This is a genomic window from Legionella stuttgartensis, from assembly GCF_977063405.2.
This window is the reverse complement of record NZ_CDRUHA020000060.1, coordinates 230,686-288,356: the sequence shown is the minus strand read 5'-3', so window position 1 is coordinate 288,356 and position 57,671 is coordinate 230,686. Positions and strand designations below refer to the sequence as shown.

Genomic DNA, 57,671 nt, shown 5'->3' with positions numbered 1-57,671 from the left:
AAGGTTGTTGTGACACTCGTAATGCTAAATCCAATGAGTCCAAAGAACAGCAACATGATTGAAGGATATTGAAAAGCAATCATGGCAGCAAAAATCAAAGAAGTCGCCAACATAGCCAAGATAATAATTTTATGAATCGGCATTCGTTTTGAAAGATGCTGCGGAAGCCATGCGGCCCCTAAAGCAAGTGCGGCTGATAATACAGCATTATAAGCTGCGATCATCCCCGGAGACATATCCCATTTTCCGGCTAGATAAACTGGGCCAAATTCGTAAAAGATATCCACGGCAAAGGTAAACAGTGTGCTGATAATCAGCAAATGAATTAAGTGGGGATGATTTTGAAATAATAATTTGAATTGTCTAATAATGTTGAGTTTGCTCAATATACTTTCTTTTTCCGCTTGGTGCAGAATTTTATGTTCCGGCAATTTCCACCAGGAAAGTCCCAGTGTGGTAATTGATGCGATTGCTGCAAAAGTAAAAGGGAATGACCATGAAAACCAAGGGACAATGTATGAATTGGATAATAACCCACCGACGATTGGTCCAATGATGTAGCCAATACCCGCCATGCTGTTGATCCTGCCAAAACTCACAAACTTGTTAATAGTGGTTAGTTCTGACGCGAGTGCTCTTGCCACCGCAAAGGTACCCTCCATAAATCCCGTTAAAAAGCGGCTGAATAATAAAAGCCAAAAGCAGTTTGTCCAAAATGATATGACCGTTAAGAGATAACCCAGCGTGCTACCCGCCAAGCTAATTATCAGTATTTTTTTACGCCCGTACAAATCAGAACTTCGCCCCAAAATGGGGGAACCAATGAATTGTCCGAGCGGAAAAATTGCAAGGGTTAGCCCGAGTAAAATACGCCTGCTGTTTTCAGTCCATTCGGGAGAGATAATTAACTGATTAGTAGATTGTAAAAACAGAGGTGGCAGAATTGGATAAGCAATAGATGAACCAATAAAACTGATTAAGACGATCAGTAAAATAATCCAGAGTTGTCTTTTTTCTTGAGTTATTTGTGTGTACATGTTCATTCTTGGCCATTGAACTAACCGGGCAACCGACTTAAAAGATCACTATTATTCTATCTTTTTTTTCTTGATAGGTCGATATTTTTTCATAAAGCACAATTATTGAATCATATCGTGGGAAAAGCTGACTGACCTCATGGTCAGTCTTGGAATTAGCCTACTGCATTACATTCATTTTCAAGCGACGCTTTAAATTGCTCTACCCATGCATTATCGACAAAATCGGGTAGTACTAAATGCTCAGTAGTACGCCCTGTTTCTTCAAAATGCTTATATAAATAGGGGCGATAATAAGTGAGCTCAGGGACCTGAAAATCAAGTTTTTTGGCTTTTTCATCATTAACCCGAACGCGTAATATATCTTTAAAATGCATATTCCTTTCAAAGTTAACCATCTCCTCATCCGACATTACGCCACCTTGAAAGATAAGTGTTTGCCTACTTGCCGTAGATAATCGTGTAAAATAATCTTTTTTCTTGGCTGCCAAATAGCGCTTGGCATTCACATGATGGCCAATGAGCAAAGCAACTTTTGCAGAAAATCCAAGGGCATATGCCAATTGGGCTCCGAGCCATTCATGATGCACCACCCCCAAATCGGCCATCGTATTTTGCTTGGTATCTGGAATAAAATGCCCCACATCATGAAATAAGCATGCCAGAATAACCTCCCGATTATGCCCCGCTTGCTCAGCAAAATAAGCACACTGTAAGGCATGTTCTAATTGCGAAACAGCCTCTCCTATGTAATCCATGTCTTCGGCGAAACACAAATACTGAAATGCCCTATCAATTTTTTGGTTTATTAGATTCATTGTGTTCATTACATGACTTCAGTAGCAGTAATAGGATTAGCCACATTATAAATAGCAGCACCGGCCGAATAATCTTTATTAGGATCACGTTCACAGTCAGGAGGAAATTTGTCTCTTTTATCCTGATAATAAGCTTCTCGTTTAATCCCCCCTTCAGCAAATTTGCTAAAGGTAATAAAAAGAGCCCGCCGAGGTTTATTGCTGCGATTAGCTTCAGAATAATGAGGTAAGTAGGAATCAAATAAAATAACGTCGCCAGTTTTACATTCGATTGGAGACCAGGAAAAAGTCTCGGCCATCTCTTTACTAATTGAACCATCCGCCTCTTGAGGAAGGATTATCGGCTTATTCGCACCGCCCTTAACCACTTGCAAACAACCATTTTCTAAAGTGCAATCATCTATAGCCACCATCATGGTAATGTGATATCGCTGATTAAAACTAATAAAAGCAGGAGCATCTTGGTGCGGTTTAAATCCACCTCCACCGGGGAATTTATAATTAATTTTTTCTTTGAAAATAGCCGCTTTCTCTCCCATTAATGAGGAGACTAAGTTTAAAGTGCGTGTACTATTGGCAACATCATTCATACCTTGATGATAATCAATAAAATTTTCAACGCGACAAAGCTGGCGCTCTCCCTTTGCATTTTGCTCAAAATATTTCATCCATTTTCCTGGTGTTTCAGGCCAGGATGTTAATTCATCACACCAGGTTTTAAGTTGTTGTTTCAACTCAATAAATAAGAAATCACGTACTATTATAAATCCCTGCTCATTCCAAAAACCGTGTTGTTCTTCACTCAGTTGATAATTCATAATTTCCCTTTTAAGACGTTGTTAGCAATGTATGTTCAGAAATTGGCTCGGATAGAGTAGCCATTTTAGCCTCTTCTCCTTCTAACCATTTTGTTAATAACCAACCCAGCAGGAGCGTACTGGCCAGGATAGCTAATGTCAGATAAATACCCAATCGAACTTGAAATACAGGTAAAAATACGGTTCCAATAAAGGCTCCAAACTTACCTGTCCCGGCCGCAAGGCCATGGCCTGTAGCTTTAAATTCAGGATTATAAAGCTTTGCAGGCAGCAGATATGTTGAAATTCCAGGGCCAAAATTTATAAAGAAATTGAAGAGGATGAACCCCGCGAAAATCATAATATTGCTGGGGAATAGATAGCTTATGCTAAGGATTAATAAACCCAAAAACGAAAATAAGAATCCCGTTTTTTGCAATTTAATCAGAGGCACGTGATTTACAAAAAAAATGACTGCAAAAGCCCCTAACGAAACAAAAACATTGACCACTAAAGTGCTTTTCAGTACTTCGGTTTGTGCATTTAAAAAATTAGCTTCGCTCGATAAGTTAAATGCTTGTAAAACATAGGGAGTAAATAACCCTATGCCGTAATAAGAGATATCTAATAAAAACCAGCACAGGCAAAGACAAACGGAAATCCTTATCATTCGTGGAGAAAATATAAATCGGTAATTTGTAAGAATTGTATGTTTGGAACGTGGCTTTAAACGTTGATGAACTTTCCATAAAAAACTTTCAGGTAATTTGGCCCTTAATAACAACCCTACTATGGCAGGAATTGCTCCTGAAGCAAAGATCCAGCGCCACACATCCAGTTGAGGATGAAGCTTAAATAATAACCAGGCAACGATAACACCTACTGGTGAAGCAAGACAATTGATAAACATCGCCGTCGCGATGAATTGGCTATTTTTATGTGGCGGGATCATTTCGGCCAAATAGGCTGCACAGATAGGATAATCCGCACCGACCCCAAAACCAAGTAAGAATCGAAACACACAAAGAGAGGTTATATTCCAAGCAAATGCGGAACAAATCGCAATGACTACAAAAAAGATAAGATTGATAATGAGCATGCTTTTCCTACCGACCATATCTGCCAATCGTCCCACAATGATTGCGCCAAATACCGCACCCAAAGGTGCTGCAGCCTGAGTGAGCCCAATCATGAAGGAGGATGGATGGTATACCGCATTAATAAACGGTTCGGCTACTGAAGCAATATATAAATCATAACCATCAATGAACAAACCCAGGGCGCACACTATCCAAACATGAAAGGCTAGGGATTTATTGTTATTTTCGTCCATGAAAATCTCTTTATTAGATAATAAGATAGTGTAACTTTTATTATGAAAACAAGTAGTTGATTTTTAACACAATCGTTTGTCAAAAACAAATAAGATCATTGACATAAAACCATTCAGCCCAAATTGACAAAGCATCAATTACTTTCTAAATTTTAAGAAAAATACGACAAAATGACATGGACTTAACTCGAATCCCCAAGATACCGACCATAGTATTTATCATGATGCTGTGTATCAGCACGCTTTCATTAAGCAATCCAATAAAAGTGGGCGTAAGCATTGTAGGCCCTCCCCTTGTGGAGAGAGTTGACACCCCTCAAGGGACCTATTTCTTTGGCTTTTTTATCGATCTCATGAATAACATTTGCAAACGCATTGGAACACCATGTATCTATCAAGAGATCACACTTGAAAATGAATTTGAATTCTTGGATAGTAGTAAGATTGATGTACTCATTCCAATTAAACCGTATTCATCTTCCGAGCTAAAACAATATGCCGCCAGCATTCCTTATGCGGTCAGCAAAATACATTTTATTACTACTAAGAATAGTCCTATCAATGATATAGCTGATATAAGAAATAAAAAAATTGGTGTAATTAAAATAACTTTTTATGATCTCTTAGTCCAAACACCTTACCAGAAGGACAATCAGATTGTTGCTTACAATACAGAGTCAGAACTTTTATCTGATTTAGCACAGCATAAAATCGACGTAATTGTCCTTAATAATATCATTGCGTTACGATTGGTAAACAATAATTTGTATGACATTAAGCTCATAGGGCAAGACATGCCCTTAGGAGAAGGCTATGGGATTATCGCTCTTCCCGACAAAACGTCATTAATCGAGGAAATCAATAAAGCGATCATCGGTTTAGAAAAAGATGGGACTTATACCTCACTTTATGACAAGTATTACAATCCTTAATTCATTACAGCGATCTTTTAATCCCACTCTAACTTTTGATTTAGGAGCTCATCCTCATTGAGGGTTCCTCTCTTTCAGGCATTATAAAATCGCGAAGACTTTGATTCGCTGATTGGAATTTTCCACCTTCATACACACTTCCATTTCCATTGTATAAAGTACCATCACCATTGGAATAAGCGATAACTATATTTGTTTTATGATCAACAAGAATAAAAGAGCGATTTGCTTTAGCCTGCTCTCCAAAGAAAATACCTACTTCTTCCTCAGAAGGAAAAGTTAAAGTGGTTTTTCCATCTTTTTCTTCCGGTTCTTTATACCAGCTTTCCTCGCTGTATTTTCTTTTATAGTCTTCAAGAATAAGCTTAGAATCCTCACTCTCAACTCCAACTTTTTTCATCATACCTTTTTTCTTCAATTCTTCTTCCATTTGCTGGCTGCTCATTTGCAAAAACTCTTTATGCCTCGTCTCAAGCCTCATTTTATCTTGCATGTCCTTTTGATTTAAAATACCCAGCTCTTCCTGTTTTTTCTTTAAATCAAGTAATCGTTGAATATCTTTTTTAAGCTCTTCTTGATTTGCACTCATAAATAATACTCCAGCTATTTTTGACTGATTGTAGACTAAAAATTAATCAATACTTATTTGAGGTTCGCTCTTTTACAGATTTATTACAAATGACTTATCCAACGCGTTCACTACAGGCAATCTATTTTTTCTGATGGTTCAGTTAATTAAGTAAGGATAATTTAAAATTAACTATACTTTAGTTACAACGTATATAGTATTGAATGGTTTATTAATTCATGGATTTAAAAAAGGTAAATTTAAATTTACTGGTATATCTTGATACGTTATTAAACGAATGTTCTGTTTCAAAAGCTGCCGAGAAATCTCATCTAAGCCAGGCGGCCATGAGTGGGATTTTGAAGCAATTAAGATATATTTTCGACGATCCTTTATTTGTTCGCGAAGCCCATGGGCTTAAACCTACGCCCAAAGCCTTAGCTTTGAGCCCCAAGATCAAAACTTTTTTAACTAATGCACACGAAATTTTTACAAAAGATGAATTTGACCCTTGCACAGAAGTAGTTACGTTTAATTTAGTACTTGGAAGTCATGGAGAGCTGCTCATTTTATCTAAATTATCTGCCTATCTAGCACAACACGCTCCTAATTTTACTTTAAAAACTATTTGGGTATCGGAGAATTTCAATCTTGATGAATTGTTAGGAACCACAGTGGATCTAGCAATTAGCGCAGATTTTCTACCCTACGGCCCCTCTATAAATAAAGAGTTTTTACTTGAAGAAGAAATGGCTTGTGCAATGCGTAAATCACATCCGCTTGCCAATAAACAGTTGACGCAAAAATTGCTGATGACAGCAGATCATGTGGATATCCAATTTATTAAAAATGCATTATATGAACAATACACTGATCCTGCTCTTAAAAGAAATATTAAAGTAACAGTATCTAATTTAATTAGTGCGCTTGAAGTAATTCGCGGCACGGATTACCTAGCAATCGTACCGCGACATTTAGCGATTTTTCTAAATGAACAGCACGATTTTGAGATTAAACCTCTGCCTTTTGTAAAAAAGAGCTTTACAGTGAACATGTTTTATCACAAACGTTTTAACAATTACAAACCGCTGCAATGGCTTATAAAGATTATTAAAAAGCACTGCCTCTAACAACAAAAACTTCCATCGTAAATTACTAACCATGTAATCCAAAAAATATAACTGCTTGAATCCATATAGATATAAAAATACGCGATATGACATATAAATATATTCAGTTTGAACTTATTTTAATCGATTGGTTAAATATAAGTCCAGAATTAATTTCATCCTGAGCGAAATCGAGACTCATTCAGAAATTGGTGAATTAATTCAACTTACTAAAGAACTGAAGAAAAGTTCAACAGTTTAATCGTTTAAATATTAAGGTTTTAAAATTATGAAAATGAAACATGAGGTAAATTCAGACTTACAATTAGATAAGGTACTAGAAATTAAAAATTTCTTTGAGCGAAGAACAAAAGTTAAAGCCCTTACCCAACAAGAAATAGACTTAACACCAGAGTTATTAGAAAAAGCATTAGCTACTTATGACTGGATGATAATAGAGGATATTTTGGAATATGCGCGGAAAACAAGTTTGAAACCTACGACAAAATGCTTGGATATAATGATCACCAATCGAGCTGCAGTGACCCAAAAAGCAGTTCATGATGCCTGGGCGAGAGGCAGTGCGGTTGATCCCTCTTATAGTATCTATGCTTTACAAGCTAAAACGGTTAAATCTCTTATTGAATTAGGAGCCGATTTAACTGCTGAGATTATAAATAAATCAGTACTAGATGACCAAAAATTTGGGGAATATAAGATAGAAGTTGCATTATCTGAGAAAGATTTAGAACCTACATCCAAAGCGTTACAAACTGAGTTTAATAGAATCTCAGAAATACGAAAAAATTCGCGGACTCTTGCTCAAGCATTTCGTACTAGAACCTCTTTATTCTGTGCTTTACCTGAAGAGCTTCTGCATAAAATAGCCTCTTTAACAGGAAAGAATGAGGATGTTATTGAAGAAAATGAGTCAGATATTAAGACAGCAGCAATAGTTTTTTCAAAACCCAATTAACTCCCTTCATAAAGCGGCATTTATATTTATAATAATCCTAATGCCGCTTAATTTGATAAAGAGTATTTGCACATACAAGCAAATTACGCACTCAAGGAGTTGGGCCTCCTACTATTTCCTCTTCAAAAAACTGAAGAGGAATATTTTTTATTTCCGATGAATTTATGGAACGCTCTAAATGCGTGAAAATAAGATCATTAATAACTAAAGCCAATACGGATGAAGCCAAAATAGTTAATAAAGAAGGTCCATAGTCCATATCAAACTGAAAGGCGAGTATAGCTCCTATAAGTAAACCCAAGCCGGTGGCTACTCTATTTCTAAAAGTTTTATTCCAATAAAACGCTCCGTTATTTTCATGTCGTATTCTTTGAATCTCCCTCAATTGATTAAGACGTCTTTCCTTATATTCGTGATAATCCGAAGCTTTTTGTCGAATAGTCTTATACTTGTAAGGAGAAAAAAAGCAATTGGCGTTTGTGCTTATCCAATTAAAGCGTCGGCAGCTTAATGCAATAGACAAAATATCTTTTGGGTTCAGAATATAATTTTTATCTTTATTTTGAGAGTTAAGAATGGCTAATAACATTTCATTAGCCAGATTATCAAAGAGACTATGATTTTGTTGGCCGGTATTGCGCATTGACTATTCCTTGTTTTGTAGCCCACACCTTTCGATCCTCTGGTCATCTTAGCAATATCAGAAATCATATAAGAAACCAGCAGGATAAGTTAAATATAGTGTCACAAATTTAAAACTGATGGTAGTTAAGATCCTAGGATATAACCCCGATTACCGACAAATTGTTCTATAATTAACCATATCCAATCTTGGGAGTCCCTCATGTTAAGCCAGTCAATTAGAAAATACATGCACAGTCATAATATTCCTTATAAGACCATCAGTCATCCTAGAGCATATACAGCATCGCAATGTGCTCAAGCAGCACATATTAAAGGAAATCATTTTGCTAAATCTGTAGTTGTTAAATTGGATGGTAAATTTGTACTTGTTGCTATCCCAGCTAATACGCGACTCAATTTAGATCAATTTAAAAAAGAGACCCGAGCAAAACGAGCAGAAATTGCTAAAGAGTTCGAGTTTCAAAACAAATTTACAGAATGTGAAGTGGGCGCGATTCCTCTTTTAGGTGAGCTCTATAATATGGAGGTCTATCTGGCAGATAGTCTTGCGCATCAAGAATGGCTCGTCTTTAATGCTGGAAACCATGATCAACTCCTAAAAATCAAAGGGAGCGATTTTTTAAAATTGGTTCATCCAAAAACCTTATTGCAATGCTAATACTGTTTGCTTGGTCTTAAACCTTTACTTGGAATAATAGATCGATGCTTATTTAAACGTATAGATCTTAATAAACACTTAATGTTTGTACTATATGATTATAAATAACCCAGTTATAGGTATTGCAAAATATGTCACAATCGAAGGAAGAGCAACTCGATATAATTGATGAGGTTCGACTTCTCATCAATGAGTTACGTAGCTTAAAAAATACTCAATTTCATAAACTCAAACAACCTAAGTTTGGAGAAATAGTATTTAATGGACTCGTCAAAAAATTTTCTCCCTTTTCATCTGCCAATAATTTTCTCAATTCACTAATACCCACTGAACGGCCAGATCAAAAATCAGATTTAGAGGTGGATGAAGCGAATGGTTTGTGGCAGGAACTTAGAAAAATCTTTTCCCAATTAGAATTAGATATTAATTCCATTGCATCACTTCCAGAAAAAGATCGTCTCCCCAAACAAAAAGCTATTTTTACAGAAGCTTTAAAACAAATAGGTCCTAAGTTCGCAAGAGCAATTGAGATTGATACCGATATAAAATCCTTTGAATACAGCAAGAGCGATTCATATGGTGCGATGCAATCCATTGCACAGAAAAAGATGACTTCAATTAAACAAAAATTAAAAGGCGAATTTCGTACACATTCCTTACACCAAAAATGGCAAGAAGCCGCAGAAATTATCAGCAAAGAATTCCCAAAAGAGCTACCAACGACCCAAGATTATGTGAATCTTTTAAATGCACTTCATCAATTAGAGGAAATGGAAAAAATACCTCTAAACATGACGCCTCAACCCGACAAAGTCGAAAAAGTTATCCCTAGGAAGAAGAAAATTAAAATAGGGAATATCGTAGAGGGTGTTCATGATGAGACAAACTTTCTTTCAGAATTAAACGCCTCACTCATTTCAACAATTCTTAGCCATTTAGAAATTATTCGCCTATTAGAAACAACCAAATGGAAGGAACTTAGTCTTGAATCCTTACCACAAAATAAGGCCATTACAAAACTTGAAAGTTTTTATCGTTCGGCTAAAGGAAGCTCTCGAGTAAATATTCCGGACCATCTTTTTAAAATTACCGAAAAAATTAGTGACACAATAAACGAACTATTAGGTGAGGAAAATCAAGAGGCAAAACAGTTAAAAGCAGAAGTAGATGCTCAATTACTGCAACTTGAAAAAGATATGGATAACTTTTCTCAGGAGGCTGAAAACCTTAAAGCGTTAGGATTAAATCGTGAAAACTATCTCCGAGAAGCCAATAAATTATTAGAAGTACAAAACAAGGTGTTGAAAGAACAACTTGAGAAAGTAAACCCGATAATTAATAAAATAATAGCGATCGATCAGATATTAGTTTCCTTCAACAATTCCGATAAACAGGAAGAATTATTTGCTGAAAAAAAAGCAGAGTTCTATGAGCACTATGAACCATTTTTAAAAGAAGTTGCTGATTTTGAACAAAAGCTGTTTTTACAATTAAAGAGTAGGAATAGCCCTGAGATTGATGCATTGAAAAAAGAGTTGGATCAATTAGTTCAACAGACCCTCACTGCAGATAAAAAAATCCAAGAGAACACCAAAACAAATCTGGGAAATTACAATAATTTATTAAACCATGTTTTTGAATTGAGAACAGCGGAAGAAAGGGCAAAGAGTATTTTCAAAAAGATTGAAGAAAAAATCCCCGAACAACAAAGAGAAAATCAGTTAAGAGATGAGTTTTGGATTAAAAGAGAAACTCTTCTTGAAATTAACCAAACCCTTCGTGTATCTCACATTCAATTCAAAGCTCAAGAAGTACAACTCGATGCAATCAAGTTCCTAGATACGGCAATACCTCGCTTTGAAGAAGACTTAACTCAAGCACCTATCAAACAAATCGAAGAAGAGCTAGAGGCCATTAACTCTACGCTCGAACGCTTAACTGGAATATTACATAGAGCAAAAGTAACACCAAGAGTTGCTCAGCAGCACTTTACATTTTTATGTAACACGTATCGGACCAGATCGGATCCTTTATTAACTCCCATGGAACAGTTGAGAGATGCACCACACCATCGAGATATACGCTTAACAATGGATTTTTCCGAGTACACTCGATTCAGAGAAACACTCAAGGAAGCCGATTTTCTTATTGCCGAAGAAAATTTAGACTTTGAGGCATGGAAAATTAACTATCTCTCCCTTTGGTCACGAGAAGATTTAGTCGCTTACTGCAAACAACTTGCCAAATTTGCTGATATTGCACTCCTAGGAGGTATTGAGGCTTATTCAATACAATACAATGCAGAAATGGTTACAGCATTTGAAGATGCAATGGCATTTACCCCACATTCGCAAGAAAATCCCTTTACCAAATTCCGTCAAATGTCTGCATTCATTTCAGTTGCGTCTGATAATACAGATGAACTGGATAGAGCAATTAAATCAGTCTATTCGAGCCGTTTAGGTTTACAAAGAGACTTTAAAAAGCAATATCCCGATATTAATATAGAAGCAACCCCGACATTTCTTTCAGAACTACAATTTTCAGAAGAGATTTTGAGACAAATTAGCGATGAACGACTTGCGCAGATATTGACGGATGTAAACAATCAGGGCGATCTTGAAGCATTTTTGCGTGAACAATTGGATGTTTATTATTACTCAAATCGGAACGAGAATATTCCAAGCAGTGAGCAGTTCGAGCATTATAATTTCTCGGATTTACCAGCGTTAAGGTCCAGCCGCGATTTCATTGCCACCATCCTCAAAGTACATTGGCTCACTCTAATTCAAAAGCAAATTGAAATAGAACAAGCTGTCGATCCAAAATCTAAAATAATGGACGATTTACTCAACTTAAAACAGTCTGTTTTGTCAAACCCCATATACGCTTTCCTTTCTAATAATTTATCGGGGGAAATAGAGAATAAAAGAAATATTGAGGATAGTGCGTCTATAGACAACCGGTTAAAAGAACTAAAGCAGGAACAAATTTATAATAGTTTTAATCAATTCTATGAAATACAAACAATAGCACTAGGCCATTCACTAGCTAAGGAATTAGGTGATTTAGAGACACCCATAACTGATGCTTCGGAAAAGCTAAGTCGACTTCAGGAAAAAATTAAAGCCAACATCCAGAGTCATTCCTTAGATCCTTCACCAACATCATTAACAAGACTAGGATTTCCACAGGATTTTTATTCTCTAATACAACAAAGTGAGGATTTTTTAAAGTGGTCTGACTTGTTGCAAGGATCCTTAGGAGAATCAGGTGCTCAGCTCATTTCTAAAGAAGATAAACAATTCCTTCAAGCGGTTGCTCACCCTTCTTGGTTGATGAACTTAAACGAAGAAATCAACCGCATTATTTTAACTGAGCCCCAAAACGTAGAAGGATGTTCTAATCTAGTTGGCAGATTAAACCAATGTGCCACACAGGTTGAAAAATTATCTGAAATTCATAAAAAATGGATGATGATGATTGATAACGTATTAAAAGCTTATCCCAGTGAATCAAAAACCTACAATCCCCGTTTTCATCAAACACAAGTTGATGAATGGGATCACATCAACACTGTTATAAATAATCCCCAAGTACAACAAAATTTAAGAGAATATCGAGCGAATCGTGCCCAATTGGAAAAAGTAAAAGAACATGGTTTTGAAGCCAATATTGATTATAAAAATTTATTAATGGCGTTGACGGACAATAAACTTATTTTGGATGCCGGACGCGATTATTATCAACAATTAGAAAACATACGTAAAGAGAAGGTCGGTGAGTCGCCTCAAAAATTGACTGCAGCAATAAAAATACTTAGTCAACTAAATGATGGGATTTATACAACTTTTATACAGAGCGAAGCGATTACTGAAGAGCAAAAAACTTTATTACAAACAGTAAATGGAAAGATAAATAATCTGTCAGGATCTGCGAAAGTAATAATAAGTGATCTTGAGCGCTCTTATCCAGGCTCCCAGGAGTTTGATACAGCAATCGCTGAAGCTTCAAAATTTCTTACGGATTTACCTACTGAAGTTTCTCAATGTTTCAATGAGCAACACTTTAATGAACTTGATGAGGCAGGCGATGATCTTATGATTCAGGCGTATAATAAAGTTATGGATGCAATCTCAGAGCTATGTGAAGCCCTGGATATTGAGTTTAAATACGAACGTGCTGTAGGCAAAGTAACACAAGATTATAAGACACGAGTAAGCGCTATCACCAAAAATATTATAGAGCCTCCCGAGGCCATAACTCACAATTCCTCTAAGAAATGAGCAACTTAGGAACGAATTATAATCAAAATTAAAATATGGCGGGAGGCGTTTTTACCTCTGCAGTATTCCATGCTTGGTAAAATTTTTGTTCCACTTGTTCTGCCTCTTTTGTGCGTCCCATTTTTTTAAAGCTGTTTGATAATCCCCAAAGGGCCCAACCATTATTGGGATAGTCCTTTAAATCAGCTTCATACATCTTGAGTGCTTCTAAGGGATGGTTCCATTTTAAATAAGCATCACCTAACAGTTCTTTAACCGGAACATACCAATCTGGTGGTTCATGATAACCCATATTGTGCTGAATTTTTAATGCGATCTTCAATTGATTGATGGTTTCTTCCTCATTACCCTGCAGATCGGCTAAATGAGCACTTAAAACAGCCTCAGCAATTTTTAAAAGCGACACACCATTCTTTCCTAAATTTTTATTAATAGGACCTTGTTCAATAATGGTTCTTAATTCCGTTAATTCCTTTTGTGCACGTTTTATTTGACGGGTATGGGATAAAGCCATGCCTTGAGCGTAATGCCACATCCCCTCAGCATATTGATACTCTTTAGCCGGTTTAGGCTCTTTAAGCAGGTCATCCCATAAAGCAAAACGCGCCTCAACATAGTAAGGAATGGGAATAAACCACTGCAGAGAAGCTTCATTTTTTAACCAGTCACTAAACGGCGGTGCAAGCATGGTACGTGCTGCCCAGAGTGCTAATTTTTGTCTCCCCTCCATTGTGGCAGTAGTTCTTAAAAAATCATAATTATGCATATAAAGATAATTAATTTCCGGAGTAAATCCTTGTTGTCTACACGTTTTATTATACGTATTGAATGCATCAATTGCCTGTAGATTAGACTCACTTCCTTGATGATATTTTCCAGTAAGGAAGTAGATATGTGTCGGCATATGGACGAGATGTTCTGAACCAGGAACTAACAAGGTTAACCTGTTTGCACTATCCATGGCTTTTTGTGGTTCTTTGGAACTTTCTATCGCGTGGATGAAGTAATGATTCGCACCAATATGCGTAGGCTCATTCGCAAGTATATTTTTTAAGGCATTAACTATGAGTGCTGTTTTGGGATTTTCTTTGCCATCGATTCCCCAAAATTTCCATTCAATCACTTCAAAAAGTGCATAAGCGTATAATGCCTTTGCATTATTATCAGTAGGATAATCAGCAACAATTTTTTCCATTGCCTGAGCATAAGCCGCAATTTCAGTGGAAGATGATTTATCAAAATTAGTGCTTGAACGATGACAACTAAAAGTTCCCGAAGACTCAGTTTGTTGCTGTCGCGGTTGGTGTTTAAACCGTTCTATCAAAGCAAGAATATAAGCGTTTTCACGGGGTGTCATGAATTGTTTGAGCGTAACTGCCTTTTCAATTGCCTTTTTTGCATCCGGATATTCATGACCCGACATAGGTGCATTAATTTTAGAACCAGTTGCCAAAGCAAATCCCCAATAACACATGCCACACTGAGGGTCCAATCGCATAGCTTCTTTAAAAGAACGAGCAGACTCTCCCCATTCAAAACCATAAAAGAGTACAATGCCTTGATTAAAGAATTTTTGCGCTAATTGATTTTTCGTAGAAACAGCAAAATGAAACGAACCCAGATTATCAAAAACAGGAGCCAAAGGTTTTGACAAAGGGGCTTCAGCATACGATAAATTGATATAACTTAGGGAAAGAAAAAGTGCTAACAAAAATTGATACATTAAGATCCCCATTTCATTATTAAATTTTGAAACCCAATATCGGTATCAAGTTAGTTTAGAACTATTTTCACCACAATTAATAGTAGATATTAAACCAATAATAAAAACAAACGCGCTTGTTCCTCAGTATAAATGATGTATAAAAAAAGATTCAAACAGACTACTTTGTTCTAGAGAAAATGAAGTAATAGATACGAGCAATCATGTTGAAGTTTTATCTAATTCCACAACGGGTCGAATTAAATTACCCAGCAATAAAGAAGGATTATTATGAATGATTGGAATTGCCAAATGGTGGGCATTCATAAAGTCTTTAGCTTTGCAATGATCCATAAAATCTAATAACTTGTCGAAATAATTATCGATATTAAGAAACCCTATTTTTTTATCGAACTCGCCTATTTTTATAGCATTCCATGTTTCAATTGCCTCTTCTAGAGTTCCTAATCCTCCTGGCATGACTATAAATACATCGGCCAACGCTTGAAGCATTTTTTTTCGTTGCTGCATTGAATCAACTACATGCAGCTGGTCTAAGATTTCTAATGGTTTTTCTTTATCTAAAAGATGAGTGGTTGTCACTCCTATTGCTTTACCGCCTAATTCTTTTACAGTAGTTGCCAAAAGGCCCATCATTCCTAAACTTGAGCCACCATAGATTAAGGTCAGTCTCATATTAACAAGTTCATGAGCAAGTTTTATCGTGGCATCTTCGAAGGACTTATTATTTCCCAAACTTGCACCAAGATAGACACAAACTGATTCCATAAAAACTCTATTGTTAATTTTTTTGCAATCATACAGGGTTAATAAATCGCAATAAAGAACTACTACGACCAACGAAGTCAGTACCACTTTGGAGCAATCTCAAAAAACAGTCGAGATGAAACAAGAGCTTAAGACAACTAATACTAATAAAGATTCAGGCAGATGCTCTATTATGTGATTATATAAGGTGAATTAATGCGATGTTAATCACTTAAGGGGTTAAATATAGCCTGGTTGCCAGCAACCAGGCTATATGATCTGAGATTTAAATGACTATACTGGTCGCTTTGGAGAGATCTTCATCCTGCATGGTCATTCGTTCCATTATAATGTACATGCACATTCCCAAAATGATGACGCCATCAATAACTAGAACAACAGGACGCATCGAACCATCGAACAAAACGCCTGTTAACGCTACGGCCCCAGAAGAAAATAACAACCGGGTTGACATAATGAACGAAGAACAAACTCCTTTGAGATCTGGTAAAATTTCTAATGATTTTGCAAAGGTCACGCTCATTGGAAAGGCGCAACCAAACGCCATCCAGCACATTGCAAATGTAATCAAACGTGGATAACTTGGATATTTAAACGCAAAATAAGTGAGTAGTACTATTGATATGGTGCAACACACCATCCCTAAGTAGACCGCTTTTCGACTGCCAATTTGATTAATTATTTTATCTGCATAAAAACTGGTGAGCGAAAAAATTAATACGATTAACCCTTGTTGCATCGCAAATTGGAAATAAGACAAGTTACACGTATTAATATAATAAAACGAAGCACTACCCACAAAAGTTAAATAGGCCGTAACTAACATATTTGGCATGCTGGCATATATTAAAAACTTACTATGCGTGCAAACGGTTCGATAGTCATTAAATATGGTCGAAAGCTTTAAGGGCTGCTTTTCTTTTTTAGTTTCCGGTAATTGCCATGCCAAAAAAATCCATGAAATCAATGCAATAATTGCAATAAACGTAAAATTAGCTCGCCAAGTAAAATAGCTGATGAGCGTGCTGCCTACAATCGGAGCTGCTGCCATAAAAATAGTGACATAGGCGTTAATCTTACCAATATAATTTGCAGCCACGGCACCACTATATCGATCAGATATCATGGTAAAGCCGAGCACTACCGTGCTACTAGCACCTAAACCTTGAATAAAACGCCAAAACATTAATTGGTATATGGAAAATGAAAAGACACAACCCACTGCTCCAATTAAGAAACAAGTTGCCCCAAAAATCATTAAACCACGCCGCCCTAAAGATTCAGATAATGGTCCATATAACAACCCAGAAAGACAGAATGCTAAAAAATTAAGACTTAATGTACTTTGTACCTGGGCTTCGGTACTACCGAAGAACTTCATAATGCTAGGAAAGCTGGGTAAGGAAATATCGATTTCCATACAGCAGCCTAATAATGAAATAATAATGAGGGTTACCAGTGATAGCCGAAATGATCTTAATGCCATAATACTTATCTTCTTGATAAATGGACAAATGGGCGATATTTAGAAGGATGCTTCTTAAATCGTCATACAAACTGCAGCAGCACTTAGAATTGTAGCAGTATTTGCACACCTTGAGAAGCAACTGAGATGGGTAAGCCATAGCGAGCGTTGATGCGTTTTAAAGAAAATGAGGGTGTTTAATCTTCACAAAATTATTTCTCTTTTCGACACTCTTTGAGTTAAAAAACCATTCCTTTCCTGTTAAGCTGCGCTAGGATTTTTGAATTTAAACATAGGTGGAAATAATGAAAACTATAAATAAATCAGTATTATTAATACTGGGTTCTTTATCTATGTCAGCCATGGCATCTACAAGCAATTCTAGTTTATATGAAAAAATATACAGGTTAGCAGAACAAATTTATTATACTGAGTATTCATTAAGCCCAGAACAACGCAAAATGACGGAAGAGCTCTCCAATCAAATTGAAGCCGTCATAAGTACACCTAATGATGTCACATGTGGAAATAAGAGCGATGTATTTCAAGAAGCGTACAAATGGTCTTATAGCTCTGATGGTTTGAATGAAACATCGTCTGGAGCAGAAAAATTTGCCACCTTAATAATAAGTAAACCCTGCCCTGCAGCCTACTTAAACGTTTTTAAACCCTCCTACAAATTCGCTTACGCAAGCGATGGCATGAATAAAACCAGATCGGACGCGAAGAACGTTGCCACGAAGATAAGTGATTACGAAGCTTCAAAGTTTTACACTAAAAACTCATTGCAATGTTATATCGATAATTACAAGTTTGCCTATTCAAGTGGGGGTATGAATAAAACTCGCTCTGAAGCAGAGGCTTTTGCAAATCAACAATGCTTGCAATAATAATTCGATAAAGTTTTGGAAGCAAAAGCGGCTATCACCGTCCTGTTTTATAACAAGCAAATTCATCCGGTAGTCGCTTGTTTTGTTTCCAAAGGCTCCTACCATCAATGAACCGAAACCCGGGTTTCACTTCATTACACCCTGGCTACGCTTGCTTTTGCATTATATCTGGAGAGTTTTTTGTTCAGATGCATAATCTTCAAAAACTTTTGTTAATTTTTTATCAAATAAAAATAAGTGATACTTGCCATGTATTCTTCTGTCACTTTCAGTACCCAATAAATTATTTTCATTTATTTTGATAAATTGTTGCACTTCCTCAAAAGCAAGCTTAAAAGGTGTGCAAATATAGAGCGATGGATTCAAATAGTCTCCTTTCATTTTTTCAGAACGCTCAAGAAATTGAAATAATTGCTGAAAACCAGGTACATATTTTTTCTTTTCACATTCATCTAATATGGCATTCAATAAGATAGGCGACGAAAGATGACTACACTCGTACGTCCTCCATGATTTGTAATTACTTTCTCCCCTAACAATCATTGTCGCTTCATAATCCCAATATTGCAGCAAATAACGATTGCGAGGTGAAATAATAAATTGATTTTCATCCATGAAATTTAAAATCACTTGCGCAACACTTTGATCTTGAATGTTCTTATATAAATCTAAAATACTCATATCAAAAGAGGCAAAAACTTGCGGAGCATCTATATCTTCCCAATCGATGGATTTTCCTTCCTCAATAGTACAGTTTGATAAAGTTTTTTTTGCTTTGTTCAAATCATCTATGTCACCTAAAAATTTAATTTTTCAAATGAGTCATATTTTGAATAGTTAATTTTAATGTCATATGCGTAGAACTACTTTCCTTAGAGAAGGATTAATTATATCTAAAAAAAGCTCGAATTTATTCGATTCTAATAAATTAAATAGAGAATCACCTTCAAAAACAAAATTTTTTTTGTATTTTGTGTGGGTAAAATGACCCATCGCACTTGTTTTACGCTTGCTTAGAAGTGATAAAATTCATAATGATCGCTATCGATTCATCGATTAAGTACTTGGACGTATCAATCATAATTTGCTTGCTTTCCCACGGTTCATAATTACGATCCAAAACGGCTTGCCATGTGGGCAGTTCATGGCCATCTATATCTGCAACGCGTCCTTCTACTCGACTTTGATGTATTTGCTCATCGGAACACATTAGTTCAATCTCGATAATATCTGCTTCAGTTTGTTTTGCTACCTGCTGCCATTGTTGGCGTGTTATCGCTATTGGATTAACCGAGTCGGCCACGACGTTTAAACCCAGGTCCAAATTCTCTCGAGCTACTGCATAACTGATTAAATACCCTTCTGAGCCTACTATCAATTCCTCAGGATAACCGTCTATGTTAATTAAGGCCTGCTCAATAGTATCTACTCGTAAGTAAACCGCTTTTAAGCGCTTGGCAATAATTTTAGAAATTGTCGTTTTTCCTGTCCCAGGTAAACCACCAAAAACAATTAACTTCATAAGATTACCTCATAGACTTTTTTCTCATTTTCCTTTTTTCTTAAAAATGTGCAACTTTATCATCACAAATTGAGTCAAAAGGACCAACCTATTTCGACTTAATGATTTCAAATTGGTTAACAACAAAGTATACTTGCCGCTTTTTTATCCATCATGGTGATTGCAATGACAATTCTAGCGGTTTGTGGACCTATAGGTAGTGATTTTAAGGCGTTCAGTGAACAATGTTATTCTCTATTAAATAAAGAGAAGACTCAATTGATTGATAGTTCTGCTTATGAATCGCTCGATTTACTATTATCTGCTATCGACAATGCCCAGGGCGATATCATTATTTTTGGGGCTGATATTTTTTTAAATGAACAATTACGTTCAAAATTGGATATCAAAGTGTTTCTTGAGCTGGATGCAGATCTGTGTCTAAGTAACTATTTGAGATCATTCGATGCAAACGAACTTCTTGAGGAACGATTGGATTACTATCTTACTGAGATTAAGCCCCTAAATGAAAAAGTAAGATTATCTTCAAAATATGCCGCTATGCGCCGCCCGCAAGCGAGTTCCAATGAAAAATTAATTGATTTGCTTATTGATGAAGACAATAAAACCTTAAAGAAACTTCAAGTTGTATCTGTATCCAGAGATATGTTCTGGAAACTTGAAACGCAACAAACAGATAGTCATTTAAGTGCCGCTCCCACTAACATGTCGCAGGTATACATTTAATGCGACCAGGCATACTTTATTTGCTTGGCAGTTGCCTCTTGAGCACCTCTTTAGCTTAAGAGACCGCAGCCAAGTACCATTCAACATTCTTCTCAACCTAAAAGCAGCTTTGAAGTATCAGTAAAGACATTGAATAATACGACAGCAAAATGCACAATAGTGACCCATATTGCTTGGAGAATATTATAAATGACACATTCACTTACACAGCCCCTTCTTGAAGAAATTGTTTCTCAATTTGAATCAATTGAGGAAATTAATAAAATGCTTAATGCTGTTGTAGGCCCTGATGGACCGATTCCTGACGAAATTAAATGCGAGCTAAGAAATAAATTATCCACGATTGAATCACTCATTGAATTTAATTATTGGTGTGGGGAATTCATACGAAGGCAAAAGGGAGTTGACACGTTTATATTAAATATTATTCAAGATCGAATTCAAAATCCCCTACAAAGATTATCCATATTGGACTTATTACTTAATCAATACAACCACACCGCTCCCCAGCGACAGGTTGGGATCAATATAACGCTCAATAAATTGATTGAATTTATAGGGTATAAAATACCTGCCCTTTCGAATGAAAATATTCATGTACCGCTGGATACACTTGCACTCTTTTTAAGAGCATCTAAAAGTTTGGTGCCGATTTCGGCCTTGTTTTATAAACTGGGATTAATTGAGAAACTAACTATAAAAGCACAAGAAACTACGTTGAGTTTGGATGAATTTTTGTTTTATACAGCATTTGCTTCGGCAAAAGATATCATTGCACTCCCAAACAGGACTTTAACCACAATTACCCAAGCCATCACACAGCACCCTGGCCAACGAGAAGGTAGCCAGCCTAAAGATAGATATCAATACTTATTGCTTAAACACTCCATGGCAAAAATTAACTTATTAAAATCAGACGCGGACAATAACCTTTCTGTTGAATTGAGTCGCCTTTTGAATCAAGAGACGTGCAGTCAACTAGCTCGACATAATACTGCACCCTATGCCTTACTTCCGATTGATTATTTGGACGGCCCTCTTCTCGACATTACGAATCTAAATTTAGCAAGAGCACAATGGAATGGGTTGTATTTAGCAAGAGCAAAAATAATAAATGCCAACTTAATTGCATCACAATTATCAAATAGCCAACTACCGCAATCCATGTTAAATAATGTATCTCTATCAGATTCACTTATTAATGAGAGCAATTTATCGAGCTCCCATATAAAGAATGTTGATTTCACTCGTAGTTCGCTAATCAGTACGAGTATGCGAAAAGCCTTTTTCTCTGGTCGCGTACGCTTTAATCACGCGATTTTAGAGGAAACAATTTTTAGTAATGCATATTGTACTCCTAATAGCGAAATTGATTTTGGTGATGCCCGACTTAATCGAGCCAATCTGGATCAGACTTGTTTTTCAAAGGTTAATGAAACCACCCCAGAAGGAAATCAAATTAATTTTTCAAGAGCAAATCTCGAGCAGGCATCACTTACCCATGTTTGGTTAGAAGGTAAGAATGCGAAGATGGAGTACGCGCGATTAATTGGTGTTGATGCAAGTGACGCCCATTTAAAATATGCCAACTTAAAATACGCTGATATGAGGGGAATCAATTTATCTCGAGCTGATTTAAGTGGTACTGATTTAAGTGGAGCCATTCTTATTGGCGCGAATTTAACACATGTTCGTTTGAACAATACCAAATTAACTGGAGCAAAGTTCTTAGATTTATCACCAATAACATTAGTTCAACCCACACCAGCTCATATCGAGTTAGTTAATCATTTAACTAATGAACTTGATCGTTTAATGGATACATATAGTAGAGAACAATTAGAAGTCATAAGCTTAATAGTTGCCCAACAAATCATCGAAACGGTAATGAAGAGAGATGATTGGGATAATGAATCGAAGAGCGATTATTTACAACGAGCTTTATTGCACCCTGTCTTCAAACACCAGAGTATTATGAATTTATTCTATTCGAACGCAGTGAGGATGCTTGGTTTTCTAAGCGACCAAAACGGACTCTCTGCAAGCCAAGAATGTATAAAGAGTGCACTGGATGAATTGAATAGTAATTATCAATTGACCCTAGTGGAACCGGTTTATTAATCGATTCAACTGATCCAAGATATCGTATTTTTTTGAACAATTTTTCGGGTTTTTAATGGACAAATTGTTTATAGTGTCATTCCCGCGCATGGGGAATCTATCATCAAAGTAATTCCTTACTATGTTTGTAAGATGGATTCCCGCCCACGCAGGAATGGCGTGAATTTAGGGAGCAATGTATTATTGCCATCAATATTGAACATTAAAAAATCTTTTGCATAAAAAGATGACGTACCCTAGGTCAAATAGCCTTATCTCGTCACATTGGTTTGCTGGGCTTATCAGCCCAGTCTTACTGTCGCTAACTTGCATCGATTATAGATTTAACGTTACACCTTGCTTAGGTTTAATTAATTCTACGCCAATATCATTTTCCTGGGACAGTTCGTTTATAACCTGTATTCCTACATCGTCCTTAGCATTTGAAAAGTCTGATAATCTGGGTTTGATGTGAGTAACCACAACTGGCAATCCCCGTAGAGAGTTTCTTAAGTCTAATGGATCAACAATCGACGCCAATTGCCGTAACTCAGACATAAATAAGTTTGGTTTTAAATGACCAAATAATTTGTTATCGGGTTGAGAGTTTAAAAATGAGCACTCGAGCATGATAGCGTGCAGTTGCTTATTTCTTATGAGTAGCGCAATCTCGTTCCAAATACTCTCCATGCTTGTCGATTGTTCAATACTATCAGCGCCAGTATCACCAAAATATAAGATGTATTCAGTCTTATAACGAATTAAAAAAGCACTGGATGGCATACCACTATGGCTCAAAGGAAACGCTTTGACATGCAGTTCAGTATTAGGAATAGCAACCCACTGGAGTAATGGCATCGTTTGATAGTGCTGATAATTCAAGTGTGGAATTTCTCCTTTATCGCCAAAATTCCCCCACACGGACCAATTAAAAACATTCTTTTGCAATGCCTGCATAGTTTCTTCGCGTGCCATAATTGTTTGCTGCTCTCGCAGTTCGGGTTGTGCCATCACAAGCCCCATAAGATGATCAAGATGAGCGTGAGAAATGAGGTACGCTGGAATATGGTTTTGCAGCAAATCTTCAACATTTTTATTACGCATCGATTGTTTATCGACTGCAACTGCAAGCCCATGCACCAAAGTCCCCCCATCAAGAGCCACATAATTTTCGCTCTCGATTGTCTTTAACAAATAAGCAGATAAATTTCCATCTTTCATACCACCATAAACTCCAAGAGGAACAACTTCGAAGACGGGTGCACAAGAGGCGGTTTGAGAAAAAGCAAAAATAAACACTGTAATCAATAACTGGCGCATGTGGATTTCCTTAAATGATGCGGTTAAATTCGTAAAAATAATATAAAATTCTGAGCCGCTTCAACTACCGTATTTATACGGTGATCCGTCGCATTAAAGCGACTTTATAATAGCAGCCTGATTTAATCGAGCCGGGATAAGATTGTGATAACCATTTAACACTGCTTTTACCAGTAGTTCCGCTTTATTTTTACAATCCATTTTATTTTTAATATGTTCGATGTAAGACTCTATTGTTCGTGTTGATAGAGAAAGCAAAGCCCCTATTTCTTTGGCGGATTTACCTCTTATTAATAAAAAAACACATTCACACTCACGGTTTGACAATGCATATTTATTTTCGTTGCCCTTCAGCGTGTAATGATGGGTACTTAAATGCAATTGCTCATCGAACTCACTTAACAGCCTAAACAACTCATTCTTAGGACATGGACGACAATGATAAATCAATCCAGTTACGTTATTGTTTTGGTCTGTTAAAGGACTTTTTTCTAAAAGAAACACGTCATTAGTTTTTGAATCTAAATGCACGGTAGATACTTTTTCGCCGTTCAATACGCATAAATCTTGCTGATGGAATATTTGATTCTCTTCAATAGAATAAGGGGACAGTTCTTCATCTGTTTTACCAGCAACTTCTTCGACATCAGTACAACCTTTAAATTCTAGCAAAGCTTTGTTTGCGCCTACATAATGTCGGTTTAAATCCTTCCAACCAATGTAGCCAGGAAGATGATCCAGTAATGATATTTCAGGAATCAACATGAGTCATATCCTCCAATGAATGCTCATTTCTATACGAGTAAATTATAATTTCAGACTCTTAAAAAGATCTATTAAAACCATTTATTAATATCATTTTCTAAAAAATAAATTGATATAAAAATAGATCGATTGTTAGTTAATAACACCGACTGACAGTCAAATGTACTATATTAAACATAGTATCAACGAAGCAGATTGTAGTTTCAAAGTAAAAGGAGTTACTAAAATGGCATACTGGAATCAATTTCAAGCAAATGCAGCCAGCCAGGGGTTTGCCCCGCTTTTTAATATGCCTGTATCCTCTGCAAAATGGCAGGTAGAAGTAGGTCCTGTAGCCTTTGCTTCACCAGTCATTGGCAATGACGGAACCATTTATATTGGCAATTTAATGGGTGAACTCGTGGCTGTTTTGCCGACTGGTTCGATAAGATGGAAAAAAATGCTGGATCAACGGGGTTGTACCATTGCTGGAAGCCCAGCAGTGGATAAGAATGGCAATATTTATGTTATCACTACTCATAGAGCCAAAGTGCGTGATCATCGAGGAGGCAGCACCGTCTATTCTTATGTAGCTCACAGTAAACTACACAGCTTAACTCCCAATGGGCAATTACGATGGATTTTCAATTTTCCAATCAATCCAAATCGAAATATAACAGATGGATATACTTTATCATCACCTAAAATATGGAATACACAAGAGCCACTAATTTTTATTCCTGTGCTGTTCACAAGAATTGTCTCAAGAATGGAATTATTAGCTATCGATCAAACAGGTCAAGTAGTGAGTAATGTTTTCGTTTCAGAATATCCCATCCCACCTGTTGAAACTACTGGAGGCGTAACTCTTGGCGGTATTTTTGGTGGTATTTGGGATTTCCTCAATGGTATGGAATTTGAACCAAGCGGGGGTGGTCCGACTTTACAACAACTATTTGGGTGGGCAGAGCCATCAATTGCTATTGCAGATTTTGGTTCGTTCTCTTCCAGACCTGTGATTGTAGTTGATGATAATTACAAACAACTATCAGCATTTCGTTGGCAAAATCGACAATTCCAACCTTTATGGAGTAAGCGTTCAGCAAAACCACGATTAAGAGCTTCCCCGGCTGTTTTTTTAAGCAGTATGGTCGCAACAGGTCAGCAAGATGGTACTTTAGCTTTTTATGATCTGTTAACAGGTTCTGAATTATTAAAACCATGGTATAAAGCGCGACAAGCCATACAATCACCCCCGGCCTCTTTTCTTAGTCAAATTTATTTTACTGCAGGCACATCGGTAGTAGCTTTAGATGCGGGAGGAAGATTGCTGCGTCAATTTGAAATGAGTGAACATTCACTTGGTGCTGCACTAGGATCCCCTGCCATCTCCGGGAATCGTGTTTATGTAAACGCTCAAGAAGGACTCCATTCATTTTCTTTAAATCTTGATGATGTGGATAAAAACAGCAGTGTACTTGGTGGCGTTTCATCACCTGCTATTGCTGATGATGGTACGGTGTATGTTATTGATCGTAACAAACAATTATGGGCTTTTGGTGAATAAAATAAAGAGGATCATGAGGTTGATAAACGTCGTTTTTGTCAATGTATCAATTTATTGATCATTTAGTTATCATGCGCTCCAGGAACAGTACTAAAAATCGTTTTTATTTACTAAATATGGAGTGATATTCATGGCAAAAGAATTTGTACCCTTTTTGCTTAAAGATCAGATCGATGACGCGTTAAAACAAAATACTCAAGAGCTATTGGAAAAAAAGATACACCAGGCTCTTGATACAAGTTCAAAAAAAATTTATGCAGCGCGATATCTGGATCATCTGCTATTAAAATTCCAAAAGCAGAAAAAAGAATGCGAGATTATTTGGGCCGAAGAGGATAAAGAATATCAAGCGGCACTGAAAAGTGATGATCCTCTAGTAAAATTTCGAGTAGGCATACATAATTCTTATGTGAATGCAGGTAACGACTTAAATCGATTGATGAAACAAATTGATCCTACTGTGGGGAACATCTATACATCCCCTGATGAGCTAAAAAAACAGAGAAGAACCCAAATCGTGAACGTGTTAGAGGATAATCTCCTACGAGTTCGTATAGGTCGAAACGCAATCGAACTCACGCAAAGCGAAGAAGAGCTTATCAAACCTAATATGCAAAGACTCTATCAAGAGCAAGTAAATAACAGGAAGTGGTATCAAAACGGTATATTTGTGGCTGTTGTTTCTGTCGTTTTGCTTCCATTTTCCCCTCTTTTTTATTACTTATGGAAAAAAGATCGCGACCAAGAATTAATTCAACCCAATCCAATAACTCCAGAGGATCGAGTTGTAATCAGAGCGGTTCGTCAACAATTTAAAAAAGCTGTGAACAACGACAACAGTTGGAATGCTAAAAAGGAATTTATTACTGAGAAAGGGCCGAGAACTTTATCTCCAGAGGTACCCGAATTTGTGACTAAATATAGAAAAGACCAAGATGCATTTTTTCTTAAAAACCGTCAACACACTTTTTTCTGGGTCGGTAGAGAAGATAGAGACTTTGTTAAAAACAGTATAGAACAAGATTTGGATGCACGTATGACTCTCGGTCTTTAATCTAATAAAAATTGTCTCTTGCAGAACAACAAATGAGGTTGGGCTTAGGCCCAACTTACTTGTTCTATATTGATGACATTCCCCCGCAGGCGGTAATCCATATCAAATTAATGGTCGTGTTGCAAAAATATAAAGATGACAAAAGGGTCGATTTTACGTCACAGGTCAACTGTATTCGGAATATCGTTTAATATCATGATAGTTCATTGCAACTCCCATCCATCTAAATAGTAAATTGTCCATTTTTTAAACATTCTCATGATTTCAAACCCATCCCCAACACCACCCTATTAAAACTTGACGTTGCCTTTAAATAGACAGTGAACGCGCTTTATCTATCCATCGAGCTCATTATTTAATCAATCCTTAATATTTTTATTATACCATTATCTAATCTAATTAATCTGAGTATGTTATGAAGAATTTAAAATTTGAAGAACGGGTTGAATTATTAAAATTAGCTCAAGAATCCATTACCTACAAAAATGATAATAAAAAATTAGAAGAAATAAAATTTAAAGCACTTAAATTAATTCATGATAAACCTGAGGAAATCGATAATTGGAATAAATCAAGTTCTGAAGAAGACACAAAAAAACTAAATAAACTTGTGGATGAATTGTATGATTATTTTGATAAGTTATTAATGGCAAAGAGTAAAATTTTATCTGCAGGAACTAACTTAATTTCAAATTTTGATGAAGCGGAACTAGATGCAAAAGAGGCAATTCGTTTAGCAAGTGGAAATCCTAAACAATATGACGAATATGAGAAAAATGTAGCAAACTATTTTGCTTCAGATGAAGCAAAAGATATTAACCAACGAAAAAAGAAAGGTGAACAAATTGATCATCCTAAAAACATTTTAGACCAACAACAATTTATAAAAGATGCAAAAAATATTGTAAATACTTTAGCTAATTCATTAATGGTTAGTTCACCAGAGTTTAGAAAAAATAGAGTTAATTTCATTAAGCAAACCTTGGAAGGCCCGGAATATCAAGCTGAATTTGTTGCACGGGACGGTCAAATGCAGTTTAGAACAATACGGCCTGATGGGGATTATGGAAAACCAGCTGTAGCTTTTAAAGAAGGATTGGCGCCTCAATTTGTCAGTGTATGGGCGTTCCAAACTGGTGTGATTAGTAAGCCTTACGTCAATGATGTATACAAGACCACAGGCGAAAAAGTGGGCTGGTCCGGTGGGATAACTTCAACTTCCGCCAATATAAAATTTTGTGCAGCGTTTGATTTTGCAGCCACTTACGGTATACAAAATGGACTTATTTATGTTTATTCTTGTGATGAAGCTGCTTCTATTGCGCGTCACATCAGTTTTGGTGTTGGATATGATGGCAAAGTTCGCCAAACTCAAGGGGTTGAAAGAAGTAATGCAGAAGCAGCCATGGAATATATGCTACCTTATTTAGCTCCGGAAAGAATTGTTGGAGCTAGGGAAATTAAGGAAGACGGATCGCTGGGAGCTTATTTTCCAAATCCAAATGTGAAGTTCAGTGCATATGGTGATACTGAATATCTAAAACTCATGCTATGCAACAGTGTTGATGAAATTAAATTAGTCGAATATTTAGAGCGCAGAAGTGTTGAAGTGATACATCATGACGAAGACATTGAATATACAAATAAGATGGTTGTATTGTTTCGTACTCTTCCTGTTGAACGACAAACAGTTATTCTGAAGTTAGCGCATTCATCACTCATTGCGTTGAATAACGAGTTAACACAAAATCTAGATCCTAACCTCAAGGAAACAGATCCCCAAAAGTGGGAGTTATTACAAAATTTAAACTGTCCAGGTAACCTCCAAAACTCTATTGAAGTGTTACCTATTGCGCTCCAAGAAGCATTATCTATGGAACAACACAAAGAACTTTCTAAAGGATTGGAAAAAGACAAAAAAATGTTTGATGTTAAATCACATTTCCCATTTCAATTTGAGAGAGAGAAACGCAGTACAAAGGAAAGTAGGCCAGAACCCGTAGTATATTTTCCACGGCGCTTTTTTAGGGATAAACTTGGGACTGTTTGTCAGGATGAATTAGAAGAGGTTGGTAAGATTACGCCAACCACTTTAACTAAAAGAAAATAGAGTCCAATATCGACTTCTAATCTATTAATGTTATTAGAGTAGTATGAGTAAGATTGGATGCACACCCGACGTTAGATTTTTAGCCCATAAAATCGTTTCTTAAGATACAAGAAACGATTTTACCAAATCCATTAAATTCTTACGACAAGGTTACTTTTTCAATAGCGGTTGGATTTTCTTGTTCCATCGCTTGTTTTTTTGCTTCCACTACTTGCTTTCCTTTGGGGCTACTGTGAAGCGTTATACCCGAATTGATTGCCTCGGAGATATCAACCCTCTTATCCAGCGTTTCTATAAATTGATCGAGCACGGGAGACTCAAATACTTTGTGCAATTCGCGAAGAATATCCTCTGGTTTTTTTAGCTCGTTAGAACAGAATTCGCAGTCGCTCGAAGACGACATTAACATCATCACCTTGGGATGCAGGTTTTTCCATTCAGCAGAATTTATAAAATCATTGTAAGCAAATATACGCGTAGCAAACCATTGAATATTATCTATTCCATTACCAATTCCATGGTGGTCAATACCGAACACAAAATAAGGTGCAAGCCTGCCTGGGAAATGGGAATTTTCTGTTAACCTAATCCCAACTTTTTCTAATTTTATTTCTTTTCTCGAGAACATTGTTTGGCCCCTAAGTTCAAAATGAGGACAAATATATAGAATAAATTTTGGAAACTCAAATAACATATTCATATCGAACTAAATATTTTGGGCGTATAAATTTTAAATGGTATCCTTGCCTTCCCACCTCAATTTTTGTGAATGAGTGTACTAAACGATTGCAATGATTTAGTAAAAAGCAGTAACGAGGCAGGAATTTCTTTTTCTGCAGGACGAAGAATCAAAAGGAACTAACAACATGCTGAAAACGAGTCAAGTGAGTGAAACCTTGCGTCAATCGGGTATTCGTGCGGCGAGCACGGAGTGTGAAAAAATTGGCGGCATCAATTTAGGTCAGGGTATTTGTGATTTACCCACACCTGAGATTATCAAACAAGCGGCTATACGTGCGATTGAACAGGAAAAAAATGTGTACTCTGCTTGTGAAGGGGTATTCAATTTACGCCATGCTATTGCCGATAAAATTCAAACGTTTAATAAAATCCCGGTTCATGCCGAAACAGAAATTCTGGCGACCCACGGTTCTACTGGCGCATTTGTCTGTGCGGCGATGTCTTTGTTTAATCCAGGAGATGAAGTTATTTTGTTTGAACCGTTCTATGGCTACCACAAAAATATTTTGGAGCTGTATCAAGTTAATGTTAAAGCGGTCCCTATTAATTTGCATGATTTAAGCATTCAAATCGCTGACCTTGAACAAGCGATTACTCCTAAAACCCGTGCAATTATCATTTGCACACCGTGTAATCCTTGTGGCAAAGTTTTTTCTGAGCAGGAATTATTAGCGATTGGCGAAATTGCAGAACACTATAATTTAGCCGTTATTACTGATGAAATTTATGAATATATTACTTATCCTGGTTATACACATGTGTCGTTTGCCAGTTTAAAAAATTTTAAAGAACGCACGATTACGATTTCAGGATGCTCAAAAACCTATAATATGACGGGATGGCGTTTAGGTTATGCCAGTGGTCCAGCACATATAATTGCAAAAATGGCCTTGATTCAAGATTTATTGTATGTGTGCCCTGCAACCCCATTACAATATGCGGCGATCGATGCGTTCAAATTACAAGAAACTTATTATCAAAAAATGTGTCAAACCTATTTAGAAAAACGTGATCATACAGTTCGTGAGTTACGTGAGATTGGTTTTGAAGTCACCGTTCCTCAGGGCGCTTATTATATCATGGCTGATTTTTCACGCATGGGCATTAAAGATGATGCCACTATGGCACGCATGTTATTGGATCAGGCCAAAGTTGCCGTGGTTCCTGGACGCTCTTTTTATTTAAATCCGGATAAAGGAAAACATGTTGTACGTCTTTGCTATGCCTTAAGTAAAGAAAAAGTGGCACAAGGGTTGAAGCAGATGAAACATGGTCTAATGGCACTAAGTTAAGCTTGTTTACCTAGAACTTACGTTCCGTGACGTGTTCGCGGAAACCAATGAATGTAGGCTTCATAGCAGGATCACCCCGAACACGTCGCGGGACGTAGACAGAATATAGAAAAATATTCTTAACTTAATGTCCTTCTTAAGACATAGCAGCGTTGATTGCTTAGACTAATCTCTTGGACTATAGTTAAAATTTTGATTAACAAAGTATTGAGGGAACGAGTTATGGATGGGAACAATGTGAATACAACGAGTAAATGTCCAATAATGCATGGTGGTATTACTTCCTCAAACATATCGAATATAGACTGGTGGCCCAATACCTTGAACCTCGATATATTGCATCAGCATGATACCAAAACTAATCCAATGGGATTGAACTTCAATTATCGTGAAGAAGTCAAAAAACTGGATTTTCCAGCATTTAAGAACGATTTATATAAATTGATGACTGATAGTCAAGAATGGTGGCCTGCTGATTGGGGGCACTATGGTGGTTTGATGATTCGGATGTCCTGGCATGCAGCGGGTTCATACCGTGAGGCGGATGGTCGTGGTGGTGCTGGTACGGGTAACCAACGATTTGCGCCTTTAAACTCTTGGCCTGACAATGTGAACTTAGATAAAGCACGTCGTTTGTTATGGCCTATCAAGAAAAAGTATGGCAACAAGATAAGTTGGGCAGATTTGATCGCATTAGCAGGCACTATCGCTTATGAATCTATGGGGCTTAAAACTTTTGGTTTTGGTTTTGGTCGCGAAGATATTTGGCATCCCGAAAAAGACATTTTCTGGGGCTCTGAAAAGGAATGGTTGGGTGCTAAGCGCTATACTGACAAAAACCGTGAATCGCTGGAAAACCCTCTAGCAGCAGTGCAAATGGGATTAATTTATGTAAACCCAGAGGGGGTAGATGGACATCCTGACCCTCTTCGAACAGCTCAGGATGTTCGCGTGACCTTCGCACGTATGGCAATGAACGACGAAGAAACTGTCGCGCTTACTGTTGGAGGTCATACTGTTGGCAAATGTCATGGTAATGGTGACGCAAAGTGTTTAGGACCTGCTCCTGAGGCAGCAAATATTGAAGATCAAGGTCTTGGTTGGCTTAACAAAATCAGTAGAGGTATTGGTCGTAATACGGTTTCAAGCGGTATTGAGGGTGCATGGACAACACACCCAACAAAATGGGATAACGGATATCTCTATTTACTTCTTAATTATGAGTGGGAACAAAAGAAAAGTCCGACGGGTGCCAACCAATGGGAGCCGATTAATATCAAGGAAGAAGATAAACCTGTCGATGTTGAAGACCCGTCTATTCGTTATAATCCAATCATGACCGATGCGGACATGGCCATGAAAATGGATCCCATATACCGAAAGATTGCTGAGCGCTTTTACAAAGATCCTGATTATTTTGCTGAAGTGTTCTCTCGAGCCTGGTTCAAACTCACTCATCGCGATATGGGGCCAAAATCACGCTACATTGGCCCTGATGTTCCGAAAGAAGATTTAATTTGGCAAGATCCAGTGCCTGTAGGTAAGAGCGATTATGATGTAAATGCGGTCAAACAGAAGATAGCCGCTAGTAGTCTCAGTATTAGTGAAATGGTTTCAACTGCATGGGACAGTGCGCGAACCTTCCGTGGTTCAGATAAGCGAGGAGGGGCAAATGGAGCACGTATCCGATTGAAGCCACAAAAAGATTGGGAAGGTAATGAGCCGCAACGACTTGGAAAAGTACTGAGCATTCTCGAAAATATCGCCTCCGAATCCGGTGTTAGTGTGGCTGATGTGATTGTACTTGCCGGTAATGTTGGTATCGAAAAAGCGGCTAAAGCCGCTGGGTTTAATATTACAGTTCCCTTTGCTCCTGGACGAGGTGATGCAACTGATGCGATGACTGATGCAGCCTCCTTTGCTATGCTCGAACCCCTTTATGATGGTTATCGTAACTGGCTTAAGAAAGATTACTCGGTCAGTGCAGAAGAGCTCTTGCTCGATCGCACGCAACTAATGGGACTCACCGCTCCTGAGATGACAGTCCTTGTTGGCGGTATGCGAATGTTAGGCACAAATTACGGCAATACGAAGCATGGTGTTTTTACCAAACACGAAGGAGCTCTAACCAATGACTTTTTTGTCAATCTTACTGACATGGCAAACACATGGAATCCAATAGCTAATAATTTGTATGAAATTCGTGACCGCAAAACTGGGGCTCTTAAGTGGACAGCTACTCGAGTAGATCTTGTTTTCGGTTCCAATTCGATTCTTCGCGCATATGCCGAAGTATATGCTCAGGATGATAACCAAGAAAAATTCCTAAAAGATTTTGTTGCTGCCTGGGTGAAGGTCATGAACGCAGATCGTTTTGATTTGCTTTAATACTGCGCATAGATTAAGACACTGAATTATTAACTAATACTCTTTTATAGAGGGAAAGAGTATTAGTATTAAATAAGCGAATGAATGCATATTGATTGTCGCATTTTGAATCATACCAACCGCGCTATCTATTGTTTTTCCCAAATAAAAGAACTTCTGAACGTTCCCTGATTGTTAATTAGTCACAGTCTTTGAAAATGATGGACCCTTTGCTCTTTTTAAATTCAAAAATTATGAACTAGTGTATATAATGACTGCAAAATAATAAAAACAAGAACAGGGACTTATTATGAAGCGTTATTATTTCAATAATTCAAAAAATTATATAGACAGTCACGAGCAGCTTTCGGTAGAGCAAATCGAGCAATTAAAGGAAATCATGTCTTTTTTTCCTTATCACGGTAAGAATAATTGGCTACAAATATTAGAATCTTTTCACCCAGAAAAATACCCCTCTAAATTAGTTCATATGGCTGCTAACGCTTTTGATGACAATGGCCATACCATGTTAGGTTTGGTTTGCGAATATGGTAAAAATGTTGAAATAGTCCAAAGATTAATTGATATGGGTGCCAACCCCGATATACCTGATCACAATATGAAAAAACTACCCTTGCACCGCGCTATAAATAATCAATTATCCAGCTCTAATCGTGACTCTTTAGATGCAGTAGCAGTTGTTCAATGCCTTCTTAACAATGGGGCTAATACTAAAAATGCATGCTTTCAAAATAGTACCCCTCTTTTTTTTGCTCTATCCCAACAGTTTCATGCAGCAGCAAAACTCATAAAGGACCATATTCTAAGTTCAAGAAGTTATGCCATATTGCAAGAATCATTGCTTTCAGGAGATACGTATAGCTTGAAACAAGCGTTGAACAACACTGATGGTTTGGCATCTTTCATTACCACAGTGAAAGGTTGGTCCCCTGTATTTGCTGCCATACACCAAAGTTACGCCCACCAAAAAACATTGCGTAATCTAACAATATTAAAAAAGCATCATGTTGAGTTTAACAATACCTTCTACATTAAAACCTATTCAGGCATACCGATTTATTGCGCGGTTAATCCTATTGCTTACTTACTATTGCGAGGTGGTGATTCCAGGCTAATTGGTGCTTTAATTAAGCATGGAGCTGATCCTGAGCACCCATCCATAGCGGTAGTTAAGAAAATTATTGAGCTCAATCCTAATCATAAAGCGTTTAATTATGCAGTTCAAAACGATAGTAACCCCTATGATGTCAACGCACGAACAATGCTCGATTTATTTGAATCAAAATTTGCTCAAGGTAAGCAAAAGAGCAAAACCGTTTCAAATTCCACATATTCACCAGGACTCTTTGAAACAAAGGTCAATAAATCAAACGAAGATACCAGCATATCCGATGAAGAATTGGCCGCTAGTATATTCGGTCAAGCTTCATTTACTGCAAAGCGTTATTCTTGATGAGGGTATGACCCGCTGGGTGAAAGCCCAGCGATATATATATTTACCCCTTACATCGCATACTATCAACCGGAGGTAACTCTTTGTCTTATGGTTCTAAATTCTTTAAAAAATCTCCACTTGAAGTAGCCACATATCTGTATTCTCAGATGGATACTCCACAGGATTTCTTAGCGGTATGGTTAGCAAATGATGCTCCAAAGAGACGGACTCAAAGACATCAACGAGCAATTGAACTTGCTTTGTTTCACAAAGAGGGCATTAAATTTTATCCTGCCCAAGTCAAGATATTAAGCACCCTGATCGATTCTGAAAATACCTTAACAGAAATGGATCCCCGACATCTATCCTATTTAGGTAGAAAATTGGCAACTCTATTAAATAATCCCAATTTAAGCATCCAGCAACTAATACAAGGGATAAAGCTCATAGCAGCGATAAATAAAGTCCAACTACCCTCTTTAAATATTGTCGATACATTATCTGTGCATAATTTCCTTGAGCTATCCGTTTTAAGGAAGGTTTTAATTGAAACAGTGATTAAAAACGATCTGGAGTCCTTATTTGATGACTTAAAGAGTATACTGCAATCCTCAGATTCTGAGCTATATTTTAGCCCAATAGTATTTTTATCAGTCTTAGCCCACAAGGTAGATAAAAAAACGCTCACGCTTTTAGTTGATCCGCTAATTAGTATACTCCCTTATAACGATAGTTTGCTTACTGGCGCGATAAATGAAATCCTATCCATACTGACCACCAAATTGGACAGCCAAACATTGGCGCCCCTTTTAGACTCAGTTAAGCAACACCTGGATGACAAAAAAGGACCGTTTGTAGGCGCGTTTCGCTATTTAGCAACCTTAGCGCCTAAAATAGAAAAGGAAACTCTTGAACCTCTGGTCAATTTAGTTAAAGACATTATGGATAGTGCTGGTACCCATTTAATGAAAGAAAACCCGGAGTACGTGTGTATAGAGGCATTAAATTGCCTCGCCAAGCTGGTCCCTACCATGGAAAAGAGTTCACTGAAACTCCTTATCAAGCCAGTAAAAAAACAACTTGATGTTCCTTCATTTAGTCGTTCACTAGCGGCAGCCAAATGTTTGTCAGCATGTTCTTCTGGCATGACCACGGAGCTACGCCTCAGCCTTCTCGATTCTATTAAGAATAAACTTAGAAATGATAAATGGAATATTAAATGTATTACCTTAAGCTATTTACCCACACTTGTTCCCGCAATGGATGAAGAGATGCAGGAAGAACTTATCAATTTAGTAGAGCAAACACTGACGGACGACAATCCGAAAGTAAGAACTCATGCATTGGATTGTTTAAAACAACTTATTTTTGTATTGGAAAAAGAAATTGAGGGGCACCTAATTGATTCCATAAAAAATGCACTTAATGACCATGAATTTTCTGTTCGGAGTGCAGCCTTACACTGTTTCCAAACGTTCGCACCGCGAATTAAAACAGAGATGCTAAACCCTGTTACTGAGCTAATAAAACAAATGAGTAATGATCCCGATTTTAATGTTCGAATTTTTACCTTGTATTATTTAGTAGCGTTATGTTCTACAAAGGGTGAGAAAAATCCAGAAGACATTATAAATATAATAAAAACCAAACTGGATGACGCAAATGAACGAGTCCGCGAAGTAGCATTCGAATGTTTGGCAAAGTTTGCCACCAGCATGAAAAAAGAAACACTGAATAATCTGATTGATTTAGTAAAAGAATTAATTGGTAGTACATTTATTGAATCTAAAGCTATATTAAAATTTTTAGGAGCAGCAGCTTCTCGAATTGACCCCAAAATACTGGAACACCTTGTACAACCCGTACAAAGCAAATTGGATGCACCCAATTCAGATGTCAGGCATGCAGCATGCCACTGTTTAATAGCATTTGCTTCTAAAATAAATAAAAATACGCTGAAAAAGCTTATTAATGACCTACAAAGTAAACTCGATAGTCAAAATGAGATAACCCGTAGTAACGCTCTAGATTGTTTAGCAGCTCTCTCCCCTTTTATGGATAAAAAAACTCAGATATCCCTGATATACCCATTTGAAAAAACTCTAGTTAGCTCATCTCCAATGACATGCGTCTCTGCATTAAACGGCCTCCTAAAATTTATTTCAGCAATGGATAAGGACATGCTATATCAACTTATCGATTCAGTTAAAAATAAAAACTTGCTGGAAAACAAAAATCCTGATATTCGCACCGGAGCCTGTCGTCTTATTTGTTATATTTTGATTAATAATAATCTTATTCTTAAAATGGATACTTCACCAGCTAAAACCTTGGAAGGATTATTAGTGCGTACCGTGGCTGACTGGGTTGCCCGAATTAATGAAGTTACAATCCAGCCAGGATGTGAAGAGGATACCCCAAACTTGGTACTTTCTGTAGGCTCGTAATAAATTTTCGTTTTATTAGTTAAGCAGCACAAACCGGTTGCGTTAAAATGGTATTCTGTTCATAGAAAGGGTTCGCATGTTCCTGTTGCTGGCCTTGAATAAAATGGATCATGCTTTCAATATCAGAGTAGCTAAAATTCAAAGAACCCAGAAAGACATTGTCTCTACCGCTAACTGCTCTTAATTGTTGGTGTTGCGCTTCGCTCAATAAGACTTTATAGCAAGATAAGACAGCGCTTGGCCCCAATCGTCCTGCTTCCCTGCGAGCGAGCTCCTCGGGTGAAGAATAAAATTTGCGTGTTATATTGTTTTCTTTCGCCAAATTCCAGACATATGTCTTATTGTAATCACTTGCTTTTATTTGTTCCACGATGGGAATGAAAAAACAATGTACTTTTTCATCTTCGATAGTTCTTTTGGGTGCTTGGTTAAAAAACATATTATTCTCCCTTTTAAAATAGCAAATTCAGAGCAGACACAACTGAATGATCGTCAAACTTCCTTATAATTTAAATTTAATCTTGGAATAATTCTGTCAAGAAGACAAAAAAATATTCTTAAATTAGATGAGGTTAGGAGTTTTTTTCATATCAGGTCCTGAGATGAACATCTTCAATTTAATATAGACTTAATTTTTATATCATAAAATAAGCATAATGATCAATTTTTATGAGAAACAATGATATGAAAACAGAGCATACCGCACTTGCACACATTGCAAAGGAATGGGGTAACTTAAGGGAGTTGATTAATAGAGGTCAAGAGAAGAGTTTTTTTAAAACCGGCGGTGGCTTAACAGCAGTTAATCACTTTTTTAATCTGATAGCACTTGATCGTCAGCCAATGACTATTGGTGAATTGACTGACGCGTTGCACGTTTTAGAACAGTTAACTGTTACTAACGCAGATTCTAAAAAAGTTTCCTTTGCCCACTGGTTAGATGAAAATCGTTATCAAACCTCTCAAAACATTGGTATTGAACAGAAGAAAGCGAACGAAAGTATCTCAGAGAAAAAAGATGCTCAATGTTCAATACCTGAAAACTCTGCTTTATTTCGTTTACTTGTCAAAACCCATAATACCTTAATCAGTCATCATGAATTGGCCAATCTTCATGCTCAAGGTGAAATCCCCTGCAGCGAAATTACTTATAGCCAAAGTGAGCTTAAGGAATCACAAGTACTTTATGATATAGAAACCTCTACCCAAGAAGAAGAAACGAGCGATAAGTCTACGGTTATTAAAGATATTGTCCGAAAAGGGGTAACAATATATGGTGCTGCGATTATTCCGGGGAATGTGGATGATCATAAAGACAGGGTACTCATTGAAGCCATACAAAATTTTGCTGGTGATAAGATTGATACACCTCATTCAAGAGCGAATAAACTTTATCATTTTGGTGGTCAATTTTTACATGGCAGCCTCTTGCAAGAATTTACTAATACAACTAAGTTGGTTGAGGGGGATATCCAAGGCTTAGAACGTGGACGTACTATTGGACACATTAATTGGTCTAAAAAGAGTAGTAACGGTTCACTCTATGCAACAGTTAATTTGAAAATCCTCTCCTGTTCTTATGCGGATCCTATTGACACAAGTAGTCCTCAACGAATTTTTGCGATGGCTAGTGATGGTATTTCTTTAATAGAGCTTAATGATGAGGAGCTGGCGAAAACCATGGAGCAATGTGGTAGAGAAGTTACAGGCGAAACAGAAAACAATATAGTTCCGATCGCCGAAATAAAAGCAAAAGTCGAGATGGTGAAAAATGAGACTGGTACTGGTTATATGTTTAAGGTAAGCGAGTTCACTACCAAGTATAATACACCGCAATTAGTCTCTACCAAGACACCTGAACCTATGGAAAACATACTTTATAGAACAATGTAATCGTATTTTTCCATTTCTGTGATGAAATAACTCATGGAATTATAGTATGTGCGCATAGCTCAGCTATGTGTTAACTATTCAAGGCGTATTAGAATCTAATGCAGAATTGTCCTTTTTTTCTGCTTGTTGTTCCTTGCTGCTATCTTTTTCCTTATATCGACCCTCTTCTTTCTGAAGTCGGTTTTTGAAGTCAGTTTGGTGTTTAACGCGCTGCAGTTCTTCCTTTTCATCATCGGTATACAATTTCCTGAGAAGCACCGCACGCACTATTCTTATTAAGACATGCTTCACATTTTTTGGAGGATGGATTGTGAATACGTCGGACTTGACTTCGCGAGCAAACTCCTTAAGTGCTCCTTCATATGCTTTAAGCATGGCATCCCTCTTCTCTGTATCTGATGCCCCCCTCATCTGATCCGGAATTTTTGTTATCTCAGTTAATTTTTTTGAAAATTCAGACACTACATCCATTGATTTTTTTGCAGCAAGATCATCAGCAGCAGATTTTTTACTTTCCAAAGCAGCATCCGCCGCCAGCTCAATCCGAGCGTTACTAACGAGTACAGATAAATTATGCATTCTCTTTTTTACTTCGTCCAAGGATTCGGTCTCAGGGAAATATTCTTCTATGGATTCAATATCAGGCACTTCTTTTTCTTCCTTAACAATGATCTCCTCTCTAAGTTTGAGCAGTGTACTTCGCAATTCTACTGTCCCCTCCTTATTATTTATTCCACTGGTTTTGATAGAGCCTTCGAGGCCATATTTTTCTTCAAGCGCTCTAAGTTCCCTATCTTTCACTAGTATTTCATAGTCATGTAAACCCAAATTTTGATCTTCTTTAGTAAGAGCGATAACGATAGGAATTCCAGGATCGAATTCGCGAATTTCTTCGACAGCTTTTTTAGCAACCTCAAATGAATGCGAATTTTGTCTATCGACACAGACCACACAAATTTGTGATTGTTCAACGTAATGTTTTCTTATGTATGGAGCTACTCCCTCGTATGATCCTGCGAAATCAAGCAATCTAAGTTTAGCTCCATCTTCAATTAGTGTGTCGTACATATCAATAGAAGAAGTATGTACGTTCCCCGTAGAACTCCCACCTCGCAATGCATTACATAGTTTTGTTTTACCAGAATTGTTGGTTCCACAGACCATTATCTGGAATGGGAGATCGTTACTTGATTGAACTTTTGCTCTTGCCATGATCGGTACAACTCCAAATCCTATAGCATTATCATTTAGTATAGTCGATTGATATCATCAGAATTGAGATTATAACGCCAAGCGAGAAACGCCCATGTCTGGCAAGCAAGTAGCCTACTAATCGATTACTACAAAATAAAAAACATTAGATTCATCTATACTGTATATTAAACTTATTATTTTTGAGAGCTCCATGTTTGTTGTACAAATAGCGCTTTTTGAGTCACTCATACGCCATTATTATTCCTCTTATTTACATGAGGATCCCAGGCTAAAAAGCTTACAAAAAACAAGCTCTGTGCTTGACTTATCTTCTCTTGCGAAGGATTTTCGCGAATGGCAATGGGCGATACAAACGTTAGCGGATAATTCCAAGGTAGAATATTTATGGTGTAAAAACTTACCTGAAAATCAGGTAACTTGTGAGTTTATAAAGCTATTAGCCTCTGCTTTATCTAAAAATACACATTTAAAAACTTTGGATTTAAGAAATAATCCCATTGAAAATACAGAGGCTACTTTTATTGCAGAAATGTTAAAGTCTAATACTACATTAAAAGAACTTGATTTAAGTTATACTCATTTTGATCATATGGGATTCTATAAAATTATACTCGCCCTAAAGGAAAATAAAAGTCTTAAATTATTAAGACTTGCTGGTAGTAATCTTGGACTAAGTACAAACGCTTTGTTCCAAATATTAAGTACACACGAATCGCTTCAAGCACTTGACCTAAGCAACTCCTATTTACAACTTGATACAGGTTTATCGCAGCTCTTGACTGAGAGCAAGTCTTTAAAAAAATTAAACCTGAGCATGAACACCTTTGGGCACTACGATTTAGATTACTTAACCGATGGCTTAAACAAGAATAAAAATTTAACAGGATTAAATTTATCCTCCTGTGGATTAGATGCCTCTACTCCTGGGAGATTACAGTATTTAGCTAAAGTTTTGGGCAAACATCCTTCCTTGACCGATTTGGATTTATCCTCAAATGGGTTTGGCCCTACACAATATCCTATAGCTACTGAAATCATTAAAAACAGTTCCTCGATTAAATCTTTAAATGTAACGGCTAACTCCATGGGCGACGAAGGGCTTCGTCATTTAGCAGCTGGAATTCCAAGTAACAAATCACTAACTACTTTAGTTTTACGAAGAAATCAAATAAGTAATACAGGATTAAAGTATTTGAGTGAAGCACTTCCACACAATAATACACTGGTTCATCTTGATTTGATCGAAAATGATTTCAATTCTGTCCAAGATTTATGTGATAGTTTACAAAATAATATCAGCATTACTTCAGTTGATTTTGACCGAGAAAAAATTTCAGACAACAGCGCGGTAGAGCTTGAGAAATTATTACAAAGAAATCAACGAATAAAAAGTTCCTATCTTACTTTATTAAGTGACGCGCAATCCAAAAATGATCTCCCTGGAATGCTCAGAGTACTTAAAGAAATGAAGCATGAGTTTCATAAAAAAGATGAACAAATATGGGAGCCCGCTCAACTTGAAATGATTTATAATTCCTCGCTAGAACTCGTTAAACTCAGATTAAAAGAAGAGTTAGCCAAAAATACGAGCCCGGAGCAAAATTTATTATATTTTATAGATACTTATATTAAATCCACTCCTCTTTTGAATGAATTGAAGCCACAACTATTATCTGCACTACTAAATTACAAAAATACTACATCTCTTGAAGAAAACGAAACTGAAATACTCCATAAGTTATATGACTTTCTTGAACAAAATAAGGAAGAGCATGAGTCAATAAGTGAAGAAAATATGGAATCCTTTAAAAATGTTTTGGATTTTTTAACCCAAAAAATTGTTTCCAATTATGATGAAAAAGAAATGGGGAGTAGCCCCACCCCACCTACTGCGCCCGTAAAAAAATATTATAACCAAGCTGATTTTATTGCAAAACTCCAACAAGATAGTAATTATCAATCACTGAATAGCGCTCGCCTAAGATTTTCAGGTCTTTGTGAATTAATTTGCAATTACATTATTAAAGAAGATCTAATGGGGTTATCTTCTCAAAGTGACTCTGTAGATGACAGTGGTTTTAACAGAATCTTACCCTCAAATTTAAATGATATTCGGTTATTGGCAGGAGTATATCAATTAAATACTAACTGGGTATTAGGTAGTCATATTTTGGAGACTAGCAGTCACTTTGAAAAGTTAAAAGCCTACATGTTAAATATATATCCTTACTCGCTCTTTTCTTCATCAGATGTAAGTAAGGATGGACAACAGCTGAATCCTGCCTTATTCACCAAAAAATTAGATGAACTTGAAGCTGGTACTTATATAAAATTTATGGCTTTTAGTAAATCATTTGGAAGAATGGTGGGGCACTCCATGTTAATCAAAAAGAACTCTGATAATACCTATTCATTTTTTGATCCCAATAAAGGGGAACACCTTGAGTTAACTTCTGTTGAGATTTGCAATAAATTAAACAAATCATTGAAGTTATATGATGCAACACATATGGCTTTTCTGGACGGTCTAAAATACATAAGAAGCTTAAGTCAAACCACTACTTCTAATGAATCCAACACCTCGAGAATACATCTTAATGTTATGAAGATTGACCCTCTGGATAGACGCACAAATATAAACGCAATTTACAATTTATTATCTGACCCATTATTTTATAATGAAGAAAATACTTCTCCTCTCTATATTAAAGAGTTAAGGAATATTCTTAGACAAATAGATTATAATAATGAATCGAATATTGTAAAAAGCATCATTGAAATTAAGAAAATCTCTCAAATGGACCCTGCCCCTGATGAAAACACGCAGGTTCATTCGTTGAGAGCTGCATTTAATAGTCCTACCTCAACTACCTTTGCCAATATTCGTGCTAATTTATATAAAGATCCACAGATAAATAAAATCATGAATAGGCCTGATTCTCATGGATCCATATCGTCGCATAGCTAGTAGGTTGTCTTTAACTCATTCAATGAATCTTAAATTTATTTGTAGTTTTGGTATGCTCAACATTATTCGCACGAATTGCATTTCTCAGTTTCGTTTTGGATATTCGAACTGGAAGGTGTACTTAGTAGACCCTATTCAATTATAATTGAAAACCTCTTAAATTATTTTTTAAAGAATATAAGATGTATAACAGTAAAATCTATGAGCAAGAACCTAGAGTCATGTGGATAGCGGGTCAAAATGAAACCATTAGAAAAACAGCAATGCAAAATGGGTTCCCTGCTACGGTGGGATTAGAAGGTTGTGTAGCAATAATTTTTGCGGATAAAAAAGGGAATGTTAGTTTAACTCATGTTGATACAGATACAGACTTATCCTTTATTAAACGTGAAGTTGCTTTCATGGATGGACCGTTTACGATTGATTTAATAAAAAAAACTGGTAAGGGTGATCTCGATTTAAAAATTATTATGTTTTTGGATGATGCAGGCTTATCTAAAATTCCTTCATCCAACCCAAATAGAGTGGCTGAGAACGATGAAGGGACCGTTGTTTATAATTATTTAAAGAAAGTACCACAGTGTTTTTCTTTTAATGATTTTAAAGAACTTGCGATCCCAGGTATAACCCCTAGAGAAACCAATAAACTACTTACATTAGGTTATAGTGTTCAAACTTGCATAGCGGACCCTTTAAGATTTCAGTTACGAATATATAGTCGTCAATTGAATCAAGCTCTGTCAACTAAAGCCATTACTTTACCTTTATTGGTGCATGATGCATCAGGATGGCTACAAACCGAGATGAACATAGATGAGGAAGTAGAGGTAATTTTAAAAGGTATAAAAACATATAATAATTCATTCTTTTATACTAATAAATTAACTTCTTTAAGTTATGTTTTACCGCGCTATTTATCGCTTAAGGACCGCTTAGAATCACTGGAGAATAAATTGTCTTATGATGGACAATGATAAGTTAACCATTGACAATTTTCTTTGCAGGAAATAACTTTGTTTCTTGTGATCTATTCATCATTTTAAAAATCTGTAACGGAAGTAGAAGATAACTTTATGAACTATTATGCGATTTTGTTAATCATTAAACGACTCATTATAGGCTTACTCCCAATGCTACTGGTTGCTTGTGTGCATCAGCAAGCTAATGGTCCGGATCACTATAGGATCAAAGGGAAAACATATCATGTGATGAAGTCTGCCAAACACTACAAAGCAAAAGGAGTTGCATCCTGGTATGGGACACACGCTCGGAATAAAAAAACATCGAGCGGAGAGCGCTTCAACATGTATGCGATGACAGCAGCTCATCCAACACTCCCATTTGCTACACGAGTACGAGTCAAAAACCTGAATAATGGCCGCTCGATTGTGGTTCGAATTAACGATCGAGGTCCTTTTTTATCGAGCAGACTAATTGATTTATCCTTTGGTGCCGCTAAAAAACTCGGTATAAAAGGCACTGCTCCTGTTGAAATTGAAGTAGTTTGAGACTGCTAAGCAAGGGTAGCCCATAATCCGCTTCGCTCCCTAAGCTATCCTTGCTTTCGCAGGCAACACCAGAGTATTAAGTGCAATGAATAAAAATAAATCTATTTTGGGTGCTGGAGCAATCTTATTAGCCACAATGTTTTGGGGAATGACCTTTGCATTTATTAAGGATGCGGTTGCAACACTAACACCTTTTAACTTTTTGTTTTGGCGTTTTGGTATTGCTAGCTTGTTACTATTCCTTATTTTTTTGAAAAAAATAAGGTTCGATCGGCAAACTCTATTTCATGGTACATTTTTAGGTCTCTTCTTGGCTGGAACAGTGATATTCCAAACCATCGGCTTACGCTACACCACTGCATCGACAGCGAGTTTTATCACTGGACTGTCAGTTATATTAGTTGCCCTTTTCGAGTCGTTCCTTAATAAACAGTGGCCGTCCATCTATGTAATTGGGGCTGCTATAACTGCCTTGGTTGGTGTGGGGTTCATTACGCTTTCTGATGGATTAACAATTAATCAAGGTGATCTCTGGGTTTTATTGTGTGCATTTTGTTTTGCGAGTTATATTTTATTCGCTGGCAAAGCCTCTCAGATTCATCAACCAATCTCTTTAACGTTCATTCAATCAATTTTTGTTTGTATTTTAGCTGGAGTTGCCAGTTTATTTACTACAAAACTTGCTATTCCCTCTCAACGTAATGTTTGGATTTCCATTTTATTTTGCAGTATCTTTGCTTCAATTTTTGCTTTTTTGCTACAACTCCAATTCCAAAAATATGTCAGCTCTACTAAAGCAGCAATTATTTTTTCTCTTGAACCTGTATTTGCAACAATAACTGCCGCAATCTATTTGCATGAGCAATTAACTGTCCAATTTTTCATTGGGGCATTAATGATATTTTTTGCAATTTTGCTATCAGAGAAACGCGCGAAACAAAAAATAATTCCTCAAGAATAATGTCGTTCAATTACAAGACAAATGATCATACTACCATTAGCGTAGGTGGGGCCTTGGCCCGACAACTTTTCTTAAAACATTATGATGATTTTTTTAACTATTAACCTGGTGAGGGCATTTGCTTGACCACATCATTTTCACTCTTAAGAAGGGAGATTTTTTTATCAAGTTTAGCAAATATAATGGAGAAGTGTTCATCACTTAAAGCCGCATCTAAATGTAAAACAAGTTTATTAAAACCATCAGAATTTTGATTATTGTTATATTCATCATAACCTGCTGTGGCTTTTCCGATTATAAAATTGTTTATTTCTGATTGAAGCGAATCACTATCTAGATCTTTAGGTTTTGAAGACATAATAATTTCCTTTAAATTGGCGAGAAAATTATCTTTATCTTTTGAAACTCTATAAAGAGCTATCAAGATCGTTTTGCATTCTAAATTTGTTTTGCGAAAAATGGGTAAAAGAAGCGTTTCATTATCTTTATATATTTGATAACTTTTATTTGATAAATCTTGTTTTTTAAAAAAACTCCCCTGATGTTTTCTCTTTTCTACTCTTGAATCAAAGAGCGCTTTTAATAAGGATAAATCCGGATCATTACTTCTTCTAATAAATCGTTGCAATCGTTCAGGGCTTCTAAAATCCTCACAATTGGTTTCCACCCTATCAACCAGTGAATTCCACATTTTCTCGTCCTCTAATCCAAGTTGTTTATATACATGGATGATAGGTTTAGTTAAAAATTGAGTTTGATTTTGTTGCCAACCGATAATAAGCCATTGAATAGCATGAATAAATTCCCCATGTGCAAGTCCTGCACCAGGATCTTTAAGAACAAATCCCTCGGACACCGTAGCCAAGAATAAAGACGGGTAAATAGGAAGAAGAACTTTTCCAAATTTTGGTTGAAATCCCATTTTGGCGAGCTCTCTTTCTAAAACATTCCTTAAAACTTTTTTATGTTTTAAATAAGTCCCTTGAGTTTGATTATCAAGGGAGAGACCTTGTTTTTTTGCTTCTTCAACAAGTAACGTATTTAAATATTTTAGATGTTCAGCAACGATACTCTCATCTTGTAGAAAGGTTATAATTTTTGCACAATCACGGATAAAGGTGGTGTAATCGGGAATTTTTTCCTGATTTTTGTGTAAATCCAAAAAGATAGATTCAAGTATTTTATATTCATCCTCTACCTTAATAGGATGAGGTTTCCAATTAAAAGCCATAAAAGCTCAGTTCAATGTGGAGGTTAATTGTTTTAATTATAGACAAGAAAGCTTAATGGAATATTATAATACGCCAGGTAGGCACACACGCATCTTTTCAAGCCATTCAGGAAACTTTAGATAAAACTACTTTATGAATTGATATCAAAAAAAATCATTAACTTATTGTATACTTCAAAAAATTTCAAATGATTCTATACTGCCCTTATCCAAATGTTCCTTCGCTTTTATGCAGAAACAATAACCTAATTTTAGATGCAATGATATTTTCTGGGAATATGAATCCTATTCGTCATGTGGTTGCAAAGTTAACTTGAAGATGCACTTTCCATGGTCATTTCAAGAGCACATTGGCTAATTAAGATCTATACTAAGAGAAAGCATCAGGAACTGAATAAAAGGACTTGTTTTTATACTCCTTTATTAGTGCACCTTCATTAGCACTAATAAATAAGGGTAGGTGTTAGCATGGCAAGATCTCGATCTAAAAGTGAAAGTGACGTAAGTAACTCCACTAAAACCGGAAATCGAATTATACGGGCTGACTACGATGAACATATGGAGGGTACAATTGTACTTTATCGAGGAATTAGACCGCATGAGGGAAAGCTTTTTGAGGGGAAAACTTATGAAACTAACCTCCATGAAGAACAAACTCGTGAAAAACAATCAGTAATTGGCCCTAAAAAACCTTTAGATCAAAATATCTCGGTTGGAGACCATATTGATGGCGCCACTGACTCTTCTTACACTTCTTGGACACCTGCTTATGATGTAGCAAATCGATTTGCGAATAAAGAAGGTAAGGGCACTGTTATGAGAGGTGTTTTTCGTAAAGAGGATCTAACTCATCCAGTAGAAAATTTCGAAGGCGAAATTGAGTATTCTGTTCGTGGTACTGTTGTAGGAGCAAAACGACAACTAGCTGAACCGCCTAATGTAAAAGAAACTACAGAACAAGCTAGAAAACAGTGGTACAAAGAATCCAGAGAACTAGGAAGTAAAAATTACCTACATGACCCACTGGCTAAAGGATCAAGTATTACCCACGAGTTCTCACCAACAGGTGAACTACAGCGAACATGGAAGACGAGGAGATATAACAAAACACTTGTGGATGACATTGGAACACCAGAGCAAACAGATAAAAATGAAGAAAGAAGACAACGAAGTAAAACTGTAGGCGATAATCCCGATATTTTTTCCAAAAAAAGCTATCAACACGCTACTGTAGAGAAAACCTCTAAAGTGGAAACTGTAAAACAATCTAAAGAAGAGGTGGACATTCCTGCTCCTTCATCAATAACAACAAGCAAGCCTTTAGAGGAAAAGCAAGAAAAATCTGCACTTACGGAAACAACAAAAAAATCGCTAGCATCTTTGGCTATTTCAAAATTTAAAGCATTCAAAAAGTCTTTAAATGAATCCAATGGAGATGAGGAAAAACTTACGTCTAAAGAAAAATCAGAAGGAGTAGATTTGCCTAAATTTGAGCCAAAATAACAATGAATAAAATGGCATCGGCAAGTTAGCTTTGAGCTCACTGAAATTTATTTATTACTGGAGACGGACGATCTCGGATTGGACCTTAAAAAATAGCGCTGTATTAAAATCTAGTGTTCATGCAACTCCTGCAGGCATTGTTATTGCTATGAGCATTCATGCTAGGAAAAACACTCTATGATATCTCGTTTGGAGAATGGATTACATCATTAGGTTATTTTTGAAGTGTGGACTCCTCGCATTTCAACGACTATGTCTTTTGTTTTAGCACTTTCTAAAAAATTGTTAATCGCCTCCTGCACATCATTATCGATGTATTTTGAGCTGCTGCTGTCAATGATTACAGTCGATTTCGGTGGAATTTTTCGAAACTGATGGATGATGCTCCCTTTATTTAAAAAAGATACCTCCTCCGCCAGCTCCATGTGATAAACCATCCCTTTTTCCATAACAATACTGGTATCATGGGCGTTTAGATAGTGGTGGCGTAAAATAATGAAAATAGCTACAACAAAACCAACGCTGATACCAAATAGTAAATCATCCACTACAATTCCGACCACAGTAACGATAAATGGTAGAAATTGCTCCCACCCCATTTGATACATTTGTTTAAATACAGATGGGCTGGCTAGTTTATAGCCAATCATGACTAAAATTGCCGCTAAAGATGCTAATGGGATTTGATTTAATATCATCGGGATAGCGAGCACGCAAACGAAAAGTAACACTCCGTGCAAAATCGTGGATAACTTGGTTTTAGCACCAAAGGTAATATTTGTAGAACTGCGTATTATTACTTGGGTGATGGGTAATCCACCAATTAAGCTAGAAAGCATGTTACCTACCCCTTGAGCTTTTAATTCTCGGTCTGTGGATGTAACTCGTTTATAAGGGTCTAGCTTATCAGTGGCTTCAACGCACAATAAAGTTTCCAGGCTTGCGACTAAAGCAATAATGACTGCCACTTGATAGACCTCCATGTTACCTAGTTGAGTGAAATCAGGTAAAGTTATTGCTTGAGTGAAATCAGTAATACTTTTAAATTCAGGAATTTGTACGAGCTGTGACGACTCCAAATGAAAAGGGAGCCCACCGTTTTTATAAAGCAAAGACAGAATAAATCCGCACAAAACCACCACTAAAGGAGCTTGTAACATCTCAAATAGTTTGTACCCTTTATTAATTAAGCATTGCCACAATATCATGATTAACAGTGAAATTGTGCTAATGATGACAACTCCTGAGTTAATGTTCTCAATCGCTTTATTAATATAAAAAAATTCGAGCCGCCCATTGGTTAAATCGGTTAAAATAGGGGAAACATCATATCCAATCAAATGAGGAATTTGCTTTAAAATAATAATAATCCCAATGCCGCTCAACATGCCCTTAATTACCGCCGAAGGGAAATAATAAGCAATAATTCCACCACGTAGAAACCCCGCTGCAATTTGCAAGATACCTGCGATAAACCCGGCTAATAAAAATGCTTTCCAAGAACCTAAGGATTGTTGAGCGGCAAGAACTATCGCTATAAGACCCGCAGCTGGACCACTGACTCCCAATGCTGAGCCGCTGAGAAATCCAACAACAGCCCCTCCCACTACTCCAGCAATAATCCCCGAAAATAAAGGGGCTTCTGATGCCAGGGCGATACCGAGGCATAATGGTAGGGCGACAAAAAATACCACTATCGAAGCCTGAAAGTCATATTTTAAATTAGAAAAAATTCCCTTTATCATTTTTTTATCCCTTTAACTCTTAAACGAAAAGTATAATTCTATGTTTCCATTTTAGATTAGAAATGAGCTTCCATTATCTAGATTTTGTTTCTCTAGAAAAAAATTTATTAGAAAAATTATAGTACATCAAAGAAGTCATTTTTATTTAGGTCTGACTCCCCTCATGTAATGAGCGAGTTAAAACACTTATTTTTAAAATCTGAGTCTATTCTCAAAACAGCTATAGTAGAAAGGACATAATTATATTTATATTAATGGATAGATTTATTCCCTGGTTCTATGGATGCCTTGTTTTTCCTGAAAAGATGCGTAGGTTTATCCATTAATTTAGCCTATAAGGTTGTTTTATTGCAATCGCTACGCTTCATTTGAAAGGAAATTTGCCCCCCTCTTTCAAGGATAGCCGTATTTATTAATTGAAGATTACAAAGACCGTATTGTAATCTTAATGATTGCATTATATCGTTTCTCGTAATTCGAGTGCATTCAAGATTTTTTTTAATTAATTTCCCATTTTTAATAAGTACAATTTTTTCTCCTTTAATATATTTTCCTATTCGATGACTTTTATAAGTTAAAAAAGCCATTAATTTATACATAAGAACAATGAGTGTACATACTATTATAGAAGGTAATAGAGGAATATTATTAACAATAGCCTCTCCCAGAATGGCACCCAAAATTATATAAATAATAAAATCCAAGGCACTATGATTTCCATAAAGTCGAGACAAGTTCATTCTGAAAATCACAATAGCATATAAGGTAATCACTATACCTCGTAAGTACAAGCCATAATCCAAGAGCTCGTCTGTCCCTAAAAAATTTTCCATGATTTCTCTCTGGTTGGGTTCGATACACATTGTTGTTTGACATTCTTTGCGACATCCCTATCAAAAATCTATTTTTATGATTAAAAAATATAAAGATTTTTAATTTTTTTAATAATAGTGCAGTATACCTATATAATTTATGTAAAATTATTTCAGAGTATAGTACTAACTATTTAATCGTTAAACGGGATAAATTTATAAAAGGATTTTTATATGGCTAAGAAAGCCGACAAACCCATTGTCATTATCACAGGTTCCAGTGGCAAAATAGGGACTGCGCTTGCTCGTGCTTTACGAAACTCTTATAAAATTGTAGGCTTTGACCAAGATAAAGATGCTTGTGAGATTCCCTGTGATATTACCTCAGCTACCTCTTTAGCTGTTTCTTTTCGATTATTTAAAGAAAAATATGGAAATAAAATTGCCGCCGTGATTCATCTTGCAGCCTATTTTGATTTTACAGGCGAAGAGTCTTCATTGTATCAATCTGTAAATGTAAATGGTACAAAAAATTTACTCCTTGCATTACAAGATTTTGAGGTGGAACGATTTATCTATGCTAGCACCATGCTCGTACATGAGCCTTGTATTTTAGGGGAAACTATTAATGAAAATGCTCCTCTTCGACCAAAATGGTCGTATCCAAAATCCAAATTAGAAGCAGAAAAAGTAATTAAAGAATATCATGGAAAAATACCTTATCTGATTTTTCGCTTGGCAGGTTTGTATGAAGACACGACCTGCGTTCCAACACTCGCTAACCAAATTGCTAGAACCTATGAACGAGAGATTAAAAGTCATTTATACGCGGGAGATTTAAATGTTGGTCAGTCATTTATTCATCAGAAAGACTTGATAGAGCTTTTCAAAAAAGCTCTTTTTTACCGTAATGAATTATCGCAAAATGAAATTATTTTAGCAGGAGAACCCAAAACACTCAGCTACAGGAAATTACAAAATCTTATAGCCCAATTAATTCATGGTGAAAAATCTTCTCTCTACAAGGTTCCCGCTACTGTCGCTAAAGCAGGTGCTTGGCTGGAGCATCAAGCAGAACCCTTGATACCTGATGATTTTGATCAAGGCGAAAAACCATTTATTCGTTCATTTATGATAGACCTTGCTTCAGATCATTATGCTTTAGATATTACGAAAGCAAAAAAACATCTTCATTGGGAACCCCAATATTCAATTGAAGAAACCCTTCCTAAAATCATCGATTCTTTAAAGACTGATCCGGAAATTTGGTATGAAAAAAATAGATTAATCCAACCCGACTGGATGGTTGCCATTAAGCATAACCCAGAGAAAATACGCGCCTTGTATGAAAGTAGCTTCCGCAAACAACATCAGCAAAACCTATGGGCACATTTTTTAAATATGGGTTTTGGATTGTGGCTAATCACGTCGCCTGCATCCTCAGGGTATACATCTTATCCTCTAATATTAAGTGATATTATTAGTGGCAGTGCCCTTATTTTCTTTGCTGTTTTAAGCTTGTCCTGGCGTATATCATCTGCTCGATGGGTTTGTGCTTTAATCGGTCTTTGGTTAATATTTGCCCCTTTGATTTTTTGGGCCCCTACCGCTGCCGCGTATTTAAATGATACTCTTATTGGCACCCTAATTGTTGGTTTCTCTGTAATAGTTCGGCCTGACATAGGAGTAGCACCTAATGCTGCTTTAGAAGGACCTGTCATTCCTCCTGGATGGGATTTTTCGCCTTCAAGCTGGTTCCAGCGGTTACCGATAATCATCTTGGCTTATATTGGTTTTTTTATTTCACGCTATATGACGGCTTATCAACTCGGTTACATTGATCATGTCTGGGAACCTTTTTTTATGGGGGCTTTACCTGATGCAAAAAATGGAACTGAAGAGATTATTACGTCTTCTATATCTAAAGCGTTTCCAGTTCCAGATGCAGGATTAGGGGCTGCTGTTTACATTTTAGAAATTTTAACAGGTATTATTGGTGGCTCAAATCGGTGGCGTACAATGCCCTGGTTGGTGCTTTTGTTTGGTATTATGATTGTACCATTAGGAATAGTTTCTATTACCTTTATCGTCATTCAACCTATTCTTTTAAATACCTGGTGTACTTTATGTCTAATCGCTGCGGCTGCCATGCTCATTCAAGTCCCCTATTCCTTTGATGAATTAATTGCAACAAGTACTTTTCTTTGGCGAAGATGGAAAGCTGGCAGGCCATTATTGAGAATTTTATTTGTTGGTGATAGTGATGAAGAAAACGTCCAAACTAGAAAAGAAGACGATAATTTTGAGCAATCGCCTAAAATAATTCTACGAAAAATGTTGAGCGGTGGCATAACATTACCTTGGAATTTAATAGGATGTATACTTATCGGTGTCTGGCTAATGTTTACCCGTATCACTTTGGACGCAACGGGTACAATGGCTAATAGTGATCACCTCATTGGTTGTCTTATCATAACAATTACCATAACCGCATTAGCCGAAACAGTTCGTATTCTACGCCTACTTAATTTATTTTTAGCAGTTGCTTTGTTTATTACACCCTTTATTTATCATGCATCAGCATGGGGAATTTTTGCAAGTTTCATTAGCGGCGTTCTTTTATTCTTCTTATCCATTCCACGAGGAAAAATCCGATCTTCTTATGGAACTTGGGATAAGATTATTTTTTGAGCAACAATATGATGAAAGATGAATTTTCCCTGGTTTTAAGTTTTTTTGGTTTTCTGATGTGACTTTATTTTTTGCTTAAAACCTTTATGTTTATTCACTTTATCACAAACCTCTCCTGTATGCGGATTGTTAGGTGTTATATCGCAAATATGTTCAATATGGGTTACCTCAGGATGCTCTTTTCCGTGTTTTTTCATAACATGCTCCTTGAGTAAATAATTTATACCTAATTAATATTTTAGCAACTAATTCGAGTATTGGTTACAAGTGCAATCAATTTAGTTATTTAGCTTGACTGACGAAAGACATCTCCTGAGACAGAATTACTATTTCTCAGGCTCATTTTGTAGTTAGAGGAACAGGGTTAACGCATCCAAACGGATATTATCAAACCAAAATGTCTACGTTCGGTGCGAGGAATCTAGCTTTGATGCTATTCCAAATCTCCCGGATGTAGAGCATAAAGCAGGTTGCATAGGCAAAAAGGTCTGGTTTAGTATTTAAGATTTAGATACGTTTACCATGTTTAGACGAAGCTACAATTTGATTATAGTATAGCTGATAGCTATACTCTCTCGAAGCGCGATCTACATAGGCAGACCTATGACCGCGAGCACATAACTTGAATGGAGACTGTTATGACCAGCGAAACTGTCCGCGATCCAGGGAAGGATCATCTATTAACACCTCAGAATTCAGCGTTCATTATTATCGACTATCAACCGGTCCAGGTCAGTTCGATCCGATCAATGAATCAGGCAAATGTTTTTCAATTTACTTTGTTAAATTAAGGTATAATGCCCTTATTATAATTCAGAGCGCTTATAGCTAGTTAAGAGCAAGCGACCAATATTGTCATAGCTTACATAATCAATTTTTGAAACTGATGAATAAAAATCTCAAAGAAAAAATTAATAATCTATCGGTTAGTAGTGAAGTAACTACACTTTTGCAGGAATTCCATTATCAACTGCAATCAATTCTGTTAGAACGATTCGTGGGTCTTTATGTTGGCGGCTCAATAGCTAATAATAGTTTTGATCCCAAAACAAGTGATATCGATTGTTATATTGTTACCACCGAGCTTCTTTCTGAAAATACCATTACTCAAATTGGAATCATGCATAATCAGTTATACTCAAGCCCGCTTCCCTATGCAAGAAAAATTGAAGCTTCGTATATTTCACAATCTGAGCTTTGGAATTTTAATCCAGAAAATTCACGCCCCTATTTTAATGAAGGAAAATTATATCACGCCCCTTATGGCAGTAATTTTATAATAGAATTATATATGCTTAGAAACAAAGGATTCAGTATATCGGGCCCCCCTATTAAAAATTTAATTCAAGAAATTTCCACTCAAGATTTACAGTTAGCTATTAAGAACAATCTTTATGATTATTGGCAAGCAATGGTATTTGATCTAGCAAAGTTAACTAGAAGTGATTATCAGGTTTTTGCAATCCTTACAATGTGTCGAACCCTTTATTCCGTAGAAATGAACGATATCGCCTCAAAGATAGAAGCCGCCAAATGGGTAATCAACAAATATAATATTTGGGAAGACTTAATTACAAAAGCTCTCGCGTGGGAACCAGATTCAGAACTAAATAAATTAAATGAAACGCAACAGTTTATTAAGTATGTTCTGGATAAAAATCTTTAATGACAAGTAACAGCAAGGGTAGGATAGGCTATAAAACCCAGCGACCAATCTTGATCATTGATAGAAATTGATTATTAACTCGAAAACAGCATATTAATTCAAGTATCACTCCATTCATCAAATCACTTGCTGGGCTTTTCAGCCCAGCCTACGTTTGCTAATGCCTTCTAAAATCTTGTCCTATAGGAGGAATTTGTTGGGTCTTTCACATTATCTGCAAGAGCATCATGAAGTTTTGCCCCGATCTCTTGCCATAGTGCGCCGTGTTCTATCATCATAGGCGTGATAACGTCTTGTTTAATAGCCAATCTTTCACTTCGGATATTTTCTATGCCCTGTTGCATATTATTTTCCGGAATATGAGCTTTAGGAGTAGAATTCAGTGCACCCAAAATACTATTATAACTATTTTTGGTACCCTTGACCGATTCATTGATTGTCTAGTCATGTATTATCTCTCAGTTTTTTTTGATGATTTAACAGGACAAGCCTGGGGTTTCTTAGGTAGCGAATGTACTTCTTGCATTAATGCTTTACGAAGAATGATACCATCTTCCTCGGTTGCTCCAGACCAAAAACCGGTAGCGCAGGTAGCTGTGTTACAATCACCGCCAAAAGTAAAAAACGCTTGCTTGCTCTCTATTTTACAGTTGCACAAAGCACGTTTTGAATTTTGAGGATCAACTGTACACAACATATCTACACAATTCGTCCAGGGTAATCCCTCTGCACAATTCATTGGTCTTTTAGTTGCAAATTGTTCAAATGAAAATGTTGAAACGAGTGACATCACTTTGTACCTATCTCGAACAGGTTTTCTCTCTTCACACGTTTTATAACCGGCACTTTTACCTTTTTCTACGACACAATCACAAATTGCATCGGTTAAGCTTCCAGGTGTGGGAATACAGCGAGCAGAAGTGCAAAGCGCATAATCCTGATCACATATAATTGGAGTTGCAGAGGTCTGTGCAAAACCATTAGCAAGAAAGAAAAACGTGCATATTAAACCAATCCCTTTTCTAAGTATAAAATCCATTTTTTATATTCCCTTTATTTTTTATTCTAGATTTAGAACATTATAAAATACAGTTTAATCAGCAAGCGTAGCGATTACGGAACTTATTAATTAATTGTAGACTGCCTTATTAGAGAGCAAGAAAAAACAACATGAACGGCAAACATATTGTTATTCTCTGCGTTTATGATATTCGCGTATTTTTTTATCTGTATTATATTGTGAGAGAGAATAAACAGCCCATAAAGCAGCGGGGATCCAGCCAATAAGGGTGATTTGTAATATTAAACAAAAAATTCCCGCTATTGGACGACCAATAGTAAAAAAGACTGAAAAGGGTAAGAATATAGCTAAAAGTAAACGCATTTGAACTCTATCATTAAAATTTTATTATTGTAGTCATTTGATGCATGATATTCAACGCAGGCTCTCTTCGTCAAATAGACTAAAAGTATCCAGAAATATTCTTTACCCTTTATTTCTATTCTATTCGTTGAAATCGAGGAACTGTTTTTCCATTATGAATGACATTCTCAAAAAACATTTGCATAGGACGAACCCAAAGCTGGTTTTCCCCAAATTGCTCACAATGATAAAGGGCTTTGTACACTATCATTTCTTCATCTGTTTCAGTATGACGCGCTTGGCCAATGACTTCATATAGTTTTTCGTTTTTATAATGCTTGTATTTTCCACATATAATAGGAGCAGCTAACATTTACACCCTCTACCGTAATTCATTGTCACTGATAATGACAAGATTTAGAAAATTATAGAATACAGTTAAGTCCGTTTTAATTGATGAGTTTATTGTACCATTTTTGCATCGGTATGAGGGTTTTGGCAAGCATAGGCTTGGCGTTACATCCAAGCGACAATCTTGAGCAGTACCTAAAAATTGATTATTAACTCGAAAACAGAATTTTAATTCAAGTATCCTCCATTCATCAAATCATGTAGTGGATAGAAGATTCAGAGAGCGATACCCTGGATAGGCCAATCTGATTCT

Annotated in this window: 47 protein-coding genes (1 of these 47 running past the window's edge); 24 read left to right on the top strand and 23 right to left on the bottom strand. The window is 36.5% G+C overall.

What is annotated here, in order from left to right:
• The 4 genes from ACWTEW_RS20650 to ACWTEW_RS20635 form a co-directional block, all read right to left on the bottom strand.
• Positions 1-1,037, bottom strand: the 5' portion of a protein-coding gene (locus ACWTEW_RS20650; RefSeq protein ID WP_454780388.1) for an MFS transporter. 217 nt of this gene lie to the left of the window's left edge; 1,037 of the gene's 1,254 nt are visible here — the first part of the coding sequence; its start codon is at positions 1,035-1,037; its stop codon lies beyond the left edge, outside the window.
• A 155-nt stretch (positions 1,038-1,192) separates the two neighbouring features.
• Positions 1,193-1,855, bottom strand: coding sequence for an HD domain-containing protein (locus ACWTEW_RS20645; protein ID WP_454780387.1), 663 nt, complete (start codon positions 1,853-1,855; stop codon positions 1,193-1,195).
• Positions 1,856-1,863: 8 nt separating this feature from the next.
• Entirely contained in the window at positions 1,864-2,673 is an 810-nt protein-coding gene (locus tag ACWTEW_RS20640) for a phytanoyl-CoA dioxygenase family protein (RefSeq protein WP_454780386.1), read from the bottom strand.
• 10 nt (positions 2,674-2,683) lie between these two features.
• Positions 2,684-3,985: an MFS transporter gene (locus ACWTEW_RS20635; RefSeq protein ID WP_454780385.1), complete on the bottom strand. Its 1,302-nt coding sequence runs from the start codon at positions 3,983-3,985 to the stop codon at positions 2,684-2,686.
• Positions 3,986-4,161: 176 nt separating this feature from the next.
• Between ACWTEW_RS20635 and ACWTEW_RS20630 the strand changes: the two genes are divergently transcribed.
• A complete protein-coding gene (locus ACWTEW_RS20630) occupies positions 4,162-4,917 on the top strand; it encodes a transporter substrate-binding domain-containing protein (protein ID WP_454780384.1) in 756 nt (251 codons plus the stop codon).
• A gap of 40 nt (positions 4,918-4,957) precedes the next feature.
• Here ACWTEW_RS20630 and ACWTEW_RS20625 read toward each other — a convergent pair whose 3' ends face one another.
• The gene (locus ACWTEW_RS20625; RefSeq protein ID WP_454780383.1) at positions 4,958-5,506 is read right to left on the bottom strand and encodes a Dot/Icm T4SS effector CegC4; all 549 of its coding nucleotides are present in this window, start codon (positions 5,504-5,506) and stop codon (positions 4,958-4,960) included.
• A gap of 218 nt (positions 5,507-5,724) precedes the next feature.
• On the opposite strand from ACWTEW_RS20625, the gene ACWTEW_RS20620 reads away from it, so the two are divergent.
• Positions 5,725-6,615: a LysR family transcriptional regulator gene (locus ACWTEW_RS20620; protein ID WP_454780382.1), complete on the top strand. Its 891-nt coding sequence runs from the start codon at positions 5,725-5,727 to the stop codon at positions 6,613-6,615.
• Between the two features lie 268 nt (positions 6,616-6,883).
• Positions 6,884-7,570, top strand: coding sequence for a hypothetical protein (locus tag ACWTEW_RS20615; protein WP_454780381.1), 687 nt, complete (start codon positions 6,884-6,886; stop codon positions 7,568-7,570).
• A 91-nt stretch (positions 7,571-7,661) separates the two neighbouring features.
• Here the strand turns inward: ACWTEW_RS20615 and ACWTEW_RS20610 are convergent, their stop codons facing one another.
• Positions 7,662-8,213, bottom strand: coding sequence for an F-box protein (locus ACWTEW_RS20610; RefSeq protein WP_454780380.1), 552 nt, complete (start codon positions 8,211-8,213; stop codon positions 7,662-7,664).
• A 201-nt stretch (positions 8,214-8,414) separates the two neighbouring features.
• On the opposite strand from ACWTEW_RS20610, the gene ACWTEW_RS20605 reads away from it, so the two are divergent.
• Together ACWTEW_RS20605 and ACWTEW_RS20600 are read left to right on the top strand one after the other, a co-directional pair.
• Positions 8,415-8,873: an aminoacyl-tRNA deacylase gene (locus tag ACWTEW_RS20605; RefSeq protein WP_454780379.1), complete on the top strand. Its 459-nt coding sequence runs from the start codon at positions 8,415-8,417 to the stop codon at positions 8,871-8,873.
• Positions 8,874-9,004: 131 nt separating this feature from the next.
• Positions 9,005-13,159 carry a GumC domain-containing protein gene (locus tag ACWTEW_RS20600; protein WP_454780378.1) on the top strand — a complete coding sequence of 1,385 codons (4,155 nt, stop codon included), beginning with the start codon at positions 9,005-9,007 and terminating at the stop codon, positions 13,157-13,159.
• Positions 13,160-13,187: 28 nt separating this feature from the next.
• Here the strand turns inward: ACWTEW_RS20600 and ACWTEW_RS20595 are convergent, their stop codons facing one another.
• The 3 genes from ACWTEW_RS20595 to ACWTEW_RS20585 all read right to left on the bottom strand — a co-directional run bounded on the left by ACWTEW_RS20595 (position 13,188) and on the right by ACWTEW_RS20585 (position 17,136).
• Positions 13,188-14,882: a tetratricopeptide repeat protein gene (locus tag ACWTEW_RS20595; protein WP_454780377.1), complete on the bottom strand. Its 1,695-nt coding sequence runs from the start codon at positions 14,880-14,882 to the stop codon at positions 13,188-13,190.
• A 201-nt stretch (positions 14,883-15,083) separates the two neighbouring features.
• Complete coding sequence (locus ACWTEW_RS20590) at positions 15,084-15,650, bottom strand: LOG family protein (RefSeq protein ID WP_454780376.1); 567 nt, start codon at positions 15,648-15,650, stop codon at positions 15,084-15,086.
• A 265-nt stretch (positions 15,651-15,915) separates the two neighbouring features.
• On the bottom strand, positions 15,916-17,136 hold the full coding sequence (locus tag ACWTEW_RS20585) for a multidrug effflux MFS transporter (RefSeq protein ID WP_454780375.1): 1,221 nt from the start codon (positions 17,134-17,136) through the stop codon (positions 15,916-15,918).
• Between the two features lie 284 nt (positions 17,137-17,420).
• On the opposite strand from ACWTEW_RS20585, the gene ACWTEW_RS20580 reads away from it, so the two are divergent.
• Complete coding sequence (locus tag ACWTEW_RS20580) at positions 17,421-18,005, top strand: hypothetical protein (protein ID WP_454780374.1); 585 nt, start codon at positions 17,421-17,423, stop codon at positions 18,003-18,005.
• A gap of 162 nt (positions 18,006-18,167) precedes the next feature.
• Here the strand turns inward: ACWTEW_RS20580 and ACWTEW_RS20575 are convergent, their stop codons facing one another.
• Positions 18,168-18,788 carry a hypothetical protein gene (locus ACWTEW_RS20575; RefSeq protein ID WP_454780373.1) on the bottom strand — a complete coding sequence of 207 codons (621 nt, stop codon included), beginning with the start codon at positions 18,786-18,788 and terminating at the stop codon, positions 18,168-18,170.
• A 220-nt stretch (positions 18,789-19,008) separates the two neighbouring features.
• Entirely contained in the window at positions 19,009-19,527 is a 519-nt protein-coding gene (locus tag ACWTEW_RS20570; protein WP_454780372.1) for a P-loop nucleotide/nucleoside kinase family protein, read from the bottom strand.
• Between the two features lie 165 nt (positions 19,528-19,692).
• Between ACWTEW_RS20570 and ACWTEW_RS20565 the strand changes: the two genes are divergently transcribed.
• Together ACWTEW_RS20565 and ACWTEW_RS20560 are read left to right on the top strand one after the other, a co-directional pair.
• Positions 19,693-20,253, top strand: coding sequence for a nucleoside/nucleotide kinase family protein (locus tag ACWTEW_RS20565; protein ID WP_454780371.1), 561 nt, complete (start codon positions 19,693-19,695; stop codon positions 20,251-20,253).
• A 189-nt stretch (positions 20,254-20,442) separates the two neighbouring features.
• Positions 20,443-22,374, top strand: coding sequence for a pentapeptide repeat-containing protein (locus ACWTEW_RS20560; protein WP_454780370.1), 1,932 nt, complete (start codon positions 20,443-20,445; stop codon positions 22,372-22,374).
• 315 nt (positions 22,375-22,689) lie between these two features.
• Here the strand turns inward: ACWTEW_RS20560 and ACWTEW_RS20555 are convergent, their stop codons facing one another.
• Complete coding sequence (locus tag ACWTEW_RS20555; protein ID WP_454780369.1) at positions 22,690-23,673, bottom strand: MBL fold metallo-hydrolase; 984 nt, start codon at positions 23,671-23,673, stop codon at positions 22,690-22,692.
• 93 nt (positions 23,674-23,766) lie between these two features.
• Positions 23,767-24,438 (bottom strand): helix-turn-helix transcriptional regulator, encoded by a 672-nt coding sequence (locus ACWTEW_RS20550; protein ID WP_454780368.1) that lies wholly within the window; start codon positions 24,436-24,438, stop codon positions 23,767-23,769.
• A gap of 226 nt (positions 24,439-24,664) precedes the next feature.
• Between ACWTEW_RS20550 and ACWTEW_RS20545 the strand changes: the two genes are divergently transcribed.
• From ACWTEW_RS20545 to ACWTEW_RS20535, 3 genes are all read left to right on the top strand, one after another.
• The gene (locus ACWTEW_RS20545) at positions 24,665-25,984 is read left to right on the top strand and encodes an outer membrane protein assembly factor BamB family protein (protein ID WP_454780367.1); all 1,320 of its coding nucleotides are present in this window, start codon (positions 24,665-24,667) and stop codon (positions 25,982-25,984) included.
• A gap of 130 nt (positions 25,985-26,114) precedes the next feature.
• Positions 26,115-27,038 (top strand): hypothetical protein, encoded by a 924-nt coding sequence (locus ACWTEW_RS20540; RefSeq protein WP_454780366.1) that lies wholly within the window; start codon positions 26,115-26,117, stop codon positions 27,036-27,038.
• 415 nt (positions 27,039-27,453) lie between these two features.
• Positions 27,454-29,148: a hypothetical protein gene (locus ACWTEW_RS20535; RefSeq protein WP_454780365.1), complete on the top strand. Its 1,695-nt coding sequence runs from the start codon at positions 27,454-27,456 to the stop codon at positions 29,146-29,148.
• Positions 29,149-29,287: 139 nt separating this feature from the next.
• Here the strand turns inward: ACWTEW_RS20535 and ACWTEW_RS20530 are convergent, their stop codons facing one another.
• Positions 29,288-29,776 (bottom strand): hypothetical protein, encoded by a 489-nt coding sequence (locus tag ACWTEW_RS20530; protein WP_454780364.1) that lies wholly within the window; start codon positions 29,774-29,776, stop codon positions 29,288-29,290.
• A gap of 238 nt (positions 29,777-30,014) precedes the next feature.
• Here ACWTEW_RS20530 and ACWTEW_RS20525 point away from each other — a divergent pair, with 238 nt between their 5' ends.
• The 4 genes from ACWTEW_RS20525 (at position 30,015) to ACWTEW_RS20510 (ending at position 37,451) form a co-directional block, all read left to right on the top strand.
• Complete coding sequence (locus ACWTEW_RS20525) at positions 30,015-31,181, top strand: pyridoxal phosphate-dependent aminotransferase (protein WP_454780363.1); 1,167 nt, start codon at positions 30,015-30,017, stop codon at positions 31,179-31,181.
• Positions 31,182-31,403: 222 nt separating this feature from the next.
• Positions 31,404-33,569 carry a catalase/peroxidase HPI gene (gene katG, locus ACWTEW_RS20520; protein ID WP_454780362.1) on the top strand — a complete coding sequence of 722 codons (2,166 nt, stop codon included), beginning with the start codon at positions 31,404-31,406 and terminating at the stop codon, positions 33,567-33,569.
• Positions 33,570-33,858: 289 nt separating this feature from the next.
• Positions 33,859-35,022 carry an ankyrin repeat domain-containing protein gene (locus ACWTEW_RS20515; protein WP_454780361.1) on the top strand — a complete coding sequence of 388 codons (1,164 nt, stop codon included), beginning with the start codon at positions 33,859-33,861 and terminating at the stop codon, positions 35,020-35,022.
• 149 nt (positions 35,023-35,171) lie between these two features.
• Positions 35,172-37,451: a HEAT repeat domain-containing protein gene (locus ACWTEW_RS20510; protein WP_454780360.1), complete on the top strand. Its 2,280-nt coding sequence runs from the start codon at positions 35,172-35,174 to the stop codon at positions 37,449-37,451.
• A gap of 19 nt (positions 37,452-37,470) precedes the next feature.
• Here ACWTEW_RS20510 and ACWTEW_RS20505 read toward each other — a convergent pair whose 3' ends face one another.
• Positions 37,471-37,890, bottom strand: coding sequence for a hypothetical protein (locus tag ACWTEW_RS20505; RefSeq protein WP_454780359.1), 420 nt, complete (start codon positions 37,888-37,890; stop codon positions 37,471-37,473).
• A 230-nt stretch (positions 37,891-38,120) separates the two neighbouring features.
• Between ACWTEW_RS20505 and ACWTEW_RS20500 the strand changes: the two genes are divergently transcribed.
• Positions 38,121-39,344 carry a hypothetical protein gene (locus ACWTEW_RS20500; protein ID WP_454780358.1) on the top strand — a complete coding sequence of 408 codons (1,224 nt, stop codon included), beginning with the start codon at positions 38,121-38,123 and terminating at the stop codon, positions 39,342-39,344.
• A 78-nt stretch (positions 39,345-39,422) separates the two neighbouring features.
• Here the strand turns inward: ACWTEW_RS20500 and ACWTEW_RS20495 are convergent, their stop codons facing one another.
• Positions 39,423-40,556 carry a GTPase domain-containing protein gene (locus ACWTEW_RS20495; protein WP_454780357.1) on the bottom strand — a complete coding sequence of 378 codons (1,134 nt, stop codon included), beginning with the start codon at positions 40,554-40,556 and terminating at the stop codon, positions 39,423-39,425.
• 193 nt (positions 40,557-40,749) lie between these two features.
• Between ACWTEW_RS20495 and ACWTEW_RS20490 the strand changes: the two genes are divergently transcribed.
• The 4 genes from ACWTEW_RS20490 (at position 40,750) to ACWTEW_RS20475 (ending at position 45,996) form a co-directional block, all read left to right on the top strand.
• The gene (locus ACWTEW_RS20490) at positions 40,750-43,527 is read left to right on the top strand and encodes a leucine-rich repeat domain-containing protein (RefSeq protein ID WP_454780356.1); all 2,778 of its coding nucleotides are present in this window, start codon (positions 40,750-40,752) and stop codon (positions 43,525-43,527) included.
• Positions 43,528-43,709: 182 nt separating this feature from the next.
• Positions 43,710-44,501: a hypothetical protein gene (locus tag ACWTEW_RS20485; protein ID WP_454780355.1), complete on the top strand. Its 792-nt coding sequence runs from the start codon at positions 43,710-43,712 to the stop codon at positions 44,499-44,501.
• Between the two features lie 99 nt (positions 44,502-44,600).
• A complete protein-coding gene (locus tag ACWTEW_RS20480; RefSeq protein ID WP_454780354.1) occupies positions 44,601-45,035 on the top strand; it encodes a septal ring lytic transglycosylase RlpA family protein in 435 nt (144 codons plus the stop codon).
• An 85-nt stretch (positions 45,036-45,120) separates the two neighbouring features.
• Positions 45,121-45,996, top strand: a complete 876-nt coding sequence (locus ACWTEW_RS20475) for a DMT family transporter (RefSeq protein ID WP_454780353.1) — start codon at positions 45,121-45,123, stop codon at positions 45,994-45,996.
• A gap of 100 nt (positions 45,997-46,096) precedes the next feature.
• Here the strand turns inward: ACWTEW_RS20475 and ACWTEW_RS20470 are convergent, their stop codons facing one another.
• Positions 46,097-47,227: a LirA/MavJ family T4SS effector gene (locus tag ACWTEW_RS20470; protein WP_454780352.1), complete on the bottom strand. Its 1,131-nt coding sequence runs from the start codon at positions 47,225-47,227 to the stop codon at positions 46,097-46,099.
• A 468-nt stretch (positions 47,228-47,695) separates the two neighbouring features.
• On the opposite strand from ACWTEW_RS20470, the gene ACWTEW_RS20465 reads away from it, so the two are divergent.
• A complete protein-coding gene (locus ACWTEW_RS20465; RefSeq protein ID WP_454780351.1) occupies positions 47,696-48,730 on the top strand; it encodes a hypothetical protein in 1,035 nt (344 codons plus the stop codon).
• 209 nt (positions 48,731-48,939) lie between these two features.
• Here ACWTEW_RS20465 and ACWTEW_RS20460 read toward each other — a convergent pair whose 3' ends face one another.
• Both ACWTEW_RS20460 and ACWTEW_RS20455 read right to left on the bottom strand, forming a co-directional pair.
• Positions 48,940-50,475: a SulP family inorganic anion transporter gene (locus tag ACWTEW_RS20460; protein ID WP_454780350.1), complete on the bottom strand. Its 1,536-nt coding sequence runs from the start codon at positions 50,473-50,475 to the stop codon at positions 48,940-48,942.
• 332 nt (positions 50,476-50,807) lie between these two features.
• The gene (locus ACWTEW_RS20455) at positions 50,808-51,308 is read right to left on the bottom strand and encodes a DUF421 domain-containing protein (RefSeq protein WP_454780349.1); all 501 of its coding nucleotides are present in this window, start codon (positions 51,306-51,308) and stop codon (positions 50,808-50,810) included.
• A 213-nt stretch (positions 51,309-51,521) separates the two neighbouring features.
• Between ACWTEW_RS20455 and ACWTEW_RS20450 the strand changes: the two genes are divergently transcribed.
• Positions 51,522-53,978 carry a vitamin K epoxide reductase family protein gene (locus tag ACWTEW_RS20450; RefSeq protein ID WP_454780348.1) on the top strand — a complete coding sequence of 819 codons (2,457 nt, stop codon included), beginning with the start codon at positions 51,522-51,524 and terminating at the stop codon, positions 53,976-53,978.
• Positions 53,979-54,013: 35 nt separating this feature from the next.
• On the opposite strand, the gene ACWTEW_RS20445 is transcribed toward ACWTEW_RS20450, so the two are convergent.
• Entirely contained in the window at positions 54,014-54,175 is a 162-nt protein-coding gene (locus ACWTEW_RS20445; RefSeq protein ID WP_454780347.1) for a hypothetical protein, read from the bottom strand.
• A gap of 441 nt (positions 54,176-54,616) precedes the next feature.
• Between ACWTEW_RS20445 and ACWTEW_RS20440 the strand changes: the two genes are divergently transcribed.
• Together ACWTEW_RS20440 and ACWTEW_RS20435 are read left to right on the top strand one after the other, a co-directional pair.
• Positions 54,617-54,769, top strand: coding sequence for a hypothetical protein (locus ACWTEW_RS20440; RefSeq protein WP_454780346.1), 153 nt, complete (start codon positions 54,617-54,619; stop codon positions 54,767-54,769).
• Between the two features lie 95 nt (positions 54,770-54,864).
• Positions 54,865-55,644 carry an aminoglycoside adenylyltransferase domain-containing protein gene (locus ACWTEW_RS20435; protein ID WP_483099559.1) on the top strand — a complete coding sequence of 260 codons (780 nt, stop codon included), beginning with the start codon at positions 54,865-54,867 and terminating at the stop codon, positions 55,642-55,644.
• Positions 55,645-56,095: 451 nt separating this feature from the next.
• Here the strand turns inward: ACWTEW_RS20435 and ACWTEW_RS20430 are convergent, their stop codons facing one another.
• The 3 genes from ACWTEW_RS20430 to ACWTEW_RS20420 all read right to left on the bottom strand — a co-directional run bounded on the left by ACWTEW_RS20430 (position 56,096) and on the right by ACWTEW_RS20420 (position 57,380).
• Complete coding sequence (locus ACWTEW_RS20430) at positions 56,096-56,683, bottom strand: hypothetical protein (protein ID WP_454780344.1); 588 nt, start codon at positions 56,681-56,683, stop codon at positions 56,096-56,098.
• Between the two features lie 150 nt (positions 56,684-56,833).
• The gene (locus ACWTEW_RS20425) at positions 56,834-57,028 is read right to left on the bottom strand and encodes a YqaE/Pmp3 family membrane protein (RefSeq protein ID WP_454780343.1); all 195 of its coding nucleotides are present in this window, start codon (positions 57,026-57,028) and stop codon (positions 56,834-56,836) included.
• Positions 57,029-57,143: 115 nt separating this feature from the next.
• Positions 57,144-57,380 carry a DUF1653 domain-containing protein gene (locus tag ACWTEW_RS20420; protein ID WP_454780342.1) on the bottom strand — a complete coding sequence of 79 codons (237 nt, stop codon included), beginning with the start codon at positions 57,378-57,380 and terminating at the stop codon, positions 57,144-57,146.
• Between the last annotated feature and the right edge of the window lie 291 nt (positions 57,381-57,671).

What these genes read in the sequence shown, in the direction of transcription:
- ACWTEW_RS20645 (WP_454780387.1), bottom strand. Translation starts at nt 1,855, where the DNA reads ATGAATCTAATAAACCAAAAAATTGATAGGGCATTTCAGTATTTGTGT.
- ACWTEW_RS20640 (WP_454780386.1), bottom strand. Translation starts at nt 2,673, where the DNA reads ATGAATTATCAACTGAGTGAAGAACAACACGGTTTTTGGAATGAGCAG.
- ACWTEW_RS20635 (WP_454780385.1), bottom strand. Translation starts at nt 3,985, where the DNA reads ATGGACGAAAATAACAATAAATCCCTAGCCTTTCATGTTTGGATAGTG.
- ACWTEW_RS20630 (WP_454780384.1), top strand. Translation starts at nt 4,162, where the DNA reads ATGGACTTAACTCGAATCCCCAAGATACCGACCATAGTATTTATCATG.
- ACWTEW_RS20625 (WP_454780383.1), bottom strand. Translation starts at nt 5,506, where the DNA reads ATGAGTGCAAATCAAGAAGAGCTTAAAAAAGATATTCAACGATTACTT.
- ACWTEW_RS20620 (WP_454780382.1), top strand. Translation starts at nt 5,725, where the DNA reads ATGGATTTAAAAAAGGTAAATTTAAATTTACTGGTATATCTTGATACG.
- ACWTEW_RS20615 (WP_454780381.1), top strand. Translation starts at nt 6,884, where the DNA reads ATGAAAATGAAACATGAGGTAAATTCAGACTTACAATTAGATAAGGTA.
- ACWTEW_RS20610 (WP_454780380.1), bottom strand. Translation starts at nt 8,213, where the DNA reads ATGCGCAATACCGGCCAACAAAATCATAGTCTCTTTGATAATCTGGCT.
- ACWTEW_RS20605 (WP_454780379.1), top strand. Translation starts at nt 8,415, where the DNA reads ATGTTAAGCCAGTCAATTAGAAAATACATGCACAGTCATAATATTCCT.
- ACWTEW_RS20600 (WP_454780378.1), top strand. Translation starts at nt 9,005, where the DNA reads ATGTCACAATCGAAGGAAGAGCAACTCGATATAATTGATGAGGTTCGA.
- ACWTEW_RS20595 (WP_454780377.1), bottom strand. Translation starts at nt 14,882, where the DNA reads ATGTATCAATTTTTGTTAGCACTTTTTCTTTCCCTAAGTTATATCAAT.
- ACWTEW_RS20590 (WP_454780376.1), bottom strand. Translation starts at nt 15,650, where the DNA reads ATGGAATCAGTTTGTGTCTATCTTGGTGCAAGTTTGGGAAATAATAAG.
- ACWTEW_RS20585 (WP_454780375.1), bottom strand. Translation starts at nt 17,136, where the DNA reads ATGGCATTAAGATCATTTCGGCTATCACTGGTAACCCTCATTATTATT.
- ACWTEW_RS20580 (WP_454780374.1), top strand. Translation starts at nt 17,421, where the DNA reads ATGAAAACTATAAATAAATCAGTATTATTAATACTGGGTTCTTTATCT.
- ACWTEW_RS20570 (WP_454780372.1), bottom strand. Translation starts at nt 19,527, where the DNA reads ATGAAGTTAATTGTTTTTGGTGGTTTACCTGGGACAGGAAAAACGACA.
- ACWTEW_RS20565 (WP_454780371.1), top strand. Translation starts at nt 19,693, where the DNA reads ATGACAATTCTAGCGGTTTGTGGACCTATAGGTAGTGATTTTAAGGCG.
- ACWTEW_RS20560 (WP_454780370.1), top strand. Translation starts at nt 20,443, where the DNA reads ATGACACATTCACTTACACAGCCCCTTCTTGAAGAAATTGTTTCTCAA.
- ACWTEW_RS20555 (WP_454780369.1), bottom strand. Translation starts at nt 23,673, where the DNA reads ATGCGCCAGTTATTGATTACAGTGTTTATTTTTGCTTTTTCTCAAACC.
- ACWTEW_RS20550 (WP_454780368.1), bottom strand. Translation starts at nt 24,438, where the DNA reads ATGTTGATTCCTGAAATATCATTACTGGATCATCTTCCTGGCTACATT.
- ACWTEW_RS20545 (WP_454780367.1), top strand. Translation starts at nt 24,665, where the DNA reads ATGGCATACTGGAATCAATTTCAAGCAAATGCAGCCAGCCAGGGGTTT.
- ACWTEW_RS20540 (WP_454780366.1), top strand. Translation starts at nt 26,115, where the DNA reads ATGGCAAAAGAATTTGTACCCTTTTTGCTTAAAGATCAGATCGATGAC.
- ACWTEW_RS20535 (WP_454780365.1), top strand. Translation starts at nt 27,454, where the DNA reads ATGAAGAATTTAAAATTTGAAGAACGGGTTGAATTATTAAAATTAGCT.
- ACWTEW_RS20530 (WP_454780364.1), bottom strand. Translation starts at nt 29,776, where the DNA reads ATGTTCTCGAGAAAAGAAATAAAATTAGAAAAAGTTGGGATTAGGTTA.
- ACWTEW_RS20525 (WP_454780363.1), top strand. Translation starts at nt 30,015, where the DNA reads ATGCTGAAAACGAGTCAAGTGAGTGAAACCTTGCGTCAATCGGGTATT.
- katG (WP_454780362.1), top strand. Translation starts at nt 31,404, where the DNA reads ATGGATGGGAACAATGTGAATACAACGAGTAAATGTCCAATAATGCAT.
- ACWTEW_RS20515 (WP_454780361.1), top strand. Translation starts at nt 33,859, where the DNA reads ATGAAGCGTTATTATTTCAATAATTCAAAAAATTATATAGACAGTCAC.
- ACWTEW_RS20510 (WP_454780360.1), top strand. Translation starts at nt 35,172, where the DNA reads ATGGATACTCCACAGGATTTCTTAGCGGTATGGTTAGCAAATGATGCT.
- ACWTEW_RS20505 (WP_454780359.1), bottom strand. Translation starts at nt 37,890, where the DNA reads ATGTTTTTTAACCAAGCACCCAAAAGAACTATCGAAGATGAAAAAGTA.
- ACWTEW_RS20500 (WP_454780358.1), top strand. Translation starts at nt 38,121, where the DNA reads ATGAGAAACAATGATATGAAAACAGAGCATACCGCACTTGCACACATT.
- ACWTEW_RS20495 (WP_454780357.1), bottom strand. Translation starts at nt 40,556, where the DNA reads ATGGCAAGAGCAAAAGTTCAATCAAGTAACGATCTCCCATTCCAGATA.
- ACWTEW_RS20490 (WP_454780356.1), top strand. Translation starts at nt 40,750, where the DNA reads ATGTTTGTTGTACAAATAGCGCTTTTTGAGTCACTCATACGCCATTAT.
- ACWTEW_RS20485 (WP_454780355.1), top strand. Translation starts at nt 43,710, where the DNA reads ATGTATAACAGTAAAATCTATGAGCAAGAACCTAGAGTCATGTGGATA.
- ACWTEW_RS20480 (WP_454780354.1), top strand. Translation starts at nt 44,601, where the DNA reads ATGAACTATTATGCGATTTTGTTAATCATTAAACGACTCATTATAGGC.
- ACWTEW_RS20475 (WP_454780353.1), top strand. Translation starts at nt 45,121, where the DNA reads ATGAATAAAAATAAATCTATTTTGGGTGCTGGAGCAATCTTATTAGCC.
- ACWTEW_RS20470 (WP_454780352.1), bottom strand. Translation starts at nt 47,227, where the DNA reads ATGGCTTTTAATTGGAAACCTCATCCTATTAAGGTAGAGGATGAATAT.
- ACWTEW_RS20465 (WP_454780351.1), top strand. Translation starts at nt 47,696, where the DNA reads ATGGCAAGATCTCGATCTAAAAGTGAAAGTGACGTAAGTAACTCCACT.
- ACWTEW_RS20460 (WP_454780350.1), bottom strand. Translation starts at nt 50,475, where the DNA reads ATGATAAAGGGAATTTTTTCTAATTTAAAATATGACTTTCAGGCTTCG.
- ACWTEW_RS20455 (WP_454780349.1), bottom strand. Translation starts at nt 51,308, where the DNA reads ATGGAAAATTTTTTAGGGACAGACGAGCTCTTGGATTATGGCTTGTAC.
- ACWTEW_RS20450 (WP_454780348.1), top strand. Translation starts at nt 51,522, where the DNA reads ATGGCTAAGAAAGCCGACAAACCCATTGTCATTATCACAGGTTCCAGT.
- ACWTEW_RS20445 (WP_454780347.1), bottom strand. Translation starts at nt 54,175, where the DNA reads ATGAAAAAACACGGAAAAGAGCATCCTGAGGTAACCCATATTGAACAT.
- ACWTEW_RS20440 (WP_454780346.1), top strand. Translation starts at nt 54,617, where the DNA reads ATGACCAGCGAAACTGTCCGCGATCCAGGGAAGGATCATCTATTAACA.
- ACWTEW_RS20435 (WP_483099559.1), top strand. Translation starts at nt 54,865, where the DNA reads ATGAATAAAAATCTCAAAGAAAAAATTAATAATCTATCGGTTAGTAGT.
- ACWTEW_RS20430 (WP_454780344.1), bottom strand. Translation starts at nt 56,683, where the DNA reads ATGGATTTTATACTTAGAAAAGGGATTGGTTTAATATGCACGTTTTTC.
- ACWTEW_RS20425 (WP_454780343.1), bottom strand. Translation starts at nt 57,028, where the DNA reads ATGCGTTTACTTTTAGCTATATTCTTACCCTTTTCAGTCTTTTTTACT.
- ACWTEW_RS20420 (WP_454780342.1), bottom strand. Translation starts at nt 57,380, where the DNA reads ATGTTAGCTGCTCCTATTATATGTGGAAAATACAAGCATTATAAAAAC.